45 protein-coding genes, 1 tRNA gene and 1 pseudogene (1 of these 47 cut by a window edge) are annotated in these 57,671 nt (G+C 66.9%); 22 read left to right on the top strand and 25 right to left on the bottom strand.

Features of this window, described 5'->3' with window-relative positions:
• From ACTWPB_RS28135 to ACTWPB_RS28125, 3 genes are all read left to right on the top strand, one after another.
• Nucleotides 1–787, top strand: the 3' portion of a protein-coding gene (locus ACTWPB_RS28135; RefSeq protein ID WP_396894937.1) for a helix-turn-helix domain-containing protein. Its footprint begins 473 nt before the window's first position; only the last 787 of its 1,260 coding nucleotides appear in the window; the start codon falls outside the window, past its left edge; it ends in the stop codon at nt 785–787.
• Nucleotides 788–969: 182 nt separating this feature from the next.
• The gene (locus tag ACTWPB_RS28130; RefSeq protein ID WP_446223485.1) at nt 970–2,214 is read left to right on the top strand and encodes a pyridoxal phosphate-dependent aminotransferase; all 1,245 of its coding nucleotides are present in this window, start codon (nt 970–972) and stop codon (nt 2,212–2,214) included.
• A gap of 497 nt (nt 2,215–2,711) precedes the next feature.
• Nucleotides 2,712–3,986, top strand: coding sequence for a YibE/F family protein (locus tag ACTWPB_RS28125; protein ID WP_446223484.1), 1,275 nt, complete (start codon nt 2,712–2,714; stop codon nt 3,984–3,986).
• A gap of 239 nt (nt 3,987–4,225) precedes the next feature.
• Here ACTWPB_RS28125 and ACTWPB_RS28120 read toward each other — a convergent pair whose 3' ends face one another.
• Both ACTWPB_RS28120 and ACTWPB_RS28115 read right to left on the bottom strand, forming a co-directional pair.
• Complete coding sequence (locus ACTWPB_RS28120; protein WP_446223483.1) at nt 4,226–5,584, bottom strand: Hsp70 family protein; 1,359 nt, start codon at nt 5,582–5,584, stop codon at nt 4,226–4,228.
• A gap of 60 nt (nt 5,585–5,644) precedes the next feature.
• The gene (locus ACTWPB_RS28115) at nt 5,645–6,967 is read right to left on the bottom strand and encodes a UDP-glucose dehydrogenase family protein (protein WP_446223482.1); all 1,323 of its coding nucleotides are present in this window, start codon (nt 6,965–6,967) and stop codon (nt 5,645–5,647) included.
• A 302-nt stretch (nt 6,968–7,269) separates the two neighbouring features.
• Here ACTWPB_RS28115 and ACTWPB_RS28110 point away from each other — a divergent pair, with 302 nt between their 5' ends.
• Complete coding sequence (locus ACTWPB_RS28110) at nt 7,270–7,794, top strand: YdcF family protein (protein ID WP_446223481.1); 525 nt, start codon at nt 7,270–7,272, stop codon at nt 7,792–7,794.
• A gap of 83 nt (nt 7,795–7,877) precedes the next feature.
• On the opposite strand, the gene ACTWPB_RS28105 is transcribed toward ACTWPB_RS28110, so the two are convergent.
• Nucleotides 7,878–8,603, bottom strand: coding sequence for a hypothetical protein (locus ACTWPB_RS28105; RefSeq protein WP_446223480.1), 726 nt, complete (start codon nt 8,601–8,603; stop codon nt 7,878–7,880).
• A gap of 458 nt (nt 8,604–9,061) precedes the next feature.
• Here ACTWPB_RS28105 and ACTWPB_RS28100 point away from each other — a divergent pair, with 458 nt between their 5' ends.
• From ACTWPB_RS28100 to ACTWPB_RS28090, 3 genes are all read left to right on the top strand, one after another.
• Nucleotides 9,062–12,259: a (Fe-S)-binding protein gene (locus tag ACTWPB_RS28100; protein WP_446223479.1), complete on the top strand. Its 3,198-nt coding sequence runs from the start codon at nt 9,062–9,064 to the stop codon at nt 12,257–12,259.
• Nucleotides 12,260–12,394: 135 nt separating this feature from the next.
• Nucleotides 12,395–12,595, top strand: a complete 201-nt coding sequence (locus tag ACTWPB_RS28095) for a type II toxin-antitoxin system VapB family antitoxin (protein ID WP_378948033.1) — start codon at nt 12,395–12,397, stop codon at nt 12,593–12,595.
• Nucleotides 12,596–12,606: 11 nt separating this feature from the next.
• Nucleotides 12,607–13,005, top strand: coding sequence for a PIN domain-containing protein (locus ACTWPB_RS28090; RefSeq protein ID WP_446223478.1), 399 nt, complete (start codon nt 12,607–12,609; stop codon nt 13,003–13,005).
• A 233-nt stretch (nt 13,006–13,238) separates the two neighbouring features.
• Here ACTWPB_RS28090 and ACTWPB_RS28085 read toward each other — a convergent pair whose 3' ends face one another.
• The 5 genes from ACTWPB_RS28085 to ACTWPB_RS28065 all read right to left on the bottom strand — a co-directional run bounded on the left by ACTWPB_RS28085 (nt 13,239) and on the right by ACTWPB_RS28065 (nt 21,559).
• Nucleotides 13,239–14,561: a S1 family peptidase gene (locus ACTWPB_RS28085; protein ID WP_446223477.1), complete on the bottom strand. Its 1,323-nt coding sequence runs from the start codon at nt 14,559–14,561 to the stop codon at nt 13,239–13,241.
• Between the two features lie 91 nt (nt 14,562–14,652).
• Nucleotides 14,653–16,014 carry a S1 family peptidase gene (locus tag ACTWPB_RS28080; protein ID WP_446223476.1) on the bottom strand — a complete coding sequence of 454 codons (1,362 nt, stop codon included), beginning with the start codon at nt 16,012–16,014 and terminating at the stop codon, nt 14,653–14,655.
• Nucleotides 16,015–16,132: 118 nt separating this feature from the next.
• The gene (locus tag ACTWPB_RS28075) at nt 16,133–17,218 is read right to left on the bottom strand and encodes a hypothetical protein (protein ID WP_446223475.1); all 1,086 of its coding nucleotides are present in this window, start codon (nt 17,216–17,218) and stop codon (nt 16,133–16,135) included.
• A 44-nt stretch (nt 17,219–17,262) separates the two neighbouring features.
• Nucleotides 17,263–19,773 carry a LuxR C-terminal-related transcriptional regulator gene (locus ACTWPB_RS28070; protein WP_446223474.1) on the bottom strand — a complete coding sequence of 837 codons (2,511 nt, stop codon included), beginning with the start codon at nt 19,771–19,773 and terminating at the stop codon, nt 17,263–17,265.
• Complete coding sequence (locus tag ACTWPB_RS28065; protein ID WP_446223473.1) at nt 19,766–21,559, bottom strand: Hsp70 family protein; 1,794 nt, start codon at nt 21,557–21,559, stop codon at nt 19,766–19,768. The genes ACTWPB_RS28070 and ACTWPB_RS28065 overlap by 8 nt, the downstream gene beginning before the upstream one ends.
• 292 nt (nt 21,560–21,851) lie before the next feature.
• Here ACTWPB_RS28065 and ACTWPB_RS28060 point away from each other — a divergent pair, with 292 nt between their 5' ends.
• The 3 genes from ACTWPB_RS28060 to ACTWPB_RS28050 all read left to right on the top strand — a co-directional run bounded on the left by ACTWPB_RS28060 (nt 21,852) and on the right by ACTWPB_RS28050 (nt 28,218).
• Nucleotides 21,852–24,803: an IniB N-terminal domain-containing protein gene (locus ACTWPB_RS28060; protein WP_446223472.1), complete on the top strand. Its 2,952-nt coding sequence runs from the start codon at nt 21,852–21,854 to the stop codon at nt 24,801–24,803.
• A 17-nt stretch (nt 24,804–24,820) separates the two neighbouring features.
• Complete coding sequence (locus ACTWPB_RS28055) at nt 24,821–26,659, top strand: dynamin family protein (RefSeq protein WP_446223471.1); 1,839 nt, start codon at nt 24,821–24,823, stop codon at nt 26,657–26,659.
• Between the two features lie 89 nt (nt 26,660–26,748).
• The gene (locus tag ACTWPB_RS28050) at nt 26,749–28,218 is read left to right on the top strand and encodes a dynamin family protein (protein WP_446226515.1); all 1,470 of its coding nucleotides are present in this window, start codon (nt 26,749–26,751) and stop codon (nt 28,216–28,218) included.
• Between the two features lie 146 nt (nt 28,219–28,364).
• Here the strand turns inward: ACTWPB_RS28050 and ACTWPB_RS28045 are convergent, their stop codons facing one another.
• The 4 genes from ACTWPB_RS28045 to ACTWPB_RS28030 all read right to left on the bottom strand — a co-directional run bounded on the left by ACTWPB_RS28045 (nt 28,365) and on the right by ACTWPB_RS28030 (nt 31,535).
• Entirely contained in the window at nt 28,365–28,679 is a 315-nt protein-coding gene (locus tag ACTWPB_RS28045) for a hypothetical protein (protein ID WP_446223470.1), read from the bottom strand.
• Nucleotides 28,680–28,714: 35 nt separating this feature from the next.
• Nucleotides 28,715–29,425, bottom strand: coding sequence for a hypothetical protein (locus ACTWPB_RS28040; protein ID WP_446223469.1), 711 nt, complete (start codon nt 29,423–29,425; stop codon nt 28,715–28,717).
• A gap of 203 nt (nt 29,426–29,628) precedes the next feature.
• The gene (locus tag ACTWPB_RS28035) at nt 29,629–30,774 is read right to left on the bottom strand and encodes an IS701 family transposase (RefSeq protein ID WP_446221242.1); all 1,146 of its coding nucleotides are present in this window, start codon (nt 30,772–30,774) and stop codon (nt 29,629–29,631) included.
• Between the two features lie 353 nt (nt 30,775–31,127).
• Nucleotides 31,128–31,535 (bottom strand): hypothetical protein, encoded by a 408-nt coding sequence (locus ACTWPB_RS28030; protein ID WP_446223468.1) that lies wholly within the window; start codon nt 31,533–31,535, stop codon nt 31,128–31,130.
• Between the two features lie 721 nt (nt 31,536–32,256).
• Here ACTWPB_RS28030 and ACTWPB_RS28025 point away from each other — a divergent pair.
• Both ACTWPB_RS28025 and ACTWPB_RS28020 read left to right on the top strand, forming a co-directional pair.
• Nucleotides 32,257–33,504, top strand: a pseudogene (locus ACTWPB_RS28025) (IS701 family transposase).
• Nucleotides 33,505–33,584: 80 nt separating this feature from the next.
• Nucleotides 33,585–34,766 carry an IS701 family transposase gene (locus tag ACTWPB_RS28020; RefSeq protein ID WP_446226232.1) on the top strand — a complete coding sequence of 394 codons (1,182 nt, stop codon included), beginning with the start codon at nt 33,585–33,587 and terminating at the stop codon, nt 34,764–34,766.
• Between the two features lie 462 nt (nt 34,767–35,228).
• Here ACTWPB_RS28020 and ACTWPB_RS28015 read toward each other — a convergent pair whose 3' ends face one another.
• The 5 genes from ACTWPB_RS28015 to ACTWPB_RS27995 form a co-directional block, all read right to left on the bottom strand.
• Entirely contained in the window at nt 35,229–36,386 is a 1,158-nt protein-coding gene (locus ACTWPB_RS28015; RefSeq protein WP_446223467.1) for a hypothetical protein, read from the bottom strand.
• A 207-nt stretch (nt 36,387–36,593) separates the two neighbouring features.
• On the bottom strand, nt 36,594–36,938 hold the full coding sequence (locus ACTWPB_RS28010) for a histone-like nucleoid-structuring protein Lsr2 (RefSeq protein ID WP_446223466.1): 345 nt from the start codon (nt 36,936–36,938) through the stop codon (nt 36,594–36,596).
• A 187-nt stretch (nt 36,939–37,125) separates the two neighbouring features.
• Nucleotides 37,126–37,563 (bottom strand): hypothetical protein, encoded by a 438-nt coding sequence (locus ACTWPB_RS28005; protein ID WP_364582456.1) that lies wholly within the window; start codon nt 37,561–37,563, stop codon nt 37,126–37,128.
• Nucleotides 37,560–38,198 (bottom strand): hypothetical protein, encoded by a 639-nt coding sequence (locus tag ACTWPB_RS28000; protein WP_446223465.1) that lies wholly within the window; start codon nt 38,196–38,198, stop codon nt 37,560–37,562. The genes ACTWPB_RS28005 and ACTWPB_RS28000 overlap by 4 nt, the downstream gene beginning before the upstream one ends.
• Nucleotides 38,182–39,312: a hypothetical protein gene (locus tag ACTWPB_RS27995; RefSeq protein WP_446223464.1), complete on the bottom strand. Its 1,131-nt coding sequence runs from the start codon at nt 39,310–39,312 to the stop codon at nt 38,182–38,184. Before ACTWPB_RS27995 ends, ACTWPB_RS28000 begins: the two co-directional genes overlap by 17 nt.
• Before the next feature lie 732 nt (nt 39,313–40,044).
• On the opposite strand from ACTWPB_RS27995, the gene ACTWPB_RS27990 reads away from it, so the two are divergent.
• The 3 genes from ACTWPB_RS27990 (at nt 40,045) to ACTWPB_RS27980 (ending at nt 41,577) form a co-directional block, all read left to right on the top strand.
• Complete coding sequence (locus ACTWPB_RS27990; RefSeq protein WP_364582447.1) at nt 40,045–40,260, top strand: helix-turn-helix domain-containing protein; 216 nt, start codon at nt 40,045–40,047, stop codon at nt 40,258–40,260.
• 101 nt (nt 40,261–40,361) lie between these two features.
• Complete coding sequence (locus tag ACTWPB_RS27985) at nt 40,362–40,721, top strand: hypothetical protein (protein ID WP_446223463.1); 360 nt, start codon at nt 40,362–40,364, stop codon at nt 40,719–40,721.
• 7 nt (nt 40,722–40,728) lie between these two features.
• Nucleotides 40,729–41,577: a tyrosine-type recombinase/integrase gene (locus ACTWPB_RS27980; protein WP_446223462.1), complete on the top strand. Its 849-nt coding sequence runs from the start codon at nt 40,729–40,731 to the stop codon at nt 41,575–41,577.
• Between the two features lie 79 nt (nt 41,578–41,656).
• On the opposite strand, the gene ACTWPB_RS27975 is transcribed toward ACTWPB_RS27980, so the two are convergent.
• Nucleotides 41,657–41,729 (bottom strand) — tRNA-Asn (locus ACTWPB_RS27975).
• 211 nt (nt 41,730–41,940) lie between these two features.
• Here ACTWPB_RS27975 and ACTWPB_RS27970 point away from each other — a divergent pair.
• Both ACTWPB_RS27970 and ACTWPB_RS27965 read left to right on the top strand, forming a co-directional pair.
• Nucleotides 41,941–42,186, top strand: coding sequence for a hypothetical protein (locus ACTWPB_RS27970; protein ID WP_378952390.1), 246 nt, complete (start codon nt 41,941–41,943; stop codon nt 42,184–42,186).
• Between the two features lie 545 nt (nt 42,187–42,731).
• On the top strand, nt 42,732–42,977 hold the full coding sequence (locus tag ACTWPB_RS27965) for a hypothetical protein (protein ID WP_446223461.1): 246 nt from the start codon (nt 42,732–42,734) through the stop codon (nt 42,975–42,977).
• Nucleotides 42,978–42,980: 3 nt separating this feature from the next.
• Here the strand turns inward: ACTWPB_RS27965 and ACTWPB_RS27960 are convergent, their stop codons facing one another.
• Together ACTWPB_RS27960 and ACTWPB_RS27955 are read right to left on the bottom strand one after the other, a co-directional pair.
• On the bottom strand, nt 42,981–43,934 hold the full coding sequence (locus ACTWPB_RS27960; RefSeq protein WP_446223460.1) for an enoyl-CoA hydratase/isomerase family protein: 954 nt from the start codon (nt 43,932–43,934) through the stop codon (nt 42,981–42,983).
• A gap of 22 nt (nt 43,935–43,956) precedes the next feature.
• Nucleotides 43,957–44,523, bottom strand: coding sequence for a hypothetical protein (locus ACTWPB_RS27955; RefSeq protein ID WP_446223459.1), 567 nt, complete (start codon nt 44,521–44,523; stop codon nt 43,957–43,959).
• A gap of 117 nt (nt 44,524–44,640) precedes the next feature.
• On the opposite strand from ACTWPB_RS27955, the gene ACTWPB_RS27950 reads away from it, so the two are divergent.
• The 4 genes from ACTWPB_RS27950 (at nt 44,641) to ACTWPB_RS27935 (ending at nt 48,753) form a co-directional block, all read left to right on the top strand.
• Nucleotides 44,641–45,177, top strand: coding sequence for a TetR/AcrR family transcriptional regulator (locus tag ACTWPB_RS27950; protein ID WP_446223458.1), 537 nt, complete (start codon nt 44,641–44,643; stop codon nt 45,175–45,177).
• Nucleotides 45,178–45,325: 148 nt separating this feature from the next.
• Nucleotides 45,326–46,969 (top strand): serine/threonine-protein kinase, encoded by a 1,644-nt coding sequence (locus tag ACTWPB_RS27945; protein ID WP_446223457.1) that lies wholly within the window; start codon nt 45,326–45,328, stop codon nt 46,967–46,969.
• A gap of 250 nt (nt 46,970–47,219) precedes the next feature.
• Nucleotides 47,220–48,434: an RNA-guided endonuclease InsQ/TnpB family protein gene (locus ACTWPB_RS27940; RefSeq protein WP_446223456.1), complete on the top strand. Its 1,215-nt coding sequence runs from the start codon at nt 47,220–47,222 to the stop codon at nt 48,432–48,434.
• Nucleotides 48,435–48,537: 103 nt separating this feature from the next.
• A complete protein-coding gene (locus ACTWPB_RS27935; RefSeq protein WP_446223455.1) occupies nt 48,538–48,753 on the top strand; it encodes a hypothetical protein in 216 nt (71 codons plus the stop codon).
• A 33-nt stretch (nt 48,754–48,786) separates the two neighbouring features.
• On the opposite strand, the gene ACTWPB_RS27930 is transcribed toward ACTWPB_RS27935, so the two are convergent.
• From ACTWPB_RS27930 to ACTWPB_RS27920, 3 genes are read right to left on the bottom strand one after another with little or no spacing between them, the layout of a single operon-like run.
• Nucleotides 48,787–53,109, bottom strand: a complete 4,323-nt coding sequence (locus ACTWPB_RS27930; protein ID WP_446223454.1) for a type I polyketide synthase — start codon at nt 53,107–53,109, stop codon at nt 48,787–48,789.
• The gene (locus tag ACTWPB_RS27925; RefSeq protein WP_446223453.1) at nt 53,106–53,372 is read right to left on the bottom strand and encodes an acyl carrier protein; all 267 of its coding nucleotides are present in this window, start codon (nt 53,370–53,372) and stop codon (nt 53,106–53,108) included. The genes ACTWPB_RS27930 and ACTWPB_RS27925 overlap by 4 nt, the downstream gene beginning before the upstream one ends.
• A gap of 11 nt (nt 53,373–53,383) precedes the next feature.
• Nucleotides 53,384–55,051: a fatty acyl-AMP ligase gene (locus ACTWPB_RS27920; protein ID WP_446223452.1), complete on the bottom strand. Its 1,668-nt coding sequence runs from the start codon at nt 55,049–55,051 to the stop codon at nt 53,384–53,386.
• A gap of 216 nt (nt 55,052–55,267) precedes the next feature.
• Between ACTWPB_RS27920 and ACTWPB_RS27915 the strand changes: the two genes are divergently transcribed.
• Nucleotides 55,268–55,711, top strand: coding sequence for a MarR family winged helix-turn-helix transcriptional regulator (locus ACTWPB_RS27915; protein ID WP_446223451.1), 444 nt, complete (start codon nt 55,268–55,270; stop codon nt 55,709–55,711).
• A gap of 251 nt (nt 55,712–55,962) precedes the next feature.
• Here ACTWPB_RS27915 and ACTWPB_RS27910 read toward each other — a convergent pair whose 3' ends face one another.
• Together ACTWPB_RS27910 and ACTWPB_RS27905 are read right to left on the bottom strand one after the other, a co-directional pair.
• A complete protein-coding gene (locus ACTWPB_RS27910; protein ID WP_446226514.1) occupies nt 55,963–56,589 on the bottom strand; it encodes an MBL fold metallo-hydrolase in 627 nt (208 codons plus the stop codon).
• Nucleotides 56,583–57,668 (bottom strand): S-(hydroxymethyl)mycothiol dehydrogenase, encoded by a 1,086-nt coding sequence (locus ACTWPB_RS27905; protein ID WP_446223450.1) that lies wholly within the window; start codon nt 57,666–57,668, stop codon nt 56,583–56,585. Before ACTWPB_RS27905 ends, ACTWPB_RS27910 begins: the two co-directional genes overlap by 7 nt.
• Nucleotides 57,669–57,671 lie beyond the last annotated feature (3 nt).

The following is a 57,671-nucleotide window of genomic DNA, read 5'->3' as shown; positions in this document are numbered from 1 at the left end:
CCACCTCTACCTGCTGGCCGGGACGTTGTCGGGACTGCTGGCCAACGCGAGTACCGACCTGGGCTATCTCGACGCCGCGGGCGAGCAGATCAGGGCCGCTTGGGCTTACGCGGAGCTGAGCGGGCACAACGGGTTGCGCGCGTGGACGCGCGGCATGCACGCGCTGATCGAGAACTGGTCCGACCGGCCGCGCAACGCCGTCCAATTAGCGCGCAGCGGACAGGAATTCGCGGGGCCAGGACTCGGCCGGGTGCGGCTGCTCAATATCGAGGCACGAGTGTGGGCGCGGCTGGGCAGCGACGCCGAGACCGACCGGTGCCTGCGCGCGGCCGAGGTGGCGGCCGGTGACCGCCGCGACGAACTGCACGACGAGATCGGCGGGGTGTTCGGTTTCGGCCCGCCCAAGGCCGCCTACTACGCGGGCGCCACCTGTATCCAGCTCGGCCGCGCCGAACAGGCACTGGCCGCCACCGATCGCGCCATCACCCTCTACTCGAGCGGCCCACCGTTACAACGCTCCTACGGCGCCGAATCGCTGGCCCGCGTCGACAACGCGGCCGCGCACCTCATCAACGGCAGCATCGACGGCGCCGCCGACGCCCTTCGCCCGGTCCTCGACCTCCCGGAGGACAAGCGCATCGCCCAGCTGAGCGAACGCCTCGTCGGCCTGCGCCGCCGCATCGCCGCCCCGACCTATCGCGACGCGGTGGAAGCGCGCGGTCTGGATGAGCGAATCGAAGAGTTCTGTGTTGCCACCGCAGCCCTCGCCAGCCATCCGCGACCGTAGATATCCACGTAACGCCTGGTCACGCAGGCACATGGGTAACTCGCCGGGTACGAGCCAACTAGCTCACCACCTTGCCGCCGGCCGCGAACACACGCCCAACGCGCCTAGGTCTGGCCTAGTAACGCGGGGAGGCGAGACAGCGGGTCATTAAATCCGCTTGATGGTTGGTGCAAACTAGACGGGTGAGTAGCCAGCATTCGCATGTACCCCCGCGCGTTCTCGAGCAGTCGACCAAACTGCAGAACGTGGTCTACGAGATCCGTGGGCCGGTTCACGCACAGGCAGCACGCCTGGAGGCCGAGGGCCACCGCATTCTCAAGCTCAACATCGGCAACCCGGCCACCTTCGGCTTCGAGGCGCCCGATGTGATCATGCGCGACATCATCGCCGCCCTGCCGTATGCCCAGGGGTACTCCGAGTCCAAGGGCATCCTGTCGGCGCGGCGCGCGATCGTGACCCGGTACGAGCTGGTACCCGGCTTCCCTGAGCTCGATGTGGACGACGTCTACCTCGGCAACGGGGTGTCCGAGCTGATCACCGTCACCATGCAGGCCCTGCTCGACAACGGCGACGAGGTGCTGATCCCGGCGCCCGACTACCCGCTGTGGACGGCCATGACCAGCCTGGCCGGCGGTACTCCGGTGCACTACCTGTGCGACGAGGAGAACGGCTGGCAGCCCGATGTCGCCGATATCGAATCCAAGATCACCGACAAGACCAAGGCCCTGCTGGTGATCAACCCGAACAATCCGACGGGTGCGGTGTACTCGGCGGAGGTGTTGCAGCAGATCGTCGACCTGGCGCGCAAGCACCGGTTGCTGCTGCTGGCCGACGAGATCTACGACAAGATCCTCTACGACGACGCCAAGCACATCTCGCTGGCCTCACTCGCCCCCGACCTGCTGTGCCTGACGTTCAACGGGCTGTCGAAGGCGTATCGGGTGGCCGGTTACCGTTCGGGCTGGCTCGCGATCACCGGGCCGAAGGATCACGCGGCCGGTTTTCTCGAGGGCATCGATCTGCTCGCGTCCTCGCGACTGTGCCCGAACGTGCCCGCTCAGCACGCCATTCAGGTGGCGCTCGGCGGGCATCAGAGCATCGAGGATCTGATCCTGCCCGGTGGGCGGCTGCTCGAGCAGCGCGATGTGGCGTGGGAGCGGCTCAACATGATCCCCGGTGTGTCGTGCGTGAAGCCGCGTGGCGCGCTGTACGCGTTCCCGCGACTTGACCCGAATGTGTACGAGATCCACGACGACGGGAAGCTCGTACTGGATCTGCTGCTGCAGGAGAAGATCCTGATGGTGCAGGGGACTGGCTTCAACTGGCCCACCAACGACCATCTGCGGATCGTGACCCTGCCGTGGGCGCGCGATCTTGCCGTGGCGATCGAGCGATTCGGCAACTTCCTCGCCGGCTACCGACAGTAGGGCTACAGTCGGGGCTCACTTGCCAGGGCTTTAACCTGTGAGTTTCTGGGTCCCTGGTCAGGATGCCCATCTTGGTATGGCAGGCAAAACAGACTGAGAGTTCGGAATGTTGGATGTTTTGAAGATCTACTAGTGCAAAAGTCCATCTTTTGTGTACAGTAGACCTCGGCGCTTCGGCGCCCTGGCCCGGTTGTCTACCCCCCCTGGACAACCGAGAGCCTTAGGTACGCGCGCCTACCCCCCTGGGCGCCTGCCTCCGGCGGCGGAGACACCCCCCTGCTCTCCGCCGCCCACAAACCCGCCTCCCCGGGTCTAGTCCAGAGCTAGGCCCGGGGAGGTTTTGTGTAGCACCAGATCACTCCTGAACATGGGTAACTTCCCGGGAACGGGCTAGCCGAGCCAACGAGCCTCCCGCCGCCCGCCATCGCAGGTCTGTACGCGCCTGAGCCTGGCCTAGATTCGAGGAGTGGCGGGCAGCGTCCTTTAAGCTTCGGGCCGTGAGCGAGCATCATCATCACCATCACGACCATTCCGGGCCGATTGCCATCAGTGACACCGCAGCCAAGGTTGTTGTCGGGTTGCTGGCGATCATCGGGGCGGTGGTGCTGGTCGCGACGGTGATCTTGTGGCCGAGCGCGCAGCACGTCGAGATTCCGTTGCCGATGCAGACCATGACCGGTGAGGCGGTGCAGACCGAGGCCGGAACCGTTGTCCTGCAGGACATCGGGCCCTGCGGGAGTCCGTCGAACGGGAAGGTATTCGCGGACAACCCGCAACCGCCGCGGACCGCCTCCTACACGTGTCAGCGCAGCATCATCGAGCTCAGGTCGGGGCCCGACGAGGGCAAGAAGACGCTGTTCGAGATCGCGCCGGGGCCGGGGCAGCCCGATCTGCGGGCGGGCGACGAGATTCGGGTGGTGCGGGCCGCTGATCCGGCGGGGATCACCATGTACGCCTTCGAGGACTACTCGCGCGGGCTGCCGTTGGCCTTGATCGTGCTCGCGTTCGTCGCAGTGATCTGTGTGGTCGCGCGGTGGCGAGGGTTCCGGGCGCTGGTCGGGTTGTGCTTCGCGTTCGGTGTGGTGGTGATGTTCCTGCTGCCCGCGCTGCTCGACGGGAAGTCGGCGATTCCGGTCGCGCTGGTGTCGGGGGCGCTGATTCTCTACGTGGTGCTGTATCTCGCGCACGGAGTGAATCTGCGGACCAGTTCGGCGTTGCTCGGGACGCTCGCGTCGATGGTGGTGGCGGCGGTGCTGTCGTGGCTGGCTATCGAGGCCACGCATCTCACCGGGTTGTCCGAGGAACAGAACACCAACGTGGCGACCTACATTCAGCACGTGAGCATCACCGGGTTGCTGCTGGCGGGCTTCATCATCGGTTCGCTCGGTGTGCTCAACGACGTGACCATCACGCAGGCCTCGGCGGCCTTCGAACTCGCCGCGCTCGACGAAGGCGCGACGCGGCGGGAGATCTTCACCGCGGCCATGCGGGTCGGGCGCGACCACATCGCCAGTACGGTCTACACGCTCGTGCTCGCCTATGCCGGTGGGGCGCTGCCGCTGCTGCTGCTGTTCAGTGTGGCGGGGCGGTCGATCACCGATGTGCTGACGGGCGACGCGGTGGCCATCGAGATCACGCGATCGGCGGTGGGTGGCATCGCGCTGGCGTTGTCGGTGCCGTTGACGACGGCGATCGCGGTGATGCTGGCACGGCCGTTCGGGTCGAAGCCGGCAGTGGTGGCGCCCGCGCGGGCCAGGCACGCTCGGAACTGAATCCGACCGTACCCGGAATTCAGTTCGGCACACCGCGCCCGGAACTGGGCAGGCGGGGCCGCGCCCGGAACTGGGCAGGCGGGCCGCGCCCGGAACTGGGCAGGCGGGCCGCGCCCGGAACTGGGCAGGCGGGCCGCGCCCGGAAACTGGGCAGGCGGGCCGCGCCCGGAACTGGGCAGGCCGGCCGCGCCCGGAACCGGGCAGGCGGGCCGCGCCCGGAACTGGGCAGAATCGAGCGGTTACTGACCGGCGGGTGGGAAGCCGGGCAGGACAACCGGGGGCAGGGTGGGCAGGACGACCGGGGGGAGCCCAGGAACCACGGTGAAGGTGTTGGGGCCCTGGGTGGGCGGCGCGGTGGTGGTTACCTCCGCTCGGCGCGGATAGGTCGGTGGGGCGGCCACGGTTTCGTGTTGGACCTCGGTGGTCGCGACCGGAGCCGTCGACGGGCTGACGGCGCTGGGGCGCGGCGGAGTGGACGCGGGGACAGCTTGCGAACCGTCGCTCGACGAACCGCGCTCGAGCACTTCGGGGCCGTAACCGAGGCCGAGACCGATCGCGGCGACGACCACCAGCGAACTCACCGACAGCACCGCCACATTCAGTTCCCGGCGGGGATGAGCGCGATTGGTGAGCGCGCTGAGCGGGCGGCGGCCGCGGGTTGGCGCCGTCAGCCAGGCGGGGGTCGTGTCGTCGTGTTCGCCCATCGGGACCGGCGCCGGGGCGGCGGGCGCCTGCTGGACCTGGGCGGGGCGGGCGAGCAGCGCGGCACCGCGGGCCAGCGCGGTCTCCGGCTCGGCGGGCACGATCACCGGCACGCCGATCGTGCGCTCGAGCACACGTGCGATCAACGGAATCCGGGCGCCACCACCGAGAACCATCACCGCCTGCACAGGATGTTGCGCGCGGATGATGACATCGCGGGTCATCCGGGCCGACGACTCGATCGCCAGCGTCATCAGCGCTTCGAAATTCTCCTGCGTGAGCAGCACCAAGCCCTGCTCGCTGGGTAAAGCCACCGCATTGCTGTTGGACAGCTGCTCCTTGGCGGCCCGGCACAGCGCGTCGAGGGCGGCAAGGCCCGCCGGGTCGGCCGGATGTGCGATCCGGCCCGAGGCGATCTGCTGCTCCCTGATCAGCGAATCCAGGTAGTCGCCGCTGATGTCGCTGATCCGCTCGCACTGGTACACATCGCTGGTGCGGGCGTTGATCACGCTCACCGTGAGACCCGAACCGCCCAGGTCGTACACGGCCAGCGTGGACACTTCGTGCAGATCGCTGGTGGCGTGGGCGAAGTGCACGGCGGCAACGGCTTCGGGAACGAGCTGATAGTTGGTGAGCTGGCGCCTGGCCATCGCGGCGCGGATGGCCCTGGCCTGCGGCTCGCTGCGGAAGGTGATGGTGGTGGCGACGACCTCCGGCGATGCGGCCAGCGTGGCGGCGATCGCGTCGGCGGCGAACTCCTCGGCCCGCTGTTCGGGCATCAAGATGGATTGCAGCTCGAATGAATTCGGCGGGACCGCACCGTGCGGGCCACCGTGCTGCGGACGCGCAAGGCGCACCGTCCCGGCCCCCACCGATACTCCCAGAACCGAACTCATGCGCTGCCCATCTCGTCCGTGCTGCACGAAATTCGTCCAGCCCCCGCTTGGCTCGCTACTCTACGGGGTGCCGAGTCCGGCGTACACCCACCCGGCTTGACGCCAGGATGTGCTGTCCAAGCAGTTGCGACCGTCGATGATCGAACGGGAACGAACCACCGGGTCCAGGTCGGCCGGAGTCAAAGCGGTGAATTCGTTCCATTCGGTAAGTACCAGCACCACATCGGCGCGATCACACGCCTCCGAGACCGAGGTCGCGTAGTTCAGTGTGGGGAACACGCGGCGCGAATTCTCCACTGCTTTGGGGTCGTACACGGTGACGACGGCGCCGTGCAGCTGGATCATGCCCGCCACATTCAGGGCGGGCGAATCGCGCACATCGTCGGATTCGGGCTTGAAGGCCGCGCCGAGGACCGCCACATTCGCGCCGAGCAGGGAACCACCGCAGGCGCGGGCGGCCATGTCGACGACCTTGGTGCGGCGGCGCATATTGATGTTGTCGACCTCGCGCAGGAACGCGACGGCGTGATCGGCGCCGAGTTCGCCCGAGCGGGCCATGAAGGCGCGGATGTCCTTGGGTAAGCAGCCGCCACCGAAACCAAGTCCGGCATTGAGGAAGCGGCGGCCGATGCGGGCGTCGTAGCCGAGTGCGTCGGCCAGCATGGTGACGTCGGCGCCGGTGGCCTCACAGACCTCCGAGACGGCGTTGATGAACGAGATCTTGGTCGCCAGAAAGGCATTCGCCGAGACCTTCACCAACTCGGCGGTGGCCAGGTCGGTGAGCAGGAAGGGGATCTCGGCGGCGATGAGGTCGGCGTAGATCTCGCGGATGTGCTGCTCAACCCACGCCGAACGTTCGCGGACATGGTCGAGACCGAGGACGAGGCGGTCGGGGCGCAGGGTGTCCTGAACCGCGAAACCTTCGCGCAGGAACTCGGGGTTCCAGGCGACCTCCACCTCGACATTCGCCTGCTCGCGGGCCCGAATACCAAGGGCGGCAGCGGTTCCCACCGGCACCGTGGACTTGCCGACGATCATCGCCGGGCGTTCCAGCATCGGGGCGAGCGTGTCCACCACGGCGTGAACGTATTTCAGATCGGCGCCGTACTCGCCCTTCTTCTGCGGTGTTCCGACACCGAGGAAGTGGACGTCGGCGTGGGCCGCGGCATCGGAGTAGTCGGTGGTGAACCGCAGGCGGCCGGCGGCGAGGTTGCGTTGCAGCACTTCCTCGAGGCCCGGCTCGTAGAACGGCACCACACCATCGGCCAACTTGGCCACCTTGCCGGGATCGACGTCCACCCCGACCACGTCGTGTCCCAACTCGGCCATACACGCTGCATGCGTGGCTCCGAGGTACCCCGTTCCGAAGACTGTGCATCGCATACTGCTGTTGGTAAGCGGCGCGCGTGGCTACACCGCGTCAGCGAAGCAAGAGGGGGCGCAACATCTGGTGTACAGGGGGGAACGTGCGGTGGAGTGGGTCTCTCGCGAGGGCTCTACCTGCGGTGATGCGATTCTGGTCGGTGCATGGTTCGGATCGTCGGCCTGCACTCCTGGTGAGTGCGTGGTCCGCGGGAGATCCGGCCTAATCGTGCAATCGGCGTCTTCGTAATCAGATTTCTGACTGCGCGAGCGCGAATTGCACGATTACGCCGGGCCGGTGGCCGGTTCACTAGCATTTGCTGATGCGCCGGATCCTGTTTGCCACGGGTGGATTGCTGGTCGTGGTGTTGATCGCGGTGGTCGCGCTGTGGCCGGTGTATGTGCGGCCGCGCACAGATGACCCGCAGGTGGCCGATGCGATCCTGGTTCTCGGGGGTGCGCACGACGGGCGCGAACAGCTCGGGCTGCGATTGGCGGCCGAGGGGTACGCGCCGCGGGTGCTGATCTCCAACCCCTATGAGCACAGCCCGATGGTGAATCGAATCTGCCATGGGGGCTACCGCTTCGAGGTCCGCTGCTTCGACCCGAGTCCCCGCACGACTCTTGGCGAGGGGCGCGAGCTGGCGGGCTTCGGCGCTGACTGGGACCGCGTCATCGTGGTCACCTTCACCCCGCACATCTCCCGCGCCCGCTACATCCTCGGGAAATGCTGGGACGGCGAGTTGCTGTTCGTCGACCCCGAACCACACCTCTCGCCCGCCCGCTGGGCGTGGGACTACGCGTATCAGTCGGCGGGGTTCGTGAAGGCCTGGTTCGCCGATTGCTGAGGGCGCCGCAGTCGCCGAACGCGTAAGGCCCCGCTCCGAAGAGCGGGGCCTTACGTGGGAAAACTGTTGGGGCGTAAGCCCTATCAGTTGGCCGGAGCGAGCTCAGGAGCCGGGGCCGCGACGGCCTTCGGCTTGTCGGCCCACACCGTGGTGCCGTCCGGAGCCTGCAGCACCTGCAGCAGCTCCCAGCCGGTGACGGCCATGGTCGGACCACCGATGGCGATCATGCCAACGATTCCGCCGACAGCGGCACCGACGGTCAGACCGGGGATGCAACCGACGGGGATGGTGACAACGCAACCGATCAGCGCGCCGACGGCGGTGCCGACGAACGTACCGATGGCGGTGCCGATGCTGAACTTGCTGGAGAAGTCGTTGATCGCCTTCTGGTTCTCCTGCGCCGACGCGATGTCCTTGAGCACCGGCTTCGGGCTGACCACCTGCTGGCCGATGGCCACCCCGGCAGGCTTCTCGGGAGTGAGCTCCAGAACAGTGGAGTCCTTGACGACCTCGGTCTTGGTCGGGATCTCCGCGCCACCGATCGAGAAGGCGATCGGCAGGGCGATCACGACCGCGCCGCTGGTGTCCTTGATCTCGGCGATCTTGGTCTTGGGTGCTTCGGGGGTCTCGCCGTCCTGCTCGACGATCGAGAAGGTGCCGTTTTTCACGGTGGCGACGACGGTCTTGTCGACCAGCTTGACCGAGTACTTGATGTCCTGCGGTGCCTCTTCGGCATGAGCAGTGCCCATGGCAACGGTCATCGCCCCGATGACCAGCGCGGCAGCCGCAGTGGTTCTACGGAAGTTCATTCAGGTTCCAATCCATCAGGTGTGGTGCGGCGTGCGATCGAGCGACACGCGAGATCTCGTCAAGCGGGGCATCCCTATGAGATGTCCCCTACTTCTCCCCGAGCAGTGTGAAGACCGGCACAGCATGCAGAACAGCTGGAGCCTAGTGGACCGAATGCCGTGAGGCCAGAAGGAATTTCGGTGGATTTAGTAAGCCTGACCTTAGCTTCACCGCAGTTCACGCACGGTTTACGGTGTTCAGCAGGCGCTACGGGAACCCCGCAGCAAACTTTTTTGTGATATTGCTCACAGGCAAATCGCAGGTCAAGTCCCAGTAAACAAGGTCAGAGCGCAAATGCCGATACTACGGTGGACAGCAGTAGTTACTGGCCGGTAACTTAGTGGCAGTTACGATACGAGCAATTGAGTGAGGTCTCCTCGCTCAGACCCTCGTGTTGCCTCGAAAGAAAGGTCGCGACATGAATGCCCTGACTATCACGTTGGGCACGATTGGAGCTGTGCTCAGCCTGTTCTGTTGGGCGTCGTTTATCGGCGGCGCATGGAACATCGGCAAGGCCATCACCATCGGCCAGTCAGCTCCCGATCGTTGGCGACCGTTCTTCCCGCGGTTCAAGAACATGTTCATCGAGGTCGCGGCCCATACGCGGATGAACAAGTTCCGCACCGTCGGCTGGGCGCACTGGCTGGTCATGACCGGCTTCATCCTCGGCGCGATCCTGTGGTTCGAGGCCTACGGCCAGACCTTCGACGGCTCGTTCCACTGGCCGATCATCGGCAACTGGGCGATCTACCACCTGACCGACGAGATCCTCGGCATCGGCACCGTGGTCGGCATCGGCGCGCTGATCATCATCCGTCAGCTGAATCACCCGCGGATTCCCGCGCGCCTGTCGCGTTTCAGCGGCTCCAAGATGGCGCCCGCCTATGTCATCGAGACGATCGTCTTGATGGAGGGCCTCGGCATGATCTTCGTCAAGGCGGGCAAGATCGCCACCTACGGAAACGGCCACGCCTCTACCGACTTCTTCACCATGCAGATCGCGAAGCTGCTGCCCGCGAGCCCGACCATGGTGTCGATCTTCGCGTTCATCAAGCTGATGTCGGGCATGGCCTTCCTGTACCTGGTCGGCCGCAACATCACCTGGGGCGTCGCCTGGCACCGCTTCTCGGCCTTCTTCAACATCTACTTCAAGCGCGAGGCCGACGGCAGCGTCGCCCTCGGTGCGGCCGCGCCGATGATCTCCAACGGCAAGGTTCTCGACATGGAGAACGTCGACCCCGAGGTCGACACCCTTGGCGCGGGCCGCATGGAGGACTTCTCCTGGAAGGGCTGGCTCGACTTCACCACGTGCACCGAGTGCGGTCGCTGCCAGTCGCAGTGCCCCGCCTGGAACACCGGTAAGCCGCTCTCGCCGAAGCTGCTGATCATGTCGCTGCGCGACCACGGTTACGCCGCCGCCCCGTACCTGCTGGCCGGTGGCCGCAAGGACGCCGGCGGTGACGAGGTCGGCCTGGTCGACGCCGATGGCAAGCCCGATGAGGCCGCGCTGGCCAAGATCCCCGCGGCGGCGCGCGCCGAGGCGGATCGTCCGCTCGTCGGTGGCGAGGATGTCCACGGCATCATCGATCCCGAGGTGTTGTGGTCGTGCACGACCTGTGGTGCGTGTGTCGAGCAGTGCCCGGTCGATATCGAACACGTCGACCACATCATCGACATGCGCCGCTACCAGGTGCTGATCGAGTCGGAGTTCCCCTCCGAGCTGGCCGGTCTGTTCAAGAACCTCGAGAACAAGGGCAACCCGTGGGGTCAGAACTCCAAGGACCGCCTGAACTGGATCAAGGAAGTCGATTTCGACATCCCGGTCTTCGGTAAGGACGCCGACAGCTTCGACGGCTACGAGTACCTGTTCTGGGTCGGTTGCGCCGGCGCCTACGAGGACCGTGCGAAGAAGACGACCAAGGCAGTGGCCGAGCTCCTCGCGACCGCGGGAACCAAGTTCATGGTCTTGGGCGCGGAAGAGACCTGCACCGGTGACTCCGCTCGCCGCGCGGGCAACGAGTTCTTGTTCCAGCAGCTGGCCCTGCAGAACATCGAGGTCATCAACTCGGTGTTCGAGGGTGTCGAGCAGTCCAAGAAGAAGATCGTCGTCACCTGCGCGCACTGCTTCAACACGCTCAACAACGAGTACCCGCAGGTCGGTGGCACCTACGAGGTCGTGCACCACACCCAGTTGCTGAACCGGCTCGTGCGCCAGAAGCAGCTGGTCCCGGTCGCGACGGTGTCGCAGAACATCACCTACCACGACCCGTGCTACCTGGGCAGGCACAACAAGGTCTACGACGCACCGCGTGAGCTGATGGAAGCCTCCGGTTCGAATCTGATCGAGATGCCGCGGCACGGCGAACGTTCCATGTGCTGTGGTGCCGGTGGTGCTCGGATGTGGATGGAAGAGCAGCTCGGTAAGCGCATCAACGTCGATCGGGTCGATGAGGCGTTGTCGACCAACCCGACCAAGATCGCGACCGGTTGCCCGTTCTGCCGGGTGATGCTCAACGATGGCGTGACCGCTCGTCAGGAGCAGGGTCAGGGCGAGGGCGTCGAGGTTGTCGATGTTTCGCAGCTGATGCTGGACTCGATCACTCGTATCGGCGCTGCTGAGTTGTCGGCGAATCTGGTTGTTATCCAGGAGCCCAAGGTCGAGCCGGAACCCGAGGTCGAGCCGGAACCGGTGGCCGAGGTCGCTGCTGCGGCCGCGCCGAAGGCTGCTCCTGCTGGAGGCGGCCTCGGTATGAAGGGTGCCGCGAAGGCGCCCGGCGGTGGTCTGGGGATGAAGGGTGCCGTGAAGGCTCCCGGTGGTGGGCTCGGTATGAAGGGTGCTGCCAAGGCGCCGGGTGCGAAGGCCTCCGCTGAAGCTGCCCCCGCCGAAACCACTGCGGCCGCTCCGGCCAAGGGTCTCGGCATGAAGGGTGGAGCGAAGGCTCCCGGTGGTGGGCTCGGTATGAAGGGTGGCGCCAAGGCTCCCGGTGCCAAGGCCCCTGCGGTCGAAGCTGCCCCCGCCGCCGAAGCCGCGGCTCCCGCTCCCGCGGTCAAGGGTCTGGGTATGAAGGGTGGAGCGAAGGCTCCTGGCGGCGGACTCGGCATGAAGGGTGGTGCGAAGGCGCCCGGCGCGAAGGCTCCGGCCGCTCCTGCCGCGGAAACCCCTGCCGCCGAAGCCGCTCCCGCACCGGCCGCGCCGGTCAAGGGCCTCGGTATGAAGGGCAAAGCCAAGGCTCCGGGTGCCAAGGCGGCAGCTCCGGCCGCATCGGCCCCCGAGGTGTCGGCAGCTCCGGCTCCCGCTGAAGCTCCTGTCGCCTCCGAGGTCTCGGCTCCCGCCGAATCCAAGCCGTCGGTGCCCGCCAAGGGTCTGGCCATGAAGTCCGGCCTCAAGCGTCCCGGCCCGAAGGCTCCCGGCACCGCTGCGGCGCCCGCTGCGGCCCCGGAACCCGTGGCCCCGGCGGAATCCGCGGCTGAACCGGCAGCGCCCGCGGCGGATTCGGCCACCCAGGCCGAGCCGACCAACGGCAACGGCAACGGCACCACAGTGGCTCCGCCGACCGCGAAGCCCGGCGGCCTCGGCTTCAAGTCCGGTGCGAAGTCCCCGGGCCGCAAGAACTAACAACTGAACACGAACACCCAGTGAGGCGCGGATTCCCCGGAACCCGCGCCTCACTGCTTTTCTGGGCGCCCGATACCTGCATTCGGCTGACTTTGATATCATGAAATCGATAGTTTTGATATCTGGAGGTGGGCTATGTCCCGGACACTGATTGACATCGACGACGACGCGCTGAACCTCGCGGCGGAAGAGCTGGGAACGAAGACCAAGGTGGCTACCGTCAACGCGGCGCTGCGCGAAGTCGCGAATCGGCGTGCTGTCGCGAACATGTTGCAGCAGTTCCGCGACAGTGACACCGACCTCTCACCCGAAGGAATGAAGGGGGCCTGGCGCTGAGGACAATCTTCATGCTGGCGGACAAATCTGCCATCGAATCGGTTCTACGCGACCCCGCTGCCGCAGCGGATTTCCATGCCGTCACCAAGATGCCGGGCACCCTCGTCGCGGCGTGTCACCTCACCGCGCTCGAGGTCGGTTACTCGGCCCGCTCGCTAGCGGACTACTCCGCGAAGATCGGGCATCAGAAGTCGCTGGTGTGGCTGCCTGTCACCGAGGAGGCGATGGATCGAGCTCTGGCGGTGCAGGGCCTACTCGCCGAACGCGGTGGGCACCGCCTCCCGATCCCCGACTTGATCATTGCCGCGACAGCGGAAGTGCACGGCGCAACCATCATGCACGTCGACAGCGACTACGAAACGATCGCTGAGGTCACCGGCCAGCCCCACCACCGTCTGCCGACGGGTTGATTCGCGCCGGAACAGCATTCGGCAGCAACGGGTGGCGGACAAGCCAAAAGGCCGGTAGCGGGATCGCTACCGGCCTTCTGACTGCTCTGTGCCTACGTACGCGGCCCACTGATTACGGTGGGTACATGGGTAACTCCCCGATCACCTCCCGGCCGTAGCGCGCTTGACGCAAGGCCGAGGGCTGACGGTCGAGCTCCCGGACGACTCGCTGAATACTCGGGGAGGCGGAACTGTCAGTTGGTGCGGATCGACAGACCGGGGTTGTCCGAGAGGACGACGGTCAGGGGCTGGGCGAACAGCTGGGGGGTGTCGCCGGTGATGGCGCCGATGATGTTCGGGATCTCGCAGATGGGGAAGTCGGCGACCGAGGACGCGCTGGAGATGCCGAGAGCAAGGCGGCCGGTGACGATGGCGCCGCCGGAGTCGCCGGGGAGGGCGCAGATGTTGGCCGAGAAGCTCTGGGTGAGCTGGCGTTCGCCGACCTGGACGGTCTGGTCGATGCCGTTGATCACGCCGCAGCTGAAGCCGGTGCGGGCACCGGACTTGCAGACGGGGGCGCCGACCACAGGGACGGCCACACCGTCGACGGCGATGGGGGCGTTGCCGGGGACGCGGACCAGGTTGTTCTCGAAGCGGGCGCGCGCGTTGTCGTTGACCCGGATGATCGAGTAGTCCTGCTCGCCGAGCACCGACTTCTGGAAGGTGCCCAGCTGGGCGCCCGCACGGTCGCCGTTGACCTCGTACACGGCGGCGGCGTTGCCGGAGCCAGCCGCCTCGATGTCGGGGTTGCAGTGGCCCGCCGAGATGTTGACGACGTTGCCCGAGCGGTCGGTGCCGTTGAAGCCGAGCGAGCAGCGCAGCGAGCTGCGGCCGATCACGGAGGCGTAGCCGTCGCCGCCGGCCAGCGCACCGTTGCCGTCACCGGCGACGGGGGTGGCGGACAGTTCGATCCGCTCGCCTGCCACCGGCGGAGCGGTGACGATGACGCGGGAGGGGTCGATGAAGCTGGGCAGCGGCAGACCGGCCTGCTGCACGCGGACCGCGATCGAGTTGTTCACGGTGTCGACGACGACGCCACGCACCAGCGCGGAGATCTCCGGCGGTGCGGCGGCGAGCCAGTTCTCGAAGGCGGTCTTCTCGCCGCGCAGGGTGGACTCGCTCTTGGCGACGTTGCGGACCTCGAAACCGACCGACTGCGCGGCTTCGCGGGCTTGGTCGGCGCCGGGACCCTGCGACAGCGCGACGACGGCGTTGCCCTGGTCGCTCAGCCAGGAACCGGCGAAGACCTGCGGGAACTGACGCTGCGCGGTGGTGGAGAACGCGGCCACCTGCTGCGCGACTTCGGCGCGGCGCAGGTACTCGTCGGGGGAGATCTTCAGATCCCGGGTGACCGCCTCGATGAGCTGGGCGGGCAGATCTACGGGTGCGGGCTGCGCGTCGGCAACCGCCATCGTGGGGCCGAACAGCAGAAACGCCGCCGAAGCGGCGAGTACGGATTTCCGAGCTCTTCTCGAGCTTCGCGCGGACGGGGTACGACCCATACGTGGCAGGAGCATGGTCCGAACTATATGGGCTCGAGCGACTTATGCCTACTCGGACCGGGTAAGAGATTTCGCTCACCCGGTCCGGTCGGTGATTTGAGCCCGCTCAGCCCGCGTTGGGCTTGGTGCGCACCATGATTCCGCTGCCGACGCCGCCGCCGGAGCTCGCCTCGATATCGGCCAGGATGGGCCGGATCGGGATGCCGAGGGAGGCGGTGCCGCCGTAGGGGGCGAGCTGGGTGTTGGCTTCGGTGCAGTTGGGTGCGGCCGAGGCGTTCGAGCCGCTGGTGATGCCGAGGGCGAGCGTGCCGGACACGATGGCGCCGCCGCTGTCACCGCCGAGGGTGCAGGCAGTGCTGGCGAAGCCGCGGATCGTCTTGCTGACGCCCGCCTCGGTGAACAGCTGAGTCTCCACATGGTCGGCCGAGACGAAACCACAGGTGAAGGTGGAGGACTGGCCGGTCTTGCAGACCGGTGCGCCGGTGACGGGTTCGGCGGTGCCGGTGAGGGTGAGGGTGGTGCCTTCGGCGCCACGCACCCGAGGCTGGTCCATACCCGCGTTCACCGCGCGCTCGTTGAGCTTGATCACCGAGTAGTCCAGCGAGGCGGCGCCGCCGAGCACGGCGTGGGTGAACGAGCCGACCTCGGGGCTGTTGGGGATATCGCGCACGTTCGGTACGTAGACCACGGCGGAGCCGCCGCCGTCGACATTCGGATTGCAGTGGCCGGCGGAGATATTGAGCGCGTTGCCCGCGGCGTCGGTGCTGTTGAAACCGAACGAGCAGACATCGACGCCGCGCAGGTCGGCGTCGTGCAGGTCCTTCTTCGCGGTGATGTAGGTGTCGCCGCCCATCGGCTTGTACTCCACCGGACCGCCGCCGCCGGGCGAGAGCACCACCTTGATGGTGGCGATCAGGGTCGGCAGGTTGAGCATGTGGCCGGTGGGGGTGTTGGCCACGTTGAGCACCAGCTGGCTGTTGAGCGCGTCGATCGCGATCGAGCTGATCGGCGCGGAGATCGCGGGCGGCAGGCTCGCGATCCACTGACTCAGCTGCACCAGCGCGCCTTCCAGGCCACCGGCCGAGATCGGCGCGAGGTGGGTCTGGTAGCCGGCGGCGGTGACGAGCTTGCCCGCATCGGCGTCGGTGGTGGCGACGACGGCCTTGCCCTCCGGCGTGAGCCAGGCACCGGCGAAGGTGTCGGGGTTCGCGGCGCGGAAATCGTTCGCGTAGTCGCGCAGTTGCTGGGCCCGCGCGGCGCGATCGAGGTACTGGGCGGGGGTCATCCCGAGATCACGCGAGAGCGCGGTGACCAATTCGGCGGGCAACGCATCGGCTGAGAGTTGTAGTGGCGCAGGTGGTTCCGACGACGCGATACCGGATCCGAGCAGGGGTGCGAGTAGAACAGTCGCGGCGAACCCGGCGGAGGCTGCCTTGACCGCGGCGCGACGCGCCACCAACTTGCGCATGAAATCCCTTCGTCGACAACCAGTGACCGAGAACACCGCCGGCGGCGATCATGTCGGTCAGCGCATCACTCTAAGGCACACTCGCCCAGCTGGCGCGGTTACCGCCCGGCTGCTGGATTCAGCGCTGACCCGGGATGGTCAGCGGCGCGGGGAGATAGCCAGGTGGGTAGGTCCCGAAGGGCGACCGAGGGCGGGTGGTGGTGGGGCTCGGGGTGGTCGTCGGCGGGGTGGTCGTCGGTTCCGGGGTGGTCGTCGGTTCCGGGGTGGTGGTCGTGGGCTCCGGCTCGACGGTGGTGGTGACCGGCGTGGTCGATTCGACGACCGGCGGCGGTGGGGGCGGCACGGGTGCCGAGGTGGGGGGCGGCGTTTCCGGGCGGGCATCGGAAATCGCCGGTGGCGTGATCGTTTCGGGATCGCGGATCAGCACCGAGACCGCGACCCCGCCGAGCAGCAGGCCGATGAGCGCGGCGGCGGCGATCAGGAAGGGGGTTTTGGCGCTGGCGGGCTTCTCGGCGGGCACCACCGCGGGCTCAGCGATCGGCGCGATCGGCGCCATCGCCTTCGTCGGCAGGGGTGAGACCGGCAGCGCCGCCGAATAGGCCTGCGCGGTCACCGCGGACGGTTGCAGCGCGGGCATCACATCGGTTGCGACCATGGCGTTCTCGGTGACGATCGGGTCGGGCGGAGTCGCGCCCGCCGGGGTCGCCAGCACCGCGACCAGCGCGGCCTGGGCGGCGGCATTGGCGAAGGTCTTGCCCGGATCGGCGCCGTCGGCGGGCTGGGGCAGTTCGTCCTCGCCGAGCAGGGCCACCGACTTCAATCCCAGATAGTCCAATGCCTCGCGCACGCCGCGCACGACCTCGGGCGACCAGCCCGCGGGGTGGGTCGCGTAGAACTCGGCGGGACCGCTGAGGTGCTCGGTGGTGAGATCGATCAGGCAGAACATGGCCGTCGCGAGGAGGTCTTCGGCGCGGTAGGCCTCACCGCCGTCGACATCGACACCGGCCGGGTCACCGATCGCGCGCACGAAACCGGCGATCGAGTGGGCGTGCCCGGTGGGCGCGGGTCCGCCGAGGGCGGCGTCACCGTCGTCGGACATGTGCAGGACCGAAGCACGCTCGATGACCTGAACCGTGCCGTCCTCGGTGACCACCGCGGCGATGCATTCGTCATCGGCGATACGCAGGCCGACCCCAGTGGCCATCGGCGGAACACCCCTCAATTCGGCGTCGACATCGTCCGCGCGTGTCACACCAGCAATTGGCCGTGTCCCATCGCGCGCAGCATTGACAGTAATTCCGATCGTGAGCGCGCGCCTAGTCGACGTCGGATTCGCGCGACGTGATGCTCCACGGTCTTCGCGGAAATGTACAGCCTCGCGCCGATCTCGCGATAGGTCAGACCGAGCAGGACCAGCTCGGCTACCTCGCGTTCGCGGTCGCTGAGCGTGCCTGCCTCGCTGGTCAGCGGCGTTGGCCCGGCGGGTGCTTGCGGCAGCGGTGGGGCGGTCGGTCGCGGCGGCTCGACCGGGTGGGCCTGCGTGCGCACCGAACGCGCGAGCTTGAGCAAGGCGGTGGCGGTCGCCGAATCGCCCGCCGCGAGGGCGGCCTCGCTGGCCAGGCGGGCGGCGTCCCAGGTGAGCCCGAGTTCGGCCAGCGCCGACACCGCGGCCTGCACGTCGGCCGCGACGACCTGCCCGCGCAGCACGAGCACCCAGGTGCGCCCGGCGTCGGCCAGCACGCCTGCCTGCCGGTCGCCCGCTTGCGCCGCCGTCTTCAGTGCGTGGGCGTGCGGCAGGAGCGCGCTCGGCGACTCGTCGGCCAGCGCGGCCTGCACCCCGTACCAGTGGAAGGAATTGGACCAGGCCGGTGCGCGGCCCAGTTTGCGCACCAGCGCCCTGGCAGCGTCGACGAGCGGCTCGATCCGGCGTACATCGCGCAGGCGCACGCCCGCCAGCCACAGTTCGCCGATCGGCAACAGGCTCAGCAGGTCGGCTTCCAGCTCGTCGAACAGTGGGCAGGCCGCTTGCCACGCGCGAGCCAGCGCCGCGTGATCGCCGCCGCGGCGGGCCAGGCCGACGGTGAGGGCATGGGCGAGGAGTTGATCGCGTGGCGCGAGAGCGGGGATGTCGATCTCGGCGAGGGTGCTCGCGGCGCGGCGTTCGTCGCCGCCGAGCAGCGCGGTCCAGGCGGTCAGGACCGGGAGTTGCCGGCCACCGCCCATGCCTGCCGCCCGGCGCAGCGCGTCACCGGCGCGGCGGGGCTCGCCGCTGCCGAGGCAGAGCAGGGTGGCGATCGAGACCGCCGAGCAGGGCAGATAGCGATCGTCGCCGGTGTCGGTGTTGCCCGCTTGGATCAGCGCGGAGATCGCCGCGGCCGTGCCGGTTCCGTGCGGGTCGAGCGATTCGTCGAGCGCGCCCGCGATCAGCCGGGCGCCCGCGTCGGCCTCGGTCGGCGGCCAGTGCTGCGCGGATTCGGACATGCGCGCGGCGGCGGCCTGTTCACCGGCCAGGGTGAGGACCATGGCCGCGGGCGCCCAGTCGGCGCCGATTCGCTCGGGTCCGAGCCAGTTGTACAGTCCGGCAGCCCGGCTCACCAGTCCGCGGCGGGTGAGTACGCCCGCGCAGATTCGCACCGCGGCGACGAGTTCGGTGCGTGCGATGTTCTCTGCGGTCAGCAGGGGTTCGGCCAGGCGGAGCGCGGTGTCGGTGTCACCCGCGTGCGCGGCGGCCTCGGCCCAGCGCACCGCGATCGACTCGACCGGGGCGCCCGCCGCGGCCGCTGCCGCGTAGCAGCGAGCCGCCTGGTCCGACTTCTCGGCTGTGCGGCAGAGGAACTCGGCGAGCCGGGCGTCGACGACACCCGACTCGGCCAGGATCAGCGCCGTGCGATCGCGCAGCAGGCCGGCGTCGAGGCGCGCGGTGAGCAGCCTGCGCTGCACATCGACATAGCGGCGATCGCCGAGCAGCGTCCGCAGCGGACCGACCGCGGGCGAGAGGAGCAGGTCGGCATCGGTGACCAGCGCGCCCGCCCTGGCACGGTCGATCAGCTCGTGCGCGGTGGCGGTGTCGACCCCGAGCACCTCGGTGAGTTCGGTCGCGTCCAAACCGGTTCCGGTCGCCGCGATGACCAGCGTTTCGAGCAGCTCGGGTTCGACCGCTTCCAGCAGCGACCTGGTCCAAGCGGTGACGGCTTCGTCGACCGCTGTCTCGCAGGTCTCGAGCGTGGCCGCGCGGGCACCGACCAGCGCCGCGACGACACCGCCGGGAATTCCCGCCGTCAGCTGATGGATGTGCGCCGCGAGCGGCTGGGACACGGCCACGCCGAGTTCCCTGGCGAACGAGGTGATGTGGGCACTACCGAGGGCCCGCAGATCCACCGTGCGGCCGTTGCGCGCCACCGCGTCGGCCAGCGCGCGCAGCCGGGGGTCGTGTGGGCGCGGCTGGGTGGTCAGTACGACGGAGCGTTGGCCGGTTTCGATTGCCGCGCAGAGTGCGCGAAGCTCGGCGTCGCTGTAGCGGTGGACATTGTCGGCGACGAGCACCGCCCGGTCGGGAACCCGGTGCTCGACATTGTCGGCGGATTCGACGACCGGAATGCCGCGGCCACGCAGATGTGCGCGAACGGCGTTGAGCAGGAACGATTTTCCGGTTCCGGCCCGGCCGCGGATCAACAGCAGCACTGTCTGCTGGGCGGCGGTGTCGAGATCGCGGAAAACTGTTCGGGCGTGGGGGAAGGTCTCGTGGGCGATCTCAGCCACCGTTTCCTCCGAGGACCCGGCCTGGCAGCTGCGTGCCCGATTCGAGGGTCTCGTCGACCGCGCCACCCACGCCGTCGAGCAGACCGCCGGGATCGACCTTGATGGTGGGAACCTGCGGCCGGGTTGGTGCGGGAGCCGGGGCTGGGGCTGGTGCGGGGGCCGGAGCAGGAGCGGGTGCTGGTGCGGGCGCCGGAGCAGGCGCGGGTGCCGGGGCCTGCCCAGCGGGCGGTTCCTGCGCGGCGGGACCTGGCTGGCCTGCGGTCGCTGGTGCTCCGTCGGCGGGTGCTCCAACGGCGGGTGCTCCGGCGGCGGGTGCCGAAGTTCCCGCCTCTGGTGTGCTGCCAGGAGCCCCGGGCGTGCCGACCGGGATCGCACCCGAGGGCACCGCGGTACCGGTCGCGCCTGGCTTGGCCGGGTCGGTGACCACGGAGTTCGTGGCATTCGCTGTCCCCGCCGTGCCGCCTGCGCTGGTCGACGAGGGTGCGCCGGGGACCGGCGGGGCGCCGGTGGTCGCGGCGGGTCCGGTGGGTGAGAACTGGGTGGCGCCACCGAGAGCGAGGGTGCCGGTGGCCAGCGCGGCCATGGTCAGGGCCGCCGCCGCGACGATCGCCGAGCGTTTGGCCGTGAACATCTTGGTCCGGACGGGCTCCGACGGTGGCAACGCGAGTTCGGCGACGGCCGGTGCCACGGCCGCCGGTTCCACCCGCACTACCGGGATGGCCACGGTGGGCACGCTGATCGCGGCGACGTCGAGGGCGATCTCGGCCGCGCCGTGTGCCGCACAGGTCGCGGGGTCGGCGCAGGCGATCACCGGCAGGCCGAATTCGGTGGAGATCAGCTCGGCGACAAGGGGAATCGCGCCACCGCCACCGGTGAGGAGCACCCGACTGACATCTGCGAGGGTGAGTTCGGCGCGGCGCACTGCGTCCTGGAGCAGGCTCATCGAGTCGAGCAGGATCGGACGCAGCAGATCTTCGAGCTCGCCCCGGGTCAGCCGGACCTGTTCGGTGTGGACGGAAGGGTTGAGCATGCCGACGGGAATAGCCGTCGCGGTAATTCTGGAGAGCTCTTCTTTCGCAATTCTGCAGCGTTCCCGCAGTGCCGACAATTCTTCTTCGACAACGGGATCGAATGGGTCGATCTCATTTCCGTCCAGAACATTTGCCAGCACGTAGCGCATGGTGAGCAGGTCGAATTCCGAACCGGCGACCGCGGTGCTGTGTGCCGGGGTGCCGAGCAGTCCCGCCTGTTCGCCCGTACGGAGGACCGTCACCGTCAATCCGCTCGCGCCGAGGTCGTAGACGAGCAGCGCGCCGTCGTCGAGCGGTCCGTGCTCGATCTCGTACCGGCGCACCGCGGCCAGCGGCTCGGGCACCAGCGTCACCTCGGGCAGGCCCCAGCGCGCGAGCGCGGACCTGGCGGCCTCGACCGTCTGCTCCGGCCACCATGCCGGGCAGCACGCGACGGTGGTCGGCGCATCGGTGACGGTGCCGGAAAGTTCGGCGACCAGCGCGCGGGTCGCGGCGGCGACCAAATCGGCCGCGTCGTGGGTGGAACCGTCCGCTGCCAGCAGATCTACCGGATCGCCGACTCTGGACAGGTAGTCGTCGACGACCACCGCGCGATGATGTCGCGCCGTGTCGGCGAAGCTCACCGATCCGTCGGCGCCGAGCGACAAGGCGCTGCGGTGTGTGAGAACCGTGACACCGGCGCCGTCGGCTGTCGTAGCCACGGCGACCGAATTCACCGCTCCGACAGTGATGCCGAGCGCCTGACGCTCTGTCATGTGACAACCCCGTTCGCAGGACTTCCGGTGGACCGGTAACGCTTGTGTGCAGCGAGATCGCCGATGGCGGGCGTCCCACTCGATCTGTCGGTTGCTAGGGAGCAGCTGTTACCTGCGATGGGGCAAGTACGGGGAAATTCCCCTAATCGGCGGTGGGCCCCTAATGGGGCACCCCGACGTGAACTAGGTATTCGCCCCATTACCTGTAACGGCGAACCCACCTAGCGTGAAAGACATTCCAACGACAAACAGATCCGGCACCACCGCCCATGATCTGGAGGAGCTGATCTCGATGACACCTAACGCGATTCTGGAGTTCATCCTCAATCTGCTGCGCGACCCGGACGCCGCGGCCAATTACTGCGCCAACCCCTGCTATGCGCTCACTGAGGCAGGCCTGGCGGTTACCCCGGAGGATATCTCCGCGGTCGCCCCGATGGTGGCGGAATCCGCGCTGGTCAGCGGCGGATCCCAGTTGCAGGCGATCGTGGCGGCCGGCGCCGCGGCGAGCACGAGCGCGGCCCTCGCCTCCACAGCGACAGCTGCCGCCGCCGTCACGGCGGCCGCCGCAGCCGACAGCGACGTCGACCTCGGCCTCGACGTCGGCCTCGGCGCCGTTACCTCGGTTGTCGCCGATGCTGCCGCCCAGGTAGGGGCAGGTCTCGACGTCGCTCTGAACGCCGTCACCGGCGCGAACGTGAACGCCGATCTGGGCGCCGACCTGTCCGCCGGTCTGACCGGCGCCCTCGGCGCAGGCCTCGGCCTGACCGGCGCGATCGACAGCGCCGCGAACCTCGGCGCAAACCTCGGTGCAGGCCTCAACGGTGCCTTGAATGGCGCGGTTGGCGTGGGTGGCGATCTTGCTGCTGGCCTGGGTGGTGCTTTGAATGGTGCCGTCGGTGCAGGTGGCGATCTTGCTGCTGGCCTGGGTGGTGCTTTGAATGGTGCCGTCGGTGCAGGTGGCGATCTAGCTGCCGACCTCGGTGGCGCCCTCAATGGTGGGGTTGGTGTGGGTGGCGATCTTGGTGGTGCTTTGAACGGCGCGGTTGGCGCGGGTGGAGACCTGACCGCCGGCCTCGGTGGGGTGCTGAATGGCGCGGCGGGTGCGGGCGCCGATCTCGGTGCGGGCCTCGACGGTGCGTTGAGTGGCTCGGTCGGCGCTGGTGCGGATATCGGTGCTGGTCTCGGTGGTGTGTTGAACGGGGCGGCGGGTGTGGGTGCAAATCTCGAAACTGGCTTGGACGCTGCTCTTGGTGGTGCGGCTGGTGCGGGTGCTGGTCTCGGTGGTGTGTTGAACGGGGCGGCGGGTGTGGGTGCAAATCTTGAAACCGGCTTGGACGCTGCCCTTGGTGGCGCAGCTGGTGCGGGTGCTGGTCTCGGTGGTGCGCTGACAGGTGCGGTCGATGCGGGTGCTGGTCTCGGTGGTGTGTTGAACGGGGCGGCGGGTGTGGGTGCAAATCTTGAAACTGGCTTGGACGCTGCTCTTGGTGGTGCGGCTGGTGCGGGTGCTGGTCTCGGTGGTGCGCTGACAGGTGCGGCTGGTGCGGGTGCTGGTCTCGGTGGTGTGCTGACAGGTGCGGCTGGTGCGGGTGCTGGTCTCGGTGGTGTGCTGACAGGTGCGGCTGGTGCGGGTGCTGGTCTCGGTGGTGCGCTGACAGGTGCGGTCGATGCGGGTGCTGGTCTCGGTGGTGGCTTGGATGGTGCGGTCGGGGTGGGTGGCGATGTCGCTGCTGGGCTCGGCGGTGGTCTCGAGGCTGGGCTGAACGGTGCGACCAGCGCGGCGGGCGGACTGGGAGCAGGCGTCAACGGTGGTCTCGGGGCGGTGGCGAACGCGGGGGCACAGGCCGCGGGTGGGCTCGGTGCGTCCGCGACAACTACGGCGATCACCGGTCTCGATGGTGCGGTCGGCGCAGGTGGGGACCTCGGCACCGGCCTGGAGACCGGGTTCGGCGGTGCCGCCTCGGCAGGTACCGAGCTGATCGGTGGCTTCACCGGTGGGGCGAGCGGCGAGTCGGGTGCCGGGTTCGGTGTCGACGGACTGGTCACCGGCAACGGCGCCGCGCAGGTAACGACCGGTTTGGAGTCAGCTGTGTCCACCACGACGGGCATCGGTCTGACCACCGGCCTGCAAAGCGATCTCGAGACCGCCGCCACTTTCGGCACCGACGTCGCGGGCTCGGTCACCTCGGGTGCACAGGCAGGGCTGACCGGTGCCGTCGAATCCGGTGTGGGTCTGGCCGGTGGCGCCCAGTCGGGGTTGACCGGTGCTGTCGAATCGGGTGTGGGTCTGGCCGGTGGCGCGCAGTCGGGGTTGACCGGTGCTGTCGAATCGGGTGTGGGTCTGGCCGGTGGCGCGCAGTCGGGGTTGACCGGTGCTGTCGAATCGGGTGTGGGTCTGGCCGGTGGCGCGCAGTCGGGGTTGACCGGTGCTGTCGAATCGGGTGTGGGTCTGGCCGGTGGCGCGCAGTCGGGGTTGACCGGTGCTGTCGAATCGGGTGTGGGTCTGGGCGGTGGCGCGCAGTCGGGGTTGACCGGTGCTGTCGAATCGGGTGTGGGTCTGGGCGGTGGCGCGCAGGCTGGTCTGGGCGGGCTCGCCGAGACCGGTGGCGGCCTGGGCGGTGGCGCGCAGTCGGGGTTGACCGGTGCTGTCGAATCGGGTGTGGGTCTGGGCGGTGGCGCGCAGGCTGGTCTGGGCGGGCTCGCCGAGACCGGTGGCGGCCTGGCCGGATCGGCGGCCGGTGGTGCGCAGGTGGGTCTGAACGGTGTCGCGGATGCCGGTGCTGGACTCGCGGGTTCCGCTGTCGGCGGTGCGGAGACCGGGTTGAGCGGCGCCGTGACGACCGGCGCCGACCTGACCGGCGGCGCCCAGGCCGGAACCGGCCTCGAGACCGGACTCGGCGCAGGACTGTCGGGCGCGGCTACGGGCGGTACCCAGGTGGCAGGCGGCCTCGCGTCCGCCTTCGACGGTTCCGCGCAGGGCAGCACCGCCGCGACCGGCGGCCTCACCGGCCAGAGCACCGCGACTTCGACCACTCAGGTCGACGCGTCCGGCACGGTCGGCGCGACAACGCAGGGCGCGGTCACCACCGCGGCCGACACCTGGTCCGCGGTCGACGTATCCAGCGCGTTCGGTTCCGGCCTGCACGGTTCCGGCCTCGGCGGTACCGAGGCGTCGCTGTTCGGTGAATCGAGTACCGTCACCGAGACCGGTGCCGACATGCACACCGACGGACTGTTCCACTGAGCGAAACGGGCGCTGCGATGGCGATTCTCGCACCGAACGAGGTGCCGCTGACGACGGTGTTGTCCGACACCGTCGCGGCGGCCCACGCCGCGGGCCGCGATGACCTGGTCGGACGCCTGGAGAAGGTGGCCGAGCGGGTGCGCGACCCGCGGCACCGGATCGTCGTCACCGGCCAGCTCGGTCAGGGCAAGAGCCGGTTCGTGAACGCGCTGCTCGGGCTGGATGTGTGCCGGGTCGGCGACGACGCGACCACCGTGCTCCCCTTACAGCTGTCCTACGGCGAACAGCAGCGGGCGTACCTGGTGCTCACCGCGCCGGGCACCGACGAATCGCGGGTGGAGATCCCGTTCGACGAGATCGGCGATATCGATACCCGAAGCCCGCTGGCGCAGGGCAGGCACCTCGTCCGGATCGAGGCCGAGCTCCCCAGCCAGCTGCTGGCCGACGGCATCGTCCTGATCGATACCCCCGGCGTCGGCGGACACGGAAGTGCTTGCGCCGCAGGTGTACTCAGTCTCGCCGCAGCCGCCGACGCGGTGCTCGTGCTCTCCGACGCCTCCACCGAGCTCACCGAACCCGAGCTCACCTTCGTCCGCCAGATCCGCGAAATGTGTCCCGCGGTCGCCGTCTTGCTCACCAAGACCGACCTGTATCCGCACTGGCGCCAGGTGCTGGAGGCCGACCGCGCCCATCTGCTGCGCGCGGAAACCGATGTCACCCTGATTCCGGTGTCGGCGCTGCTGCGCGCGCACGCCTTGCGACTGCAGGACGCGGAGCTGGGCAAGGAATCCGGTTTCGGCGTGCTGTTCGGTTTTCTGCGCGATCGGGTCGTTGCCCGCGATCAGGCGGCCACGCGGCAGGCAGTGGCGCGCGAATTGCATTCGGCGGCAGAGCATCTGGCTTTGGTGCTGGGCAGTGAGCTGGTGGCGCTGCGCGATCCGGCAAGCGGCACGGCCGCGGTCAGCGAGCTGCAGTCGGCCCGCGCCGCCGCCGAGGACCTGCAACGACGGACCGCGAGCTGGCAGCAGACCCTCACCGACGGCATTACCGACCTCGTCGGCGATATCGACCACGACCTGCGCGACCGTCTGCGCGGCATCGCCCGCACCGGCCAGGAGTGGATCGACGAGAACGACCCCGGCCGGCATTGGGGCGCGATCACCGAATGGCTCACCGGCACCGTCGACACCGCACTCGGCGACAACCTGCTGCTGACCCACCACCGAGCGGAACTGCTCGCCGAACGGATCGCGGGCCACTTCCACGAGGTCGGCGCGGTCGAGCTGCCGGAGGTGCACGCGGGGGTGGACGACAAGAACGGCCTGGTCAGCTCGGGTTCGCTGGCCGATCTCGAGCCGGATATCGGCTTCACGAGCAAGGTGCTGGTCGGTATGCGCGGCTCTTACGGCGGCGTGCTCATGATCGGTCTGGCCACGACCTTCGCCGGCCTGGCCATGCTGAACCCGATCTCCCTCGGCGCGGGCCTGATCGTCGGCGGCAAGGCCTACCGCGACGACAAGTCGGCCCGGCTGGCACGTCGGCGCATCGAGGCCAACGGCGAGGTGCGCCGGTTCCTCGACGACGTGGCATTCCAGGCGGCCAAGGACACCAAGGACCGCCTGCACCGCATCCACCGTGCGTTGCGCGACCATTTCGCCGGAGTGGCCGAGCGCAGCCTCCGCTCGATCGACGCTTCGCTGCGCGCGGCACAGGACGCGGCGGCGATGGCGGCCACGCACCGCGCCGAGCGCACCGTCGTGCTGGAACGTCAACTGCACGCGGTCGCCGAGCTGCGCCGTTACGCGGAATCGATGCAGGCCGACTCGAGACGGGCCGACGGTACGGTATCTGGGTGACCCACCGTTTCGACACCGCCGCGCCCGGCGACCGGACCACACCACCGATCCTGGCCGAAGCGCACGAGCTGATCTGCGCGGCGGCGCGGATGTTCGGCCGCGACGAGTACGCGCGCACGCTGCTCGCCGAATGTGAATACCGCCTGCGTGAGCCGTTGCGCGTCGCGCTGGCCGGTTCGATCAAGGCGGGCAAGTCGACGTTGCTGAACGCGCTGGTCGGCCAGGCGGTCGCCCCGACCGATGCCACCGAGTGCACCCGCGTCGTCACCTGGTACCGCGACGGCGCCACCCCCACGGTCACCGCCCACGCGGCCGACGGTTCGCGCGCGAATGTGATCGTGCGGCGCGGTAGCGGCGCGCATGGACTCACCTTCGACCTGAACGGTTTGCGCTGGGATGCGCGCGGCCCCCGCGAGGTGGACCATCTCGAGGTCGGCTGGCCGTCGGAGGCGTTGTCGCAGACCACGATCATCGATACCCCCGGCACGTCGTCGCTCTCGCGTGAGGTGTCGCTGCGCACCGCGCGACTGCTCACTCCCGCTGCCGCCGAGGATGATTCGCGGGCCGATGCCTCGGCGATCTCGGTGTCGGGCGCCGACGCGGTCGTCTATCTGCTGCGCCGTCTCGATGCCGCCGACGTGCGTTTTCTCGAGCAGATCGGCGCGGGCGCCGGTGGTGCGGGCCCGCTCGGCGTGATCGGGGTGGTCTCGCGCGCCGACGAGATCGGTTCGGGCCGCATCGACGCGCTGCATTCGGCCCGCGATGTCGCCGCCCGGTTCGCCGGTGAGCTGGAGCGAACCGGCTTGTGCCAGGCGGTGATTCCGGTGGCGGGCTTGCTCGCGTTCGCCGCCTCGACGCTGCGGCAGCCGGAGTTCGCGGCGTTCGAGGCCCTGTCCACGGTGCCCGCGGAGGACCTCGGGATCGCGTTGCTCTCGGCGGACCGATTCGCCCGCGCCGATATCGCACTTCCGGTCGCCCCGGAACTGCGTGCGCAGCTGGCGGATCGCTTCGGCCTGTTCGGTATTCGCATGGCCACCATGCTGATTCGACTCGGCGTCCGCGATTCCTCTTCGCTGGCAGCGGAATTGGCGGCCCGCAGTGGCATCGACGAACTACGTTCGGTCCTCGAGGTCCAATTCGGCCAGCGCGCCGAGGAACTGAAGGCGCATTCGGCGCTGAGTACCCTGGACCGGATCCTGGCTGCCTACCCCGGCACCGAAGCCGATCGCCTGCGCCCCCGCGTGCGCTCCCGGCTCGCCGACGTACACGGTTTCACCGAACTCCGGCTGCTCGGCCGCCTGCGCACCGACGAATTACCCCTGCCCCCAACGGTACTGGCCGATCTGCACCGTATTCTCGGCGGTGCGGGCGTGGCCGCGCGTCTACGCCTCGGTCTGTCCGCCGAAGCCGACCCGGACTCCGTGCGCGCCACAGCCTTCGCCGCCGTCCGTACCTGGCGAACGCGCGCCGCCCACCCACTCGCCGACCAAGCCACCGCCACGGCCTGCCGCGCCGCGGCCCGCAGCGCGGAAGGAATTCTGGCCGAATTCCGCGGTTAACAAGGTCTCCGATTTCCACCACTTCAGGACATACGTGACCGACCCCGTAGAGCGGCCGGCCGTGCAAATCGTCGACGAGGTAGTCGACCGCCGGTACGGGTGCCACGCCGCATCGAACGGCTCGGTCGCCCGTCCGACGGCCGAGGTTACCGCGCGGCAGGCCCGCCGATCCGCGGCACAACCTCTTCCGCGAGATACTGCTCGATCCCGCGCCCGGCCCGCGCCGCCTGGATAACGATGGTGCCGGCCGCCTCGGCCGCAGCCGTCAACACCTTCCGTGACTCGGCTTCGACCCCGCCCCCGATCACCAGCAGGCGAACCCGCTCCCGCCCGAGGATCTCGAGTGCCCGCTCATCAACGGTCGACCCGAGTACGCGAAATCCGAGCCCACCCACATAGCTGAGTGCGGCATCGACAACTTCGCGACCACGCCCGACGGCAAGCAGATCAACTGTGTACATGCGCTTCCACCCTTGCTGTTTCATACCGTGACGATTTACGGCTCACCATCGAGCACGCGCTCTTCCAGCTTGGCGTCCTTCGGGAGTGCGAAGAATCCGAGGCACACCAACAGCAGCATCCCGGCACCGTAGAACAGTGTGTACCGAAACGTCTCAGCGAAGTTCACCGCGTTCGCCTCAGTGCCTGCTTGGGCGAGTACACGCGAAACGGTGGTGTTATCAACAGGATTCGACTGGCAGCTGGCGGGTGTCACAGTCGGGTCATCCTCCGCCGACCGATCATGCACGCACGCCGCGAACCCGGCCACGATCTGATCCTGGACCTGCACCGGCACTCCCTCGAGCGCCAGCTCGGTCCGGATCTCCGGCGTCACGGCGGCTACCCCGAGATCTGAATCCCGGTCCAGCGCGGTGAAGAACACCACGCCGACCAACGCGACGCCCAGCGCGATCCCCAACTGTTGCCCGGTGTTCAGCAGCCCGGACGCCGACCCTGCTTCCCGCACCGACACCTGCCCGAGCAGCAGATCGAGCGTCGGCGCCACCACCATCCCGAACCCTGCGCCGGTGATCACCAACGGCAACGCCATCTGCCACGTAGTGAACTCGCTGCCGTACCGCACCCCCAGCAATCCGTACACCGTGAACCCGGCCGCGTTCACCAGCGCCCCGATCATCAGCACCCGCCGCCCGTACCGAGCAGCCAGCACCCCGACCGAAAGCCCCGCTCCCACACCGGCGCCCACCGCGAACAGTGCCGCGGTTAGTACTGCAACGGCACTCGTGGGTCAATCGAGAGGGTGGCCTCGGCGGCGATAGTGAGACAGCCGGGCTTGATACTGGCGGCGGCGCCGCCATCTCGACCACAACCAGATGTGATCGGCCCTATGTTGCGGGGTCAGTACGAACGCGACCAACAGACGGCGGATCTCGGGTACCGTGAGAGCGATCATGTCCGCGTCGAGATCGCTGGTTCCCCCTTTGCAGCAAGGGTTTTCGACGCGGCCAACCACGCAAGGGCGAGCATCGACAAAGTGATGTGCGCATACCAGGCCCGCCAGCTGCGGACCTGGTAGTGATCGAGTCCTGCCTCACCCTTGGCCTGCTGGAATGCCTCTTCCACGTGCCAGCGTGATCCCGCGGTCCAGGCCAGATCGACCAACCTGGCGGTAGCGGGGCCGTAGCAGAGGTAGTAGGCGATCTCGTGCTCGCCTTTGCTGTTGGGCGTCAACGCCCGCCGTGCCAGCAGCCAGTGCCCGCGCCCGGTCTTCCAGGTGCCCTCGATCTGGCGTCGCGCCCAGTGGTATTCACGCGGCCCGTGCGCGCCGGCGCCGACCGAGAACCGCTGCCAGGTGCGGTCACCGAACTCCGCTACGAGGTCCTCGGCGCGCGCGAGCCGGTCGGCGCGGGTGCTCACCTGCTGGTCACGGCGGGTGGCCAGCACATAGAACACGTCGTGGTCCTCGCACCAGTCCCGCAAGTAGCCGGCTTGGCCGTAGGCTTCGTCGGCGGTGAACCAGGAGAACGGCACCTTCGCGGCCAGCGCGCGTTCGAGCATGAGGATCATCTGCCGGGGCTTGGTCGCGAACTCGACCTCGTCGGGAATCGCAGCGCCGCGACAGCGCTCCCGATCGGTGGTCCAGGACTCGGGCAGATACAGCTCCCGATCGATCAGGGCATGCCCGTGCCGCGACGCGTACGCCAAGAACACCCCGATCTGGCAGTTCTCCGTCCGACCGGCCGTGCCGGAGTACTGGCGTTGCACCCCGGCGGATTTGGTGCCCTTCTTCAGGAAACCGGTCTCGTCACCGGCGAGCACAGCATCGGGGTCGCCGAGGTGTTCGACCACATAGTCGCGCACGTCATCACGCACGGCCTCGACGTCCCAGTCGGCCTTGCGTAACAGCCGCTGCATCCCGTCCGGACAGCCCTCACCAGCACGTTCGGCCAACGTCCAGCCATTCTTGCGCTCCAGCCCGGCCAGCAGCCCCGACACGTATTCCCGCGCCCGCTCCCGCGGCTCCGACCGCGCGAACCGGCCACCGATCCGCGACATCAACGAATCCAACTCGGCCACAACACGATCCAACACCACGCACCAGATCTACCAGCAACGACTCACACAGATGCCGTTGCAGTACTAATCCACTGAATCCGCTGGTAGGACCGTGGAGAACATGTTCGCGACGAACAGGTCCGGTGGCTGTCACTGACAGAAGAGCAGGTCATCCTGGTTCTCGGCGGTCTGGCCGAGATCGCCGCGAACGTTTCCGCGGTCGGTGACAACCCCGAGCGAACCGACAACCGATCGCCCCGCACCGCGCCTGGCGATCGGGGAATGGTCCCGGCGCCTGCGCTTTAAGGCATATAGGAAGGCCCGCTTCTCAAGTGGGCCTCCTGTCTCATCCGGCCAGGTCACGGATGCCTGAGCCCTACTTGCGGGCGCAGTTACGCGTCTCTTATCGCCACGGTGCTGGCGAAGGGCCCGGTGTTCGTGGCCACGAAGCCGGGGAGTTGGCTTGGGCTGAAGGGCGGACCGCCGGGCACGAAGGCGACATCGTCGCGGAAGCAAAAGTACATGGTGTTCCACACCTGCCAGTTGGCCTGCCGCCGGGGCAGATCGACTGTCAGCTGCGATCGTTGTATTGTGCCAACAATTATCGCGGCCGTCGCCGGGATCAGCAGCCAACCCGTCATGCAAATTGGTGCGAAGATGCTTGCCACCATCGAGGTCCCCGTCGCGGACATCATCACAGTGCAGAGTGCGTGCAGGATCAGTCCAACAATCAGGACCACGACTGCACCGGCAAGTCCCTTGCCTGCCTGGAGCACTGGTGGCGCGAGCTGCTTCGCCAACGTCGTCTGACTGACTGCCGTGGTCCTACGGCGATTCCCCTGGTCGTAGGTGTACCCACGCCCGCTCGAAGTGCCTGCCGCGTAGATCGCCGACACCTTCTGGCACTGGTCATTTTGCCGACATACCGGACACGCCCCCCTCTGCATGCCCTCAGCGTAGAGACAGCCCGATGCGAGTGTCTACCGGCAGCATGACCGGAAGCGAAACCGGATCGGGCATTCGACGCTCGAGATCGGCGGTTCGGCCAACGGGGCGTGCTGTACGCGGCGGGGTGCCGGTGGCCATGTGGTTGACAGTTAGCCTCGCCCAGTCATGGAAATAGGGCCTGACCTGCGATAAAAATGGCGAAAGGTGCTCTGACCTGCGATAATTCGACTTGCGACAGTTGAATTTCTCGAGGGTCTGGAGCACCTAATGAGTCCCAGGAAGCATGTGAAGCTTCCGGGCGGTAGCCGCCGGTGGGTGAGCACTCGGAGCACCTGGACCCCGAGTCCTGCAGAAAGACAGTGCCCCCACCGGCGCGCCGGGAGAGCCCGATCGCTGAAGGGATGGCGTGCCCGCCTTAGTACTACAGCCGTAAGTTGAAGTGCCTCATCATGTTTCGCCCCGCCGGAGCGGTGGCCGGGGCATCCTTCAGAGTTTGTGAAGACAACCGAATCTGCCACGACCACCGCGACTGCCAGAGTAGACGACCCACCCTCGCGCGCGGGGTTCGATGCGATGATCTCGTTGATCGCGCCACGGTTCCCACGGCGTGAAACCCTGGCCAACGCCGAAACGCTGATACTGGGCTTGCTCTCGGATCTGGGGCGAAAGAACTGTTGGACTCTCGCCGAGGCAGGCGGGCATCGAAGCCCGGATCGGTTGTAGTACTTGCTCTCTCGTGCCAAGTGGGACACCGACGGGGTCGGTCACGATCTTCGTTCGTTTGTGATCTCCCACCTCGGCGACAGCGAGGCGATCCTCGTCGTCGACGAGACCGGGGATCTGAAGAAGGGCACCGACACCGTCGGAGTTCAACGCCAATACACCGGGACCGCGGGCCGGATCGAAAATTCCCAAGTCGCGGTGTATCTGGCATACGCGACCGAGCACGGCCACGCCCTGATCGATGGTCGTCTCTACCTGCCGAAGTCCTGGACCGACGACCCTGATCGGCGTGCCGGGGCCGCGATCCCCGTCGATGTCGAGTTCGCGACGAAACCCGCCCTGGCCGCGGCGATGATCACCACCGCCCTCGGCTGCGGGACGCCAGCGAAATGGGTCACCGGCGACGAGGTCTACGGCGCTGATCCTGTGCTGGGTAAAACCGTGCGTGAGCTGGGCCTGGGCTATGTGATGGCGATCGCGTCCAATCGCACCGTGGCCACCGGCGCGGGCAACGCCCGCGTCGATCACCTGGTCAAGACCTTGCCGCGCCATGCCTGGCAACGCCACAGCGCCGGGACCGAGACGAAGGGGCAGCGCTGGTACTCGTGGGTGTTGCTCGAGATCGCCGGCGAGGGCCGTGGTCACCATCACCTGCTGGTCCGACGCAACGACAAAACCGCGGAGCTGGCCTATTACCGCTGCTACAGCCCCTCACCGGCCACTCTCGCGGCCTACGTCCGTGTTGCCGGACGGCGGTGGAAAGTCGAGGAATCCTTCCAGACCAGCAAGGGTCTGACCGGCCTGGATGAACACCAACTCCGTCGCTGGACCTCGTGGCGGCGGTGGATCGTGCTGGCCATGCTCGCCCACGCATTCCTTGTCGTGTCTGCCAGTCTCGACCGCCGCGTCGCGGCACCGTCGAAGGCGTTGATTCCGTTGACAGTCAACGAGTTCCGGTGGTTGTTCACCGCGTTGACTCTTGGCTGGTCACCCGAGGTCGCTCACGTGTTGGCTTGGTCGCGATGGCGTCGAGCTCACCAAGCCGCCGCTCGACTCAGTCACCACCGCAAGCAGGCTCGGGCTGACTTACGGCTGTAGTACTAGCACGACAGTTGTATTTCGTTGCACTGCAGGATGTTTGATTATCCGTTATCTTGTCACGCGTGCTGGATGATGTTGTGGCCGAGGATGTTTCGGCATGGAGGGCGGGTCTCGATGAGACGTTCGGGCAGGTGGCCGACCTGTTCGGGCGTGTGGAACCGCGGCGGTGGGCACGGGCCTACCTGACGGGGCTGTTGGCGCCGGTGGAGCGCAAGAACTCCTGGCAGCTGTCCGAGGCGGCCGGCGTGGTGGAGCCGGATGGGTTGCAGCACTTCCTGAACCGGTCCCGCTGGAGCGCCGATTCGCTGCGGGACCGGGTCAGGTCGTATGTGGCGCAGGCACTGTCCCGCCCCGATGGCGTGCTGGTCGTCGACGAGACTGGATTCCTCAAGAAGGGCGCGAAATCCGTTGGCGTACAACGGCAATACTCAGGCACTGCGGGTCGTATTGAGAACTGCCAACTGGGCGTGTTCCTGGCCTACGCCAGTCCCTTGGGTCGGGCGTTGATCGACCGCGAGCTCTATCTCCCCGAGTCCTGGATCAGCGAACCAGACCGCTGCGCCCAGGCCGGTGTTCCCGAAACCCGTTGCGAGCAAGGTGTTCTCACCAAACCGCGACTGGCCGAGGCGATGATCGGCCGGGCCCTGGACGCCGGCGTTGTCGCCGGGTGGGTGGCCGCGGACTCCGCCTACGGCAGGGACGGGAAGTTCCGGGCCTTCTGTGAGGCCCGCCGCCTGTCCTACGTGGTCGAGGTCCCGGTCAAGCAGACCGTGCCCGACCTCGACGGACGCCGCCGCGTCGACACCCTCATCGGCCGCGCCCCCACCAACGCCTGGCATCGGGCCTCGTGCGGTCCCGGCGTGCGCGGCGAACGCGAATACGACTTCGCCTGGGCCACTCTGCCCGCGTTCGACGACGACCTGCCCGCCGGATTCGTACGCACCCTGCTGGCGCGCCGATCACTGGACGACCCGACCGATATCGCCTACTACCTGTGCTTTCACCCCGAAACCGTGGCCCGGGAACAGATCGTTTCCATCGCCGGAGCCCGGTGGGCGGTCGAGGAATGCTTCCAAGCCGCCAAGGACCAATGCGGCCTGGACCACTACCAGGTCCGCAAATGGGACCCCTGGTACCGGCACATCACCCTCGCCATGCTCGCGCACGCCTTCCTCGCAGTCACCGCCGCCACCGACCCAAAAGCCCACGCGGGCTGGGCCCGATCACAGTCGCCGACGTCCGCCGTCTCCTGGCGATAGTGCTCCACCCAGTCCGCACCCTCACTCACGCCCTCGCCGCCTGCCACTGGCGACGACGCCACCAAGCCCACGCACGGAAACTCCGCTACCAGCGAAAACGATTACGAGACAACGAAATACAACTGTCGTGCTAGATGCGGCGCTTCCCAATGCTGCTCAATGCTTTTCGAAACAGCCCATCACCTGCGGATTTGGCGTTCAAGGTGTTCCCGTTGGATCCCGATCGATTCCGTTGGTTCCCGATGATTCCGTGTTGTTTCCGTGTTGTGGGTCGAGTCGGGTCCTGCGACTGCGACCGTGAGCAGAGCGCGACTCTTTTCGCCACAAGCAGTGGGGCAGGACCGCACGGCAGTCCGACCCCTACCGCCAACACTTAGGTGATGTGGTTGCCGACAACCTCGTGAACGGGTGGACCGCCTGATGATCCGTGCGCCTCTGGCAAAAAGCGAGCCGCGCTCGACCTCATGACTCGTCCCAACCCCGAGAAGCTTCCTCCGTGTGAGAGTCGTCCTCGGGATCTTCGTCGTCGCCCTCAGCGTCCTCGTCGATCTGGGCGGCTTGCTTATCCGCGACCACGCCCCAATAGCCGAGTTTGGACTGAACCAGCGTCAACGATTTCACGATGTCGGAAGTCTCGGTCAACGGCCAGCCGCGCTGATCCATGAGTCGTCCTCCGCTGGCAGCCTCGACGTCGTCCAGGTCTTCCATCAGCTTCGCGATGTGATCAATAGTGTTGCGGACAGCTTCCTGCAATTTGGTCGCCCTCATTGAGGGTGTGTCAGTGGGAAGGGTCACCGGTCGATTGATCGGACCGCCGCTCGGGAACCCTTCCACGCGCAGCCAATGATCCGTGACCGCGATGGCTGTCCCGTTGGAGCCCTCTTGGATTTCGCCCTTGTCGCTCAAGGTGCTGTGAACCAGAGTGCCGCTGATATCCACGATGCGGGGTGAATTTCCAGCGCGGCCATCAACGATCGCCTGCCTCAGCAGCAGGAGTCCGCGTTCGTCTTCGAGCATGAGCTTCAGAAGTTCGTGCGGGCCGCGGGTGTCGCCTCCTTTGTTACCCATCGCGTCGCGCTTGAGCGCTTCGTATGCGGTCATGTGGTACTGGGCGAGCGCGGCGAGCTCCAGGCGATGGCGCCACGCTTCGGGGTTCGCTTGTTCGGCGTCCGGACGTCGGAGTTCGGCCCGAGCGCACTCGAAGATCTCGTCGGGTTCACGACCAGTCACATCCCATCGCCGCGAAGCGTATTCGGGAAGATGTGTGGCACGTAGATAGGCAGCGCGCATCGCTGCGGCCCGCTCACGTCCCACCGCGCCGGGCAGAAGAGTGTTTGCAGCGCTGCGTGTCGGCCTCAGCGCCAGTTCGGCGATGACGTCGTGGCGGCGGGGTGCCGACACGGATCGCTTTGCGGTGACCTCCATGATCCCCTGGTCCACTAGCTTGCGCCGATCGGACCTGAGGAGACCTGCGAGGACGTAGGCGGCTTGCGCGTCAGGTTCGGTCGGCAGACCGGCTTCTTCGGCGGCCTGCGGCGTGAGAAGCCCGGCGAGGTAGTCGTGGTGTACGTCATCGAGCACCGCGGCCGAGCGAAGCACCTCCAGGACGGCCTCCGCCATTGCCTCTAGCTTCCCTGTCGGCGTCCACGGCCGCGGCGGGTCTACGTGCAGCATGCCGACATACGCCGCGACGGCGCGTCCGAATCCGTGAGCGCCGCCGGGTTGCGGTTTGAATCGTAGGAAGACCCGTGTCGGAGTAATCAGGGCGTTCCGCTGGGCACGGAGCATCTCGATCGCGGCGGGAAGGCCTGGTCACTGCTCTTGCGATTACACCGCTGCTGCGTCGTAGGCCGCGACGACCTCGGCGGAGATCCTGCCGCGGCTCGAAACCGTGTGTCCATTCTCTTTTGCCCAGGCGCGAATGGCGGCGAGATCGTCACGGCGAGCGGACGGACCCGCTGTCACGGCCGTTCGGCGACCGGAGATCTTCGCCCGACCGATCCGTCGGGCGTAAGGCCGCCACTGGTCGAATGATTCACGCAGCTTGGCTGCGTTGGCCTCGGACAGGTCGATTTCGTAAGCAGCACCATCGATTTCGAAGGCGACGGTATCTTCGGCGACGGAGGCGCCGTCGTAGTCGTCGATAAGGGTGACAACAACTTTGCGCGCCATCGCTATACGTCCTGTTCGTTGTGTACGAGGAATTGCGTGCGCGTCGCCCGAACTGGTTGAGCGCGGTCGTCGGCAATCGTAATGCTGTTCGGCTTGACGAGAAGTTCGGCGTGCGCCGGGCAGTCCCGGGGCCCGTCAGCGCCTCGATCTGCGCTCGTGTCGACACCGCTTGGCACTGGCATTGTGCTCAGCAGTTCGCGCGGACGAAGAGCCTTCGCGTCTCGCCGCCGCTGTCATGGATGACTACGTACCGCCGAGGTTCCTTGTCGTCTTTCGCCGAATGTTCGTTGACGGCGTTGTTCGCCAGCGCATCGACCATGCCTGTCGCGTCCCAGTACGACTTCCACGACGATGGAACACCCGGGGCGAACGGGGCGAAGCCGGAGCGCTGTTTGAACTCGTCGACCGAGCTGCGGGGTATGTCAACCACCGCTACAGAGGTCCATGTATTGAAGCCGCCGTCGCGGTCGAACCAGACTGTGTTCGATCCCTCCGGGAAGATGACACCTGAGCACTCGGACATATTGCGCAGGCCTTCTGCTTCCTGTGAGCACCCGCTCAAGGCGATCGTGGTGGCGCAAACGGATACGCAGAGCCCGAGGACTCGGGTGATGGCGTGCCTCACAGCTTTCCGATCCATCGTAGTAGCCTTGTCGCTTCACCTCGGGAACGAAAGCTGCGCGCCCATCCAGCCTCCTCGAGCTGGCGCATCTCGTTGTTGATATCGGTCCCGATATTGAGGCTGAGCGCTTCTCGCTGCAGCTTGTCAAAGTTGTAGAAGTCGTAGACATAGACCTTGTAGATGATCTCTGCTTGCAGGCCACCATCCACCTCGGTGACGGTGGTGTCGCTTCCGACTGCGACGTCGTAGTGACCGAGCGCGTAGAACAGGTCGCCCTCTGTCTCCTCCGCGCCCAGCCATTGCGACGTCAGCTCGCGGGTGACGCCGATCTGGGGGTCCTGGCGGGCTTGCTCCCTGATCTCGTCGAGGCCCTCGGCGATCTTCTGCCTCGCACTGCTGCTGGCGATAGTTCTCTCGAATTGCGCTGAGCTGATCTCATTTTCGAAGCCGGAATCATTGTTGCCCAGAAATATGCTCATGAGGTCTTCGGCGAAGTCGTAGCCCATAACGTCGAACCAGGACTGGACCGCTGCCGCATCGACGCTGTTGGCAGCGGCTTCCGCCTTGTCCAGAGCGCCGGTCTTCGAGCCGAATACGGCCCGGTCGGCGGGCAGTGGGCGGTCAGGCGGGCGATGCAATGCTGCTCTCCCACCACACGTTGTTCCCGAACCCGTACCGGGACGCACCAAAATCGACGACCACTTTGTCGGGCACCTCGTATTCATTCGCGGAGAAGGTAGGAAGTGTGCGCCCCGGCGTGTAATCGAGCGCTTGGGTCAACTTTCCGATCATGGACGTGATCGCGTCTCGTCGCGCGTCAGCCGCCGATCTCAACACATCGACCGCCGAGACGATCTGAGACTTGTTGGAATCGCTCATCGGTCGGTCGATGAGTTGGGCCCACGCTCCGAGCGGCAGGGTGAAGCCGAGGAAACTCATCGACTGGGACAGCCCGCTGCTCCAGCCCATCGCCTGGTTGTACACCAGGCGTTGCAGGCAAGCGCCACCGTTGGTGAGGATCTGCGCGACGACATCCAAGTCGGAACTTCGCATGGAGATGGCCTGTCCGAGGGCACTCGCGCTTGTCGCGAAGGACTCCGCGGTGTTTCCGGACCAGCTGCCTTGCAGCCACCGGAGGCCGCTCGATAGGTTCTCCGACGCCACGAAGTCGTTGATGCCGAGCTGTCGAATCCGGCTCCCCAGTGTCTCCAACGTTTCCCAGTCCGAGGCCAGCGGCACGAGGTACTCGGCTGCTGGCTTGATTCCGATCGCCCGGCTCAGTGGTTCGTCGAAGTGGGTGATCAGCTCGATCGCTGAATCGACCACCTTGCGGACAGTGAACTGGCCGTCCTCGATCGCTGGGAGCGTCGGCAACTGCAGACCCGCGAATCGGGTGACTCCGCCCGCTCCGCCGGACGACCCGCTGATCGCTAGATCGTTCGTCGTGCTCGTGGAGATAGTCGAGATCGCTTGTGCGGAAGCGTCGTCGGTTCCTTTGAACTGGCGTGAAGCACTGGAAAGGCTGGTGCCATACGAAGAAATGTTGGTCAGATCCTGTTGGTATGACGTGGTCAACGTGCTCTGAAGGTTCTCGAACGACGATGTCAGTGAGGCGAGCAGCCCGGACGTTCCGCTGGGCAGCGATACTTCCGACAGCAAGCGCGATGCGTTGGACGAGAAGTTGGTTCCCAGGTCTTGCAGGTCCAACCCGAATCCATCGAGACTGGCCACCTGCACGGTGAAGTCGTTCATACGTTCCCCCTCGGCGCAACGGTAGCAGTGTAGCGATGCCGATAGTCGGATGATCAATGCGCGCTAGGCGGCGACTACTCGCCGAACATGTTGTTGCGGAGAGCATCCGCGTGGTGAGACCAACATCATTCGACGAGCGGGACTCGCCCTCGAGCAGCATTGCTCGGATTCGTAGGCGTTCTCAACAGGCGATTCCGTAGAGGACCTCGTGCTGGTCGAGATCGTCGAGGTGGATTCGGATCTCGTGGGCGGAGAGGCGGGTGTCGTCAGTCGGTGGACACGAGACGGCAGGAGGATGGCAGCAGGTCTCCCAGGTGCCGCCCTTTGTACGGGGGAACAAGATTCGCGGAGCCCAGATTATCGGCAAGGCAGTTCCGGACGGACGTCTGTGTAGCCATTCCGTATGGCTGACGATCGTGAGCGTCGGCGGATGAAGCCGCATCACCAGAGGCGCTGAGAGTATGTCGCGGTGGCACCTTCGATCACGGCGAACACCGGGATGTGAGCCGTCGCCACGAATCACTGTGGCGAAATCTCATCTTTTGAGGTTTCATCGAGGTGGAAGAGCCGCTGATCGGGCCTAACTGAAGGTTGCCCGATGAACAACGATCAACAGCAAGGCTCGCGCAAGCCTGCCCACTGTCTGTACTCTGCGGGCTACCCACCTGAGAGGCCGTGCCGATCCCGGCCGCGCCGCGCCAGTCCGAACGGACAGGCACGAGGTGCGGTCCAATGACCAGCGAAGAGATCTGGCTGACCACCGACGAGGTCGCTGCGAGGCTCAAGATCCCGCCAAAAACACTGGCCACGTGGGCATCTGCCAATCGCGGACCACGATTCGCCAAGATCGGCCGGTACCGCCGCTACTTGCTTCGTGATGTCCAGCGGTGGGAGCAGGCGCAACTCGAGGCCGCTCGGCGCGAGCAGCCACCGAACACTTCTGCCTGACGGCCATCTACCGCGCCCACGAGCACACCTCTCCAGACGGGGGTGCCCCATTCGGCTTGTCCTCTGCCGTGTCCGAACTCCCGTTGAAAGGGACCCACTCGATGCCGCGCCAAGCACTTCCCATCGGCACCTACGGTAAGATCAAATCCACCCGGCAGCGCAATGGCAGCTGGCGAGCAACGACGCGCTACCGCGATGAGGACGGCATCAGTCGGCCCGTCGACCGCTTCGGTGCCACCAAGGGCCAAGCGGAGAACGCACTCTGCCGCGCACTGGCTGAACGTACGAACTCGCGCGGCAAGCTCATCACCCGCGACACAACGCTGACCGAACTTGCTGACCTGTGGCTCGCCGAGAAGGCCGTCCAGGACGGCATCACGCCCCAGTCGCTCGACCTCTACCGTCGCGAGATCGACGTCTCGACCGACAAACGGGCCAAACCCCGACGCGATCAAGATTAAATCCGCGTTGGGCGGGCTACGTGTCTGGGAAGCCTCGACATCGCGACTTGATGCCCACATCAAGCGCATCGCGCTCGACGGTCATCGAGAGAAGGCGCGGCGCCAGCGCGTCATCCTGTCGGAAATGATGGGCATGGCTGTCCGTCACGACGCGATCGACCGAAACCCCGTCCGCGAGGTGGCAGACCTACCTCGCAAGCACACCAAACCGCGCGCCGCCGATATCGAGGTTCTCTACGAGTTGCGCCAGCACCTCGACGAGTGGGTAAACGGCGCTCCACTCGACGGGTCGCCCGGATACACCTACGGCCCCAAACGCAACCAGCGAGTCCTCGATGTCGTCGATGTCGAACTCGGGACCGGCCCGCGTCCAGGAGAAGCGTTGGCGTTGATTTGGTCCGATGTCGATCTCGAGGCCATGCCACCGCGGGTCACCTTCTCGGGCACCATCGTTCGTATCAAGGGCAAAGGCCTGATCCGCCAGCCTCGAACGAAATCCGACTCGGGGTATCGCACCGTGTTGATCCCGCCGTTCGTCGTGGAGACCTTGCGCCGGGTGCAAGCCGAAGCCACTCCCAACGAGCTGGATTTGGTCTTCCCGAATCGCGACGGCGGTATCTGGGACCCGAATAATTTCAACCGTCTCTGGAAGCAGGCAAGGGGAGACAAGTTCGCCTGGATCACCGCCAAAACGTTCCGCAAGACCGTCGCCACGATGATCGCGACCGTGCACAGTCCGGAGGATGCGGCCCGCCAACTCGGCCACGCGGGTGATGCGGTGACCCGCCGCCACTACATCGATCAACCGACTCAGGCACCCGACTTCACCGCCACTTTGGAGCGGCTGAAACGGTGAAAAGATGTTGTTTTCGTGTAGTGAAGGGTCAGAATAGTCAAAAACCAGGGTCAAACGATGACGTTTGCCCTGGTAGATGCTCCCCCATCTGGACTCGAACCAGAAACCTGCCGATTAACAGTCGGCTGCTCTGCCAATTGAGCTATAGGGGATTGCCCTGAGTGGCTAGACTCAGGCGGTCGGCCTTGGCGGGCTGACCGAGATGAAACTTTAGCGCATCGTGTCGCGGGAACCCAAATCGGGGCGCTACCTGCGGACATGCGGCGTATAACGATGTACTGTCGAACGGTGGCCGGATCGACAGGGGTGGGGCTGCTGGGGCAGGATAGAGCCCGCACACAGACGTGGGAGGAGCTCCAGGAGATGCTGCGGTTGATCATCGGCGTAGCGGCCGGTTATGTGCTTGGCACGAAGGCCGGTCGGGTGCGCTACGAACAGATCACCGCGGCCTCGCGAGCGGTCGCGGGTAGTCCGGTGACGCGCAAGCTGGTATCGGTGGGCAGGCAAAAGCTGTCGGACAAGTTGAGTACGCAGCCGAAGCTGGAACCGATGGAGCCGATCGACGAGCGCACCACGGTGCTGATCCCGCACAACCAGTTGCGGCGCTGAGCCGGCTGGTCTCTCCTTCTTAACGGCCGTCCGGTGGTGAGGGCCTCTTTGCAGCGTCTCATCGATGGCATCGCACGCGATCGGTCCATCGCTCGACCTCGACTGTGCCGGCTGTCGTTGATGGCGAGATAGCTCGCCGACAGTTCCGCGCGTATCGGAGCGCGTTGTACTGCCCGGGAAATTGGGGTAGTCGTGTACTCGCGTAGGCTCTCGCACATCCTCGTACGGTCAGAGTGGATAGAAAATCTGCGGCTGACGTCGGCCATCGGAGCCGCTCGGGAATCGAGGAGCACGGATGTCTACCGCATCACCCTGACTTCGCCCGAAGGTCAGCCGCTGACGCTGGTCGGGACGCGAAGGCCTCGCCGAACTCGGTGTACCCCCGCGTCGAACCGCCGCGCGACGACGAACTCGGCCGTGACTGCGGCGCACGTCGTACGCAACGGAACGAACTGGCTTCCTTTCGCATCCGTCGATCGCGAAGACCCGATTCGGCAGTCTCGGCCCTATAGGAGCAGCCTCGGCTCTGTAGGAAAGGAATCATCATGTCCGACACCATCTCTGCCGAGCCGGTGGCCGGCGTCGCGTTCGAATCGGTGGTACCCGTCGAGAAGCCGTTGCAGATCGACCTGTCGTTCATGCCGGAACTGCTCGAGGTCGATCTGCTGGTGCGCGCGGCGGAGGCTCGCGCCAAGCGAAATGGGGCGAGCGCACCGAGATCTGACGCCCACCTCGAGGCCTGCTCGCCACCTGAAGCGATCCGGTCCCGGGTGGCGGCGGGCGGGCACTGACACCTATTCGGTGAAATCGACTTTTGTGCCTTCGACCCAGTCGGGCAGGCTGTTCGCGATGAAGTTGGAGATGTCGCCGCCGGCGTCGATGGTCGCTTCGACGTCGGCGAGATAGGTGGCCATCGCGCGTTTGGCGGACGGGGTCGACGCCGCGGTGAGAAATTGTGCGCGCTCGATGTGCAGGCCCTTCTCCAGGGATGTCGAACCACCTTGGTAGACGGCATGTTTGATGGCGCGGACCGCGGTGGGGGAGCGTTTGGCGAGCCGCGCGGCGGTGGACTGAGCTTCGTCGAGCAGCTCGTCCGGATCGACCAATCGGTGGACCAGTCCGATCTCGAGTGCACGCCGCGGGTTGATCGGCGCACCCTCGAGGCACAGCTCGAGTGCGCGACCGGCACCGAGCACGCGGGTCAGCATCTGAGTTCCGCCGCCACCGGGGATGATGCCGACCAGGATCTCGGGCTGGCCGATGTCGAACAGTCCGTCCGCCATCAGCCGCAGATCGCAAGCCAGCGACAACTCGCAACCCCCGCCCAGTGCGCGGCCATTGAGCGCGGCGATGAAAACGGTGCTCGATTCCCGCATCAGACGACATACCTCGTGGTAGCGGCGCAGATTCGCGACACCTCCGGCTCCGGCCAGCGCCAGCCCCGCCTGGCCACCGGGGAGATGATCGGCCAGCCCGCTCATCCGCAGCGCGGCACCCGCTGTTCGCGGGTTCAACGCGAGAGGCGCCGACTGGACGCCGTCCAGGATTTCCGACACCGAGTAGTGGCTGACGAAGACGCCCTCGACAGCGCTGGTGAGGACGACTGCCCGGACCTGGTCGTCACCGTCGATGATCCGAAGCAGATCGAGCAGTTCGCCCATCACTTCGTCGGTGAGGAAGTTGTAGGGCGGGTTGTTCAACCAGATCGTCTGAACCGATCCGAGCTTGTCCGTGCGAAGAAACTGCATGTGGGGCGCCTTTCTCGGTGGGTTAGTTCCCGCGGGGAATTTCCTTTTTGCCTGGCGTGAACCCGGCGCGTGCCTTTCCGATGTCGCCGCGGTAGTCGTGGGTCGGCCCTTGGAGCAGGAACGGCCGGGGCAGGCGCCGTTGGCTGTCGGTGACTCCGCAGGTCCCGATGCCGAGGTAGATACCGGGGCCGAGTCGCCGGATCTCGTCGACCATGTTGATCTCACCGCACAGCGAACGAAACGCGCGGTATATCAGGGTGTAGGCGGGCTTGCCGTCATACCTCGACGGTGCGATGAGGGTGGTCATCGGGTACTGCTGCACCACCGATCCGAGCCGCCGGAAGGTGTTGTAACCGCGCCCGGTCTCCGCGTCGACAGGACGAAATGCCTTGCTGAGCCAGTAGTTCAGCGGATTGGACACCGCGGCGTGACCCATCACGGTTGCGGGCAGGTGTGGCTGAGTCAGCAGCTGCGCGCGATACTCGCCGTTCATTTCCTCGATGGGTGGGGCCTCGAGCGACTCGAACAGGGCGACGAGCTGCGCTGGGCTGAGCCGTCGAAGTTCATTGATGGGGAGCTCGGTGGTCATGTCGATCCTGTCATCGGAGCCGTCTGGAACAGCATTCAAGAACTGGGCTGAGGCTAGCCGACTCTTGAATGCCATTCAAGATAAGATCTGCGCTGTCCCGCGAAAGTCAGGAATCCCGTGCCCCGCAACAACCGCCCCCGCGATCGTGAAGAGAAGCGCAGCGAGATCGTGACGGCCGCCCGCCTGCTGTTTGTCGAGCAGGGATACGAAGCGACCAGCATGGGCCGCCTTGCCTCGGCGGCAGGGGTTTCCGCCAACACTGTCTACTGGTACTTCGACGACAAAGACGCTGTGCTGATCGAGGTTCTCGACACTGTCGTCGCGGACGCCGTGGCAGATTTCGACACCGCGCCGCCTGGCCTCGCCGATCGCCTGCTGTGGCTGATCGATCGCCTCGAGCAGGTCAGCAAACTGGTCAGTACCGTTCACTCCCGCATCCTGGTCTCTGACGAGGTCAATGCCTGGCACGACCGATTCCACGCCATGGGTGAGATGTTGCTGCGCTTCGAGGTGCAACGCTCGGGCGCACCCGAGGCCGAACTCGACGCACTGGTCAAGCTGTGCGTGTTCACCGTCGAGGGCCTGCTCACGCACTCCCACGACAGTTCTCAGCGGCGCGCGATCTGCTCGACCTTGCAGAAATGCCTTGGCTGACACCTTGCCACGTCCCACGCGCTGAACGGGGACTTCTTCGCCGCGCACCAGCGGTGAACCCGCGCAAGCGGATCCGGCCTCCGGCAGCGGTGGGCTGTGGCGGATAGCCTGGGCGCAGTCACGTGGGTGGTCGTGATGCGAAGGAGTGATGATGGAGTTCGGGCCGGGGGCGATCCTTGCGGGGTACCGCATCGAGCGCAGGGTCGGCGGCGGGGGCATGGGCGCGGTATATCTGGCCCAGCATCCACGATTGCCGCGTCGGGACGCGGTGAAGGTGCTCGATGCGCGGCTCGCGGTGGAGCCCACGTTTCGGGCCCGGTTCGAGCGGGAGGCCGACTTGGCCGCGCGGCTGCGGCATCCGAATGTCGTGCAGATCTTCGATCGGGGGGTCGACGGGGATCGGTTGTGGATCGCGATGCAGTTCGTGGACGGGCTCGACGCGGCGCAGTTGCTGCGTCAGGGACTGTCGGTGCTCACGCCGGAGCGAGCGGTTCGCATTGTCGCCGAGGCGGCCAAGGGACTGGACTACGCGCATCGGCAGGGGCTGCTGCATCGCGATATCAAACCGGCGAACCTGCTGATCGCGCGTGCCGACGACGGCACCGACGAAGTATTGGTCACCGACTTCGGGATCGCTCGCAGTATGGGGGAGACGACCAGTCTCACCTCCGCGGGATCGGTGCTCGGCACTCTCGCGTACGCGGCGCCCGAACAGCTAGAGGGGCAGCCGCTCGACGTGCGCACCGATGTGTACGCACTCGGCGGCACGCTCTACGAGCTGCTCACCGGGTTCGTTCCGTTCCAGCGGGAGAGCCCGGCCGCGTTGATCAGCGCGCATCTGATCGAACCGCCGCCGCGCCCGTCGGCCGGTAATCCGGCGCTGCCGTTCGCGCTGGACGCGGTGATCGCGCGGGCGATGGCGAAGAACCCGGACGACCGGTACGCCAGCTGCGGTGAGCTCGCCGACGCGGCGATCGCTGCCCTCACCGGCAGGCCGGTGGTGGGCGATACCGCTGTGCTGCATCGAGAGACGCGAACCCCGCAACCGCGTGCTCCCGGTAGCTCGCGAACGAGGAAAGTCCTGCTCGGGGTCGGCGGCGCGGCGGTGGTGGCCGCGGTGACCGCGTTCGCCGTGCTGACCGCCAAGGATCGGGGCGGGGCGGACGCGCCGATGACCACGCAGGTCGCGCAGATCGGTGCCGTCCCGAACAGCCCGAAGGCGGCGTCGGTCTTGCGTCCCTGGCTCGACGATGTTCTCGCCGGTGATACGAGCGCGCTGATCCGTAAGTGCTGGACCCAGTCGCCCGCCGAGATCCCCCGGATGTACGGCGACGTCGAGCAGATCACCGATGCGGTGCGCCGCCCTGGCGTCCTCGGCGAATTCGGGCCGTATTGGCGCAACGACACGCTTCAGGTCAGCTTGCGCCCCAGCGAGTTACGGTCCGTCTACGGCTGCCCGATCGTCGGGGATCCGTCGGCGACCCGGCTCACCGACGAGCAGGCCCGCTATACCGTCGAGCGCTATCTGCGCCGGGTGGTCGGTGATCCGGTGAACCCGGCCGACATCGAACCCGACTATCCGCTGCTGTGCACCGGCGCCCAGCCGGGCACCACGCTGTCCGGGGTGCGGCGCTTCGAGGACAAGGCACTCACGGTCCGTGACTCCACAGGCTCGGTCATGACTGTCAACGCACCCGTGACCAGCGCCGACGGTGCGACGTCGTCGGTCGACCTCATCCTCGACCATGCCGCGAACGGTTTCTGCATCTCCCGCATCGACCGGTCAGACTGAGCGGCGGGTCCGGTCGCAGCTCGGCTCAATCCGAAAAGGACGATCCGTCCCAGCAGGTTCACGGTTCGGCGGAGCAATGGCCCAGCCCATGACCCTGCCACCGGCTTTTGAGGGTCGGCGAGGCTGGTCGGATGTTCGCCGTGGTGTGGCTACCGGGTGTGGGCCCGTGCGCCGCCCCTTCCGGGCGGTGGTGAAGGCCCACGCGGGAGGCCCGCCAGAGCCGAGCGTGCCCTGAACGCGATGGTCCTGCATGGCTTTCGCGACCAGGTGTTTCCCGGTTGCTGTTTTGTTGTCGTACCCCGATGGCAGGCTGTCGGTTATGCAGCTGCGATATAACTTCCGCCTCTACCCCACGGTGGGGCAGAAGCAGTCGTTGGCGCAAGCATTCGGCTGTTCCCGGGTCGTATTCAACGACGCCCTGGCCATCCGGCAGCAGGCGTTCCGGGAGGGCCGCCGGGTTACTGATGCGGAACTGTCGAAGTTGTTGACGGAGTCGAAGAAGACTCCGCAGCGATCGTGGTTGGGTGGGGTGTCGGCGGTGGTGTTGCAGCAGGCCCTAGCGGATTTGAATACCGCGTACCGCAACTTCTTCGGCTCGGTCACCGGCGCACGGAAGGGGCCGAAGATCGCGCCACCGCGTTTCCGGTCTCGCAAGGACAATCGGCAGGCTATCTGGTTCACGAGAAACGCCAGATTCACGGTCACGACCGGCCGAAAGTTGCGATTGCCGAAGATCGGGGACGTTGTGGTCCGCTGGTCACGGGATCTGCCGTCCGATCCGTCGAGTGTGACCCTCGTGAAGGACGCGGCAGGCCGGTATTTCGCGTCGTTCGTGGTGGAGGTGGATGAGCAGCCGTTGCCGGTATCGGATTCCGAGGTTGGTATCGATCTGGGTTTGACGATGTTCGCGGTGTTGTCGAACGGTAAGACGATCGACAATCCGAGGTTCTTGCGCCGCGCGGAACGCAAGCTCCGTAAGGCACAACAAATGTTGTCCCGCAAGGAGAAAGGCGGCAAGAACCGGGCCAAAGCGCGTGTCAATGTCGCCCGGGCGCACGCGAGAGTGGCCGATACGCGCAGGGATTGGGCGCATAAACAGTCCACGATGATCATCCGCGACAACCAAGCGGTGTTCGTCGAGGATTTGTGCGTGAAAGGTCTCGCGCGTACCCGGTTGGCGAAGTCGGTCCACGACGCCGGGTGGGGCATGTTCATCCGCATGCTCGAGGAGAAAGCGGCCCGGTACGGTCGGGTTTTCTCGAAGGTGGACCGGTTCTTTCCGTCGTCTCAGTTGTGTTCGGTATGCGGGGTGGTGAGTGGCAAGAAGCCGTTGCATGTGCGCGAGTGGTCGTGCGTGTGTGGCACCGTCCACGACCGGGATCTCAACGCCGCGATGAATATTCACGCCGCAGGACGTGCGGAGTGGCTAAACGCTTGCGGAGGGACCGTAAGTCCGGCCGCGTAGCGGAAGGCAAGTCCTTGTGAAACAGGAACCCACCGAGAGCGCTCGTCAGGGCGCTGGTAGGAATCCCCGGCCTTCAGGCCAGGGAGGACGTCAAAGTGGCCCGGTGCGACGACGGTTCGCCGATCGGGGCGGCTGGTTGCGGCGCGCGTCGCAACCGTTGTCGCACTACCGATATCGGCGGTTGCCGAAGGCGACGGGCGCGCGATTGGTCGAGGCGCCGAAGGTGCGGTTGCGCGAGATCCACTGGATCGGCGAGACCAGCCCGCACCGCCGCGACAAACTCCTCGCGATGGCCGATCGAGTCGACTGGACCAGCTGACCGGTTCGGCGGCCACCGAGACTGGATCGGGGCCTAGTGGTCGACGAGGTCCTGCGCGGATATCAGGGCGAGTTCCTCGGCAAGGGAGGTGACGGTGTCGCGGATCTGCGCTTCGGTGTGGCAGGCCGTGACGAAGAAGCGGAGCCGGGCCAGGTCTTCCGGGACGGCCGGGTACAGAATCGGATTGACATTGATCCCGCGGCGCAACAGCGCGGTGGACAGTTTCAGCGTCTTCATCGAGTCGCCGACGATGCACGGGATGATCGGGGTGTTGCGGCTGTCGCCGGTATTGATGCCTGCCTCGCGGGCAAGGCGGAGGAATAGGTCCGAGTTGCGTCGCAGGCGGTCGAGTGGCTCGCGGTCGGCCCGCAACAGCCGCATCGCTGCCAGGGACGCGGCGGCGTTCATCGGTGTCATTCCGACGCTGTAGACGAAGCCGGGGGTGGTGTATTTCAGAAACTGGATCAGGTCCGCGCTGCCCGCCACATAGCCACCGCAGCCCGCGAGCGCTTTCGACATCGTGCCGGACCACAGTTCGACGTCGCGGCGGTCGACATCGAAGTATTCGCCGATGCCACCGCCGGTCTCGCCGAGCACCCCGATGCTGTGCGCCTCGTCGATCATCAGCAGTGCCTTGTGCTTCTTCTTGATCTCGATGATCGCGGGCAGATCGGGGATGTCACCGTCCTGGCTGTAGATGCCTTCGATGAGGATCAGGACGCGGCGGTACTGGTGCCGGATTTCGGTCAGCAACGCGTCGAGGGCGGCGTGATCGTTGTGCGGGAACGGTCTGCGGGTGGCCCCGGAGAGCTGGCAGCCCTGCAGGATGCTGTCGTGGGCCAGGCTGTCGTGGATCACCAGGTCTTGTCCTCCGACAAGATGGCCGATGATCGTCACGTTCGTCGAGTGGCCGCCGACCAGCGCGATCGCGTCCTCGGTACCGAGCAGAGCCGCCAGTTCGGCCTCGAGTTCACGATGGATCGGCTTCTCACCCGAGAGCAGGCGGCTGGCCGAGACCGAGCTGCCGTAGCGGGCCACGGCGTCTTGAACGGCGGCGACGACCGCGGGATGACCGGACATCCCCAGGTAGTTGTAGCTGGCGAAATTGACCACCTCGGTGCCGCCGATGACCGAGGTATCCCTGGTGACGCCGTCGTTGATCAGGAAATACGGGTTGGCAAGGCCGAGCGCTGCACCGCCTGCGAGCCGGTCGGCGATGGCCCGCACCTCGGCGAAATCGGCGATCCGGTATTCGGGGGCAACGGTGGTAGGCCTGGCTTCGGCTGTGGGAGAGGTGGTTTCGGGCGTGCGGATCAGTATCTCGGCAGATGCTCTTCCTACGGCCGCCGAATCGGTGTGTTGACCGGTGAAGTGGGCAATGACCTCGCCCAGCGTCGTTGTCCCCGTGATGCGAGTCGGGTCGATGGTCGTGCCGGGGAGTTTGCGTGCCAGCGCGGCGAACAGGTCGGTCAGCATGAGTGAATCGAGTCCGAGGCCGTCACCGAGTGTTCGGCTGTCCTGCAGACGGTCGGCAGGAAATCCGCTCACCCTGGCCAGTTCCGCGCGGACGATGCCCGCGACCGCGTCCGGGGCGAGATCGCCGCGCCCGGTGCCGGTGTCGAGGTGTGGGCCGCGTGCCTGGGTAGGTCCCGCCAGCAGGCTCGCCAGCACCGCGTTCTGTTCACGGAAGAGTGCGATCAGTGGGTCGATCATGGTTGCCTCGGTATCTGCTTGCGCCGGTGCGGATTTCGGTGTGAGCGCCGAGGCACCGACTTCGCCGGCAGCGGGCGGCTCCACCCAGAATCGGTGCGCGACGGAGAACTCGTATACCGGCAGACGCCGACGCACGCGCTGTGCCGGTTCGTAGAGTTCGTTCCATTCGGGGTCAAGACCGTCGCAGTAGAGCGCGGCGACGGTCGCGGCGAGTTCCTCGCCGGTCGCGCTCGGGCCGGGGCTCGGCGACAGGTAGCGGGCGTCGAGTTCGGGGTTGATCCGGCGCACCGATGCGGCGAGTACGCGGCGGGGCCCGACCTCGACGAGATGCGTCGGGTCGGTGCCGAGCGCGGCGTGCACGGCCTCGCCGAAACGGACTGTGGCGCGGACGTGTTCGGTCCAGTATTCGGCATCCATCACCTCGTCGGGGCCGAGCGGTCGGCCGTGCACGGTCGAGTAGATCGGCAGGACGGCGCCACGATAGGCGCAGGTACTGGCCACGGCCTCGAACTCGGCCAGCATCGGCGCCATCAGCGGACTGTGGAACGCGTGTGACACGGTGAGCGGCTTCGCGATCACCGAACGCGCGCGCAGTGCCGAACCGATGCGGGCGAGTGCCTTGGCATCGCCGGAGAGGACGAGATCTTCCGGTCCGTTGACGGCGGCGAGCACGACAGCGGGTTCGGCCGTGAGCAGGTCGGCGATCCGCTCTGGGGTCGAGCGGATGGCCAGCATCGCGCCACCCGACGGCAGACGCTGCATCAGCCGCCCGCGTGCGGTGACCAGCTTGCAGGCGTCGTCGAGGTCGAAGACTCCCGCCACCGCGGCGGCCGCGAATTCGCCGATGCTGTGCCCGATCAGCCAGGCGGGCCGCACGCCCAGGTCGGCGAGTGTCTTGGCGATGGCGTATTCCATGGCGAAGATCGCCGGTTGGGCGAGCGCGGTGGGGTCGAGGTCGGCGTGCTCGTCGAGCAGCAACTCCCGGACCGACCGGCCGAGGTGGACGGCCATCGCGGCATCGACCAGCTCGAGCGCGCGCCGGAACCCGTGGCTCGCCGCGTGCAGAGTCCGCCCCATACCCGGGAATTGCGACCCCTGGCCGGTGAACAGCCAGCCGACGCGCACCGGCCGCGCGACACCGGACAGCGGACCGCTGCTCAGCTGCGCGATCGCCTCGTCGCGGTCGTTGGCGACGACGGCGATCCGGTGCCGGCCCGAGGACTTGACCTGATTGCTCGTCCAGCAGAGTTGGTCGAAGTGGTTGTTCGGCACCGACTTCAATGATTCGGAAAGCCGAATCGCGTTGCGCCGCAATCCGTCCTCGGTGTCCGACGACAGGGTGAGCACCCCCGCCCCTGCCGTCGCGGGTGCCTCGGTGGGGCGGGCGCTCGCCAGCACCATGTGCACATTCGTGCCGCCGAGGCCGAAGCTGCTCACCCCACAGAGCGCGGGTCCGTCGAGGGGCATGGGGTCGGCGAGCAGACGCAGGCCTTGCTGTGCCATCTGCAGGCGCGGATTCTCCTGGTCGGCGAACCTGGACGGCGGGACCACACCATGGTGCAGGCTGAGGACGGCTTTGATGAGCCCGGCGATGCCGGCGGCACCCTCGGTGTGGCCGAGATTGCCCTTGATGGATCCGATGCCGCAGGGCCGCACTCGGTTGCTCGCGTGCAATGTGCCGAGCGCCTTGACCTCGATCATGTCGCCGAGAACTGTTCCGGTGCCGTGCGCCTCGATGAAGTCGATGTTGTCGGCGCGTACTCCAGCCCGCTGATAGGCCTCGCCGATCACCTTCTGCTGGGCCCACCGGTTCGGCGCGGTGATGCCATTGCTGCGCCCGTCGGAATTGACCGCGCTGCCTTTGATCACCGCGTAGATCGGCAGCCCCGCGGCCTCGGCGTCGGCCAGGCGTCGCAGGACGAGCACCGCGACGCCTTCCCCGCGCACGATCCCGTCGGCGTTTCCGCTGAACGGTTTACACCGCGCGTCCGGCGCCGAGAGCCCAGCCTGGGTGTAGAACACGCCGACGGCCGGGGTCAGCACGAGATTCACGCCGCCGGCGACGGCCTGGTCGCAATCGCCCGCCGCCAGGGCAGCGCACGCGAGATGGACCGCGACCAGTGACGACGAGCAGGCCGTGTCGACCGCGATACTCGGCCCCGCGAGGTCGAACTGGTAGGACAGCCGGTTCGCGGTCATGAAGTAGCCGTTGCCGGATCCGTGCTGCGGGGTGATCGCGGCGTAGTCGCTCATCTGCAGGTTGGCCCATTCGTTGGCCATCACGCCGACGTAAACCCCTGTCCGCGAACCGGACTGCGCGCGGGGATCGAGTGTGGCGTCCTCGAAGGCCCGCCAGGTGGCCTGCAGCAACAGGCGTTGTTGCGGGTCCATCGACTCGGCCTCGTGGGAGGTGATGCCGAAGAATTCGTGGTCGAACGCGTCGGCGTCGTCGATGAATCCGCCGCTGCGGGTGTTGATGGTGCCGGGTGCGCCGGCCGGGTCGTGGAAGTCGTCGGCGTTCCAGCGGCTCGATGGGACTTGCGAGATCGCGTCGCGACCGTCGATCAACAGCTGCCACAGCTGCGCCGGGTCGGCGGCGTGGGGGAAGCGGCAGTCGAGGCCGACGACAGCGATGTCGGTCATGCCGCGACGGCGGTTTCGGCGGTGAGGTGGGCGGAGATGGCCGCGATGGTGGGGTATTCGAAGACCAGGGTCGGGTCGATGTCGAGCATCCACCGGTCTTCGATCTCGCCGCACAGGGCCACCGCCGACACCGAGTCCATGCCGAGTTCGGCGAGCGGGATGGCCGGGTCCACCTGGTGCGGTGCGCGTTCGGTGTAGTCGGCGACGCGGTCGACGAGCCAGTCCTGAATCGTCGTGGAATGGGTGATGGTGGTGCTGAACATGTTTCGGCTCCTCAGCGGGTGGCGGTCGATGATCGGCTCAGGGCAGGTTCGAGATCCTCGTGCAGGACGGTCCCGAGGCTGTTGTCGAGGAAGGCCTCGCGCATCGAGGCCCGTTGGACTTTGCCGCTGGTGGTGCGGTGCACGGAGCGGCTTTCGATGAGGACCACGCTCGGTGCGGGGACATCGAAACCGCGGGCGACCGCGATCTTGATCGTCGAGGTCAGCTCGGCGAGGGTGGTGCCACGCAGCAGCGCTGTCTTGACGCCCTGCACGACGACGAGCCGTTCCCGGCCACCGGCTTCGACGGAGACGGCGACGCCGGTGGTGAGCGCGGGGTGCGACTGCTCCACCAGTTCCTCGACATCCTGCGGGTAGAGGTTCCGGCCGTTGATGATCAGCAGGTCCTTGAGCCGACCGGTGACGAACAGTTCGCCCTCGCGCAGCATTCCGAGGTCGCCGGTGCGCAGGAACGGCCCTTCGGTGCCGAGGTACGCGTCGAAGGTGTGGCGGGTCTCCTCGGGCCGGTTCCAGTAGCCGGCGGCGACGCTGTCACCGCGGATCCAGATCTCGCCGACGGTGTCGTCGGTCGCCTGCCGGCCGGTGTGCGGGTCGACGATGCGGACGGTGAGGCCGGGAGCCGGTTGCCCGCAACCGACGAGCAAGCTGTCGGGCCCGGCGGTGACGACGGGCTTCGCGTCGATCGGTCCCGCGGTGGCGAGCAGCGTCACCTCGGCCAGGCCGTAGGCGGGCAGCAGTGCGGTCGGGCGCCACCCAGCGGGGGCGAACCGTTCGCGCACCGCGGCGATGGTTCGTTCGCGGACCGGCTCGGCGCCGCACAACGCCACTTCGAGGGTGGACAGGTCGAGGGTGGCCAATTGCTCGTCGGTGACGCGTTTGGCGATCAGTTCATAGGCGAAGTTCGGGGCGGCGGTGCAGGTTGCGCGGTACTTGTCGATCGTCTGTAGCCAGCGCACGGGGCGTTTGAGGAAGGTGGTCGGGGACATGAACACCAGGTTCGCGCCGGCGTAGATCGAGGCGAGCAGCGATCCGATCAGGCCCATGTCGTGAAATTGCGGGATCCAGGTGACGCCGGTCGAGGCGTCGCTGATCCCGATCGAGGTGGAGATCGCGGCTTCGTTGTGCAGGAGGTTGCCGTGGGTGACGACGACGCCCTTCGGTGTGCCGGTCGAGCCGGACGTGTACTGCAGGAACGCGATGGTCCCGGTGTCGATATCGGGCATCTGCCACGCGTCGGGGTCACCGAGCTGTTCGTCGGTGGCCACCACGGCCGCGGTCGTGGCCGCGGCGACCACCGCCTCGAAGTTGGCGGTGGTGAGAACCAAGCGGGCGCCGGAGTCGGCGATGATGCCCGCGACTCGTCGGGTGCTGCGCTCGTCGTGCGGCAGGGGCGCGGGCACCGCGATGACGCCCGCGTAGAGGCAGCCGAGGAAGGCCCGGAGGAAGGCCATGCCGTCGTGGTAGAGCAGGACGACCGGCTGCGTCGATTCCGGGCGCTCGGCCAGCCACGCGGCGAGGGCCCTGGCGTCGCGATCGAGTTCGGGGTAGGTGAGGACCTCCTCGGTCAGTTCGCGCCCCGCCTCACGGAGGTAGGTGTAGGAGCGGGTCTCGCCGTAGACCCGAACCTGCTGCCTGACGTGGTGCACGTAACTGGGCTGCATATCGCCGTTCCTTCACAGGGGAGAAAGTCATAGAGGTTGACTATGACTATCCGCTCTCTGTGCCGGTCTCGATAGTGCCCACAGGTATCACCCGGCAAACCCGGGGGTGGCCTCTCTACACACCTTGGGTGTAGAGAGCCGAGCCGCTCAGGCATGTGCGGACAAGATCTATCATTGACGACGAAGTGTCTGCGTGGACGAAGTGAGAGGCACAGGATGTCAACACCCGATGACGACCCGAGCGCGATCTTTCGCCGGTACCTGAGTTCGGTTGTACTGCATGCTCAGGCGGGCGCGAAGGCGGTCGATCTGCACGCGACCGACCTGTACGCGCTGAATATCCTCGAGCTCAATGGCGCGATGACGCCGGGTGAACTCGGCACTCACACCGGACTGACCACCGGCCCGACCACCCGTCTCGTCGACCGCCTCGAGCAGGCCGGTTACGTGCGCCGCGGTGCCGACCCTGGCGACCGGCGCAAGGTCATCGTCGAACCGATCGATCAGCCTGCCGCGCTCGACAAGATTCTGGCCCCCGCCCGGCGCCGGATCGGCGAGATCATCGCGAGCTATACTCCGGCGCAGCGCGAAGTGCTCTTCGACTATTTCGCGCGCGCGGCCGTGGCCTACCAGGAGTCCGTGGCCGACCTCCGCGACTGAGGCTCACGGATTCGAGGGACGACCAGGCCGGATTCGTCAGCGAGAACGACCAATTGGGCCAGGTTGCGGGCGTGGAGCTACCCTCGCGCCCGCACCCCGCTGATCAGCGAGATACCCCAGCGAAGTCGCCGTCGCTGTATCAAGATCACCAGGCGCTCATGGCGGATTTCGAGGCGGGAAAGCGCACATGAGGGCCTGGTGATCGATTGTCCAGTTCGGTGCTGGGTGGACGAGCCCAGTTCCGGGCGCGGTCAGTGTCCGCGGGCGATCCAGTCCGCGAGCGCGGGCCGCTCCGTGCCGATGGTGGTGGTGTCGCCATGGCCGGTGTGGACCGTTGTCTTCTCGGGGAGGGTGAGCAGGCGGTCCCGGATCGAATCGATGATCGTGTCGAAGTCGGAGAACGAGCGGCCGGTGGCGCCGGGGCCACCCGCGAAGAGGGTGTCGCCGGTGAACAGGGCCGCGAGGTCGGGGATGTGCAGGGAGACCGAGCCGGGGGAGTGGCCGGGGGTGTGCAGGATGTCGATATCGATGCCCGCCACCGTGATTCGCGCAGTGCCGGCCAGGGAGCGGTAGTCGGCGCTCGGGTGGGTCATGCGCCACAGTGGCTCGTCGCCGGGGTGGAGCAGGACGGGCGCGTCGAGGCGCTGCGCCAGTTCCGGGGCGACGGTCACGTGGTCGTTGTGGCCGTGGGTGCACAGGATGGCAGTGACCTGACGGTCGCCGACCGCGGCGGCGATGGCGTCGGCGTCATGGGCGGCGTCGATGACGAGCACCTCGTCGTCGTCACCGATGAGCCACACATTGTTGTCGACATCCCAGGTGCCACCGTCGAGCGCGAAAGTGCCTGAGGTGACGACTCTTTCGATGCGGGTCACCAGACCACCACCGAGCGCAGTACCTTGCCCTCGGCCATCGCGGCGAACGCCTGCTCGACCCCGTCGATGCCGATCCGCTCGGTGACGAACCGGTCCAGCGGCAGCCGGCCCTGGCGGAACAGATCGATGAGCATCGGGAAGTCGCGTTCGGGCAGGCAGTCGCCGTACCAGGAGGATTTCAGCGCGCCGCCGTGCGAGAACAAGTCGATGAGCGGCATCTCCAACTTCATGTCCGGTGTCGGGACACCGACGAGGACGACCGTGCCCGCCAGGTCGCGCCCGTAGAACGCCTGCTGCCAGGTTTCCGGGCGGCCGACCGCGTCGATCACCACATCGGCGCCGACATCGTCGGTGAGTTCCTTGATTCGCTCGACCACGTCCTCGCTGGTCGCGTCGATGGTGTGCGTGGCACCGAAGTCTTTGGCCCAGTCCAGCTTTCGCTGATCACGGTCGATGGCGATGATCGTGGAGGCCCCGGCCAGGCGCGCACCGGCGATCGCCGCATCGCCAACGCCACCACAGCCGATCACCGCGACGCTGTCACCGCGCGAGACATTCCCGGTGTTCATGGCGGCACCGATCCCGGCCATCACGCCACAGCCGAGCAGACCCGCGACGGCTGGGTCGGTCTCGGAATCGACCTTGGTGCACTGCTTTTCGTGCACGAGGGTCTTGTCGGCGAACGCGCCGACTCCGAGGGCCGGGGTGAGCGGGGTGCCGTCGGTGAGCGTCATCGGGACGCTGGCGTTGTGGGTGTCGAAGCAGTACCAGGGGCGCCCGCGCCGGCACGCTCGGCATTCGCCGCAGACCGCGCGCCAGTTGAGAACGACGAAGTCACCCTCGGCCACATGGGTCACCGCGTCGCCAACGGATTCGACCACACCGGCGGCCTCGTGACCGAGCAGGAACGGGAACTCGTCGTTGATCCCGCCCTCGCGATAGTGCAGGTCGGTGTGGCACACCCCGCAGGCCTGGACGCGGACGACCACATCGTGCGGTCCCGGGTCGGGAATCACGATGTCGACGGTTTCGACCGGCGCATCCTTCGCGCGGGCGATGACTCCGCGGACGGTGTCTGGCATGCG

The sequence above is a fragment of the Nocardia sp. IBHARD005 genome, from assembly GCF_052814245.1.
This window is presented reverse-complemented; position numbering and strand designations above follow the sequence as displayed.

Excerpts from the sequence above, each read along its gene's own strand:
- ACTWPB_RS28120 (WP_446223483.1), bottom strand. The coding sequence starts at position 5,584 with ATGAGTTCGGTTCTGGGAGTATCGGTGGGGGCCGGGACGGTGCGCCTT.
- ACTWPB_RS28115 (WP_446223482.1), bottom strand. The coding sequence starts at position 6,967 with ATGCGATGCACAGTCTTCGGAACGGGGTACCTCGGAGCCACGCATGCA.
- ACTWPB_RS28110 (WP_446223481.1), top strand. The coding sequence starts at position 7,270 with ATGCGCCGGATCCTGTTTGCCACGGGTGGATTGCTGGTCGTGGTGTTG.
- ACTWPB_RS28105 (WP_446223480.1), bottom strand. The coding sequence starts at position 8,603 with ATGAACTTCCGTAGAACCACTGCGGCTGCCGCGCTGGTCATCGGGGCG.
- ACTWPB_RS28100 (WP_446223479.1), top strand. The coding sequence starts at position 9,062 with ATGAATGCCCTGACTATCACGTTGGGCACGATTGGAGCTGTGCTCAGC.
- ACTWPB_RS28095 (WP_378948033.1), top strand. The coding sequence starts at position 12,395 with ATGTCCCGGACACTGATTGACATCGACGACGACGCGCTGAACCTCGCG.
- ACTWPB_RS28090 (WP_446223478.1), top strand. The coding sequence starts at position 12,607 with ATGCTGGCGGACAAATCTGCCATCGAATCGGTTCTACGCGACCCCGCT.
- ACTWPB_RS28085 (WP_446223477.1), bottom strand. The coding sequence starts at position 14,561 with ATGCTCCTGCCACGTATGGGTCGTACCCCGTCCGCGCGAAGCTCGAGA.
- ACTWPB_RS28080 (WP_446223476.1), bottom strand. The coding sequence starts at position 16,014 with ATGCGCAAGTTGGTGGCGCGTCGCGCCGCGGTCAAGGCAGCCTCCGCC.
- ACTWPB_RS28075 (WP_446223475.1), bottom strand. The coding sequence starts at position 17,218 with ATGGCCACTGGGGTCGGCCTGCGTATCGCCGATGACGAATGCATCGCC.
- ACTWPB_RS28065 (WP_446223473.1), bottom strand. The coding sequence starts at position 21,559 with ATGACAGAGCGTCAGGCGCTCGGCATCACTGTCGGAGCGGTGAATTCG.
- ACTWPB_RS28060 (WP_446223472.1), top strand. The coding sequence starts at position 21,852 with ATGACACCTAACGCGATTCTGGAGTTCATCCTCAATCTGCTGCGCGAC.
- ACTWPB_RS28055 (WP_446223471.1), top strand. The coding sequence starts at position 24,821 with ATGGCGATTCTCGCACCGAACGAGGTGCCGCTGACGACGGTGTTGTCC.
- ACTWPB_RS28050 (WP_446226515.1), top strand. The coding sequence starts at position 26,749 with ATGTTCGGCCGCGACGAGTACGCGCGCACGCTGCTCGCCGAATGTGAA.
- ACTWPB_RS28045 (WP_446223470.1), bottom strand. The coding sequence starts at position 28,679 with ATGTACACAGTTGATCTGCTTGCCGTCGGGCGTGGTCGCGAAGTTGTC.
- ACTWPB_RS28015 (WP_446223467.1), bottom strand. The coding sequence starts at position 36,386 with ATGGCGGAGGCCGTCCTGGAGGTGCTTCGCTCGGCCGCGGTGCTCGAT.
- ACTWPB_RS28010 (WP_446223466.1), bottom strand. The coding sequence starts at position 36,938 with ATGGCGCGCAAAGTTGTTGTCACCCTTATCGACGACTACGACGGCGCC.
- ACTWPB_RS27995 (WP_446223464.1), bottom strand. The coding sequence starts at position 39,312 with ATGAACGACTTCACCGTGCAGGTGGCCAGTCTCGATGGATTCGGGTTG.
- ACTWPB_RS27990 (WP_364582447.1), top strand. The coding sequence starts at position 40,045 with ATGACCAGCGAAGAGATCTGGCTGACCACCGACGAGGTCGCTGCGAGG.
- ACTWPB_RS27985 (WP_446223463.1), top strand. The coding sequence starts at position 40,362 with ATGCCGCGCCAAGCACTTCCCATCGGCACCTACGGTAAGATCAAATCC.
- ACTWPB_RS27970 (WP_378952390.1), top strand. The coding sequence starts at position 41,941 with ATGCTGCGGTTGATCATCGGCGTAGCGGCCGGTTATGTGCTTGGCACG.
- ACTWPB_RS27965 (WP_446223461.1), top strand. The coding sequence starts at position 42,732 with ATGTCCGACACCATCTCTGCCGAGCCGGTGGCCGGCGTCGCGTTCGAA.
- ACTWPB_RS27960 (WP_446223460.1), bottom strand. The coding sequence starts at position 43,934 with ATGCAGTTTCTTCGCACGGACAAGCTCGGATCGGTTCAGACGATCTGG.
- ACTWPB_RS27955 (WP_446223459.1), bottom strand. The coding sequence starts at position 44,523 with ATGACCACCGAGCTCCCCATCAATGAACTTCGACGGCTCAGCCCAGCG.
- ACTWPB_RS27945 (WP_446223457.1), top strand. The coding sequence starts at position 45,326 with ATGATGGAGTTCGGGCCGGGGGCGATCCTTGCGGGGTACCGCATCGAG.
- ACTWPB_RS27940 (WP_446223456.1), top strand. The coding sequence starts at position 47,220 with ATGGCTTTCGCGACCAGGTGTTTCCCGGTTGCTGTTTTGTTGTCGTAC.
- ACTWPB_RS27930 (WP_446223454.1), bottom strand. The coding sequence starts at position 53,109 with ATGACCGACATCGCTGTCGTCGGCCTCGACTGCCGCTTCCCCCACGCC.
- ACTWPB_RS27925 (WP_446223453.1), bottom strand. The coding sequence starts at position 53,372 with ATGTTCAGCACCACCATCACCCATTCCACGACGATTCAGGACTGGCTC.
- ACTWPB_RS27920 (WP_446223452.1), bottom strand. The coding sequence starts at position 55,051 with ATGCAGCCCAGTTACGTGCACCACGTCAGGCAGCAGGTTCGGGTCTAC.
- ACTWPB_RS27915 (WP_446223451.1), top strand. The coding sequence starts at position 55,268 with ATGTCAACACCCGATGACGACCCGAGCGCGATCTTTCGCCGGTACCTG.
- ACTWPB_RS27905 (WP_446223450.1), bottom strand. The coding sequence starts at position 57,668 with ATGCCAGACACCGTCCGCGGAGTCATCGCCCGCGCGAAGGATGCGCCG.